This is a genomic window from Labilibaculum sp. (genome assembly GCF_041595635.1).
Taxonomy (GTDB): Bacteria; Bacteroidota; Bacteroidia; order Bacteroidales; family Marinifilaceae; genus Labilibaculum.
In genome coordinates this window covers 115343-167155 of the sequence record NZ_JBFHJW010000001.1, presented here as the reverse complement: position 1 = coordinate 167155, position 51813 = coordinate 115343, and the positions used below count along the sequence as shown (strand labels likewise).

46 protein-coding genes (1 of these 46 running past the window's edge) are annotated in these 51813 nt (G+C 36.7%); 26 read left to right on the top strand and 20 right to left on the bottom strand.

Annotation, left to right across the window (positions count from 1 at the left end; genetic code table 11):
* The 3 genes from ABYT26_RS00720 to recQ form a co-directional block, all read right to left on the bottom strand.
* On the bottom strand, window positions 1–239 hold a 239-nt coding region (locus ABYT26_RS00720), incomplete at its 3' end, for a LytR/AlgR family response regulator transcription factor (protein ID WP_372750957.1).
* 90 nt (window positions 240–329) lie between these two features.
* Window positions 330–2447 carry a S9 family peptidase gene (locus ABYT26_RS00715; RefSeq protein ID WP_372750956.1) on the bottom strand — a complete coding sequence of 706 codons (2118 nt, stop codon included), beginning with the start codon at window positions 2445–2447 and terminating at the stop codon, window positions 330–332.
* 152 nt (window positions 2448–2599) lie between these two features.
* Window positions 2600–4714 (bottom strand): DNA helicase RecQ, encoded by a 2115-nt coding sequence (recQ, locus tag ABYT26_RS00710; protein WP_372750955.1) that lies wholly within the window; start codon window positions 4712–4714, stop codon window positions 2600–2602.
* A gap of 236 nt (window positions 4715–4950) precedes the next feature.
* Between recQ and ABYT26_RS00705 the strand changes: the two genes are divergently transcribed.
* On the top strand, window positions 4951–6129 hold the full coding sequence (locus ABYT26_RS00705) for a nucleoside recognition domain-containing protein (protein ID WP_372750954.1): 1179 nt from the start codon (window positions 4951–4953) through the stop codon (window positions 6127–6129).
* Between the two features lie 119 nt (window positions 6130–6248).
* On the opposite strand, the gene ABYT26_RS00700 is transcribed toward ABYT26_RS00705, so the two are convergent.
* The gene (locus ABYT26_RS00700; RefSeq protein ID WP_372750953.1) at window positions 6249–8753 is read right to left on the bottom strand and encodes an endonuclease MutS2; all 2505 of its coding nucleotides are present in this window, start codon (window positions 8751–8753) and stop codon (window positions 6249–6251) included.
* Between the two features lie 134 nt (window positions 8754–8887).
* On the bottom strand, window positions 8888–9781 hold the full coding sequence (locus tag ABYT26_RS00695) for a zinc-dependent peptidase (RefSeq protein WP_372750952.1): 894 nt from the start codon (window positions 9779–9781) through the stop codon (window positions 8888–8890).
* A 251-nt stretch (window positions 9782–10032) separates the two neighbouring features.
* Between ABYT26_RS00695 and ABYT26_RS00690 the strand changes: the two genes are divergently transcribed.
* From ABYT26_RS00690 to ABYT26_RS00680, 3 genes are all read left to right on the top strand, one after another.
* Window positions 10033–11703 (top strand): alanine/glycine:cation symporter family protein, encoded by a 1671-nt coding sequence (locus tag ABYT26_RS00690; protein ID WP_372750951.1) that lies wholly within the window; start codon window positions 10033–10035, stop codon window positions 11701–11703.
* A gap of 92 nt (window positions 11704–11795) precedes the next feature.
* Window positions 11796–12635, top strand: a complete 840-nt coding sequence (locus ABYT26_RS00685) for a helix-turn-helix domain-containing protein (protein WP_372750950.1) — start codon at window positions 11796–11798, stop codon at window positions 12633–12635.
* 126 nt (window positions 12636–12761) lie between these two features.
* Window positions 12762–13313 (top strand): carboxymuconolactone decarboxylase family protein, encoded by a 552-nt coding sequence (locus ABYT26_RS00680; RefSeq protein ID WP_372750949.1) that lies wholly within the window; start codon window positions 12762–12764, stop codon window positions 13311–13313.
* Between the two features lie 56 nt (window positions 13314–13369).
* Here ABYT26_RS00680 and ABYT26_RS00675 read toward each other — a convergent pair whose 3' ends face one another.
* The 4 genes from ABYT26_RS00675 to ABYT26_RS00660 all read right to left on the bottom strand — a co-directional run bounded on the left by ABYT26_RS00675 (window position 13370) and on the right by ABYT26_RS00660 (window position 15047).
* Window positions 13370–13942 (bottom strand): pentapeptide repeat-containing protein, encoded by a 573-nt coding sequence (locus ABYT26_RS00675; RefSeq protein ID WP_372750948.1) that lies wholly within the window; start codon window positions 13940–13942, stop codon window positions 13370–13372.
* Between the two features lie 85 nt (window positions 13943–14027).
* The gene (locus ABYT26_RS00670; RefSeq protein ID WP_372750947.1) at window positions 14028–14408 is read right to left on the bottom strand and encodes a hypothetical protein; all 381 of its coding nucleotides are present in this window, start codon (window positions 14406–14408) and stop codon (window positions 14028–14030) included.
* 128 nt (window positions 14409–14536) lie between these two features.
* Window positions 14537–14725 carry a PspC domain-containing protein gene (locus ABYT26_RS00665; protein WP_372750946.1) on the bottom strand — a complete coding sequence of 63 codons (189 nt, stop codon included), beginning with the start codon at window positions 14723–14725 and terminating at the stop codon, window positions 14537–14539.
* Between the two features lie 67 nt (window positions 14726–14792).
* Window positions 14793–15047: a hypothetical protein gene (locus tag ABYT26_RS00660; protein ID WP_372750945.1), complete on the bottom strand. Its 255-nt coding sequence runs from the start codon at window positions 15045–15047 to the stop codon at window positions 14793–14795.
* Window positions 15048–15772: 725 nt separating this feature from the next.
* Here ABYT26_RS00660 and ABYT26_RS00655 point away from each other — a divergent pair.
* The 6 genes from ABYT26_RS00655 to ABYT26_RS00630 all read left to right on the top strand — a co-directional run bounded on the left by ABYT26_RS00655 (window position 15773) and on the right by ABYT26_RS00630 (window position 21825).
* A complete protein-coding gene (locus ABYT26_RS00655; protein WP_372750944.1) occupies window positions 15773–16003 on the top strand; it encodes a DUF2061 domain-containing protein in 231 nt (76 codons plus the stop codon).
* Between the two features lie 10 nt (window positions 16004–16013).
* Window positions 16014–16496 carry a bifunctional precorrin-2 dehydrogenase/sirohydrochlorin ferrochelatase gene (locus ABYT26_RS00650; protein WP_372750943.1) on the top strand — a complete coding sequence of 161 codons (483 nt, stop codon included), beginning with the start codon at window positions 16014–16016 and terminating at the stop codon, window positions 16494–16496.
* A 34-nt stretch (window positions 16497–16530) separates the two neighbouring features.
* Window positions 16531–18306, top strand: a complete 1776-nt coding sequence (locus ABYT26_RS00645; protein WP_372750942.1) for an assimilatory sulfite reductase (NADPH) flavoprotein subunit — start codon at window positions 16531–16533, stop codon at window positions 18304–18306.
* A gap of 106 nt (window positions 18307–18412) precedes the next feature.
* Window positions 18413–20116, top strand: coding sequence for an NADPH-dependent assimilatory sulfite reductase hemoprotein subunit (locus tag ABYT26_RS00640; protein ID WP_372750941.1), 1704 nt, complete (start codon window positions 18413–18415; stop codon window positions 20114–20116).
* Between the two features lie 32 nt (window positions 20117–20148).
* Window positions 20149–20967, top strand: coding sequence for a uroporphyrinogen-III C-methyltransferase (gene cobA / locus ABYT26_RS00635; RefSeq protein WP_372750940.1), 819 nt, complete (start codon window positions 20149–20151; stop codon window positions 20965–20967).
* A 132-nt stretch (window positions 20968–21099) separates the two neighbouring features.
* Window positions 21100–21825: a head GIN domain-containing protein gene (locus tag ABYT26_RS00630; RefSeq protein WP_372750939.1), complete on the top strand. Its 726-nt coding sequence runs from the start codon at window positions 21100–21102 to the stop codon at window positions 21823–21825.
* A 108-nt stretch (window positions 21826–21933) separates the two neighbouring features.
* On the opposite strand, the gene ABYT26_RS00625 is transcribed toward ABYT26_RS00630, so the two are convergent.
* The 8 genes from ABYT26_RS00625 to ABYT26_RS00590 form a co-directional block, all read right to left on the bottom strand.
* Entirely contained in the window at window positions 21934–22170 is a 237-nt protein-coding gene (locus tag ABYT26_RS00625; RefSeq protein WP_372750938.1) for a hypothetical protein, read from the bottom strand.
* A gap of 42 nt (window positions 22171–22212) precedes the next feature.
* Window positions 22213–24342, bottom strand: coding sequence for a Tex family protein (locus ABYT26_RS00620; RefSeq protein ID WP_372750937.1), 2130 nt, complete (start codon window positions 24340–24342; stop codon window positions 22213–22215).
* 82 nt (window positions 24343–24424) lie between these two features.
* A complete protein-coding gene (locus tag ABYT26_RS00615; RefSeq protein WP_372750936.1) occupies window positions 24425–25624 on the bottom strand; it encodes an NAD(P)/FAD-dependent oxidoreductase in 1200 nt (399 codons plus the stop codon).
* A 22-nt stretch (window positions 25625–25646) separates the two neighbouring features.
* Window positions 25647–26858, bottom strand: coding sequence for a DEAD/DEAH box helicase (locus ABYT26_RS00610; RefSeq protein ID WP_372750935.1), 1212 nt, complete (start codon window positions 26856–26858; stop codon window positions 25647–25649).
* Between the two features lie 122 nt (window positions 26859–26980).
* Window positions 26981–28195: a class I SAM-dependent rRNA methyltransferase gene (locus ABYT26_RS00605; protein ID WP_372750934.1), complete on the bottom strand. Its 1215-nt coding sequence runs from the start codon at window positions 28193–28195 to the stop codon at window positions 26981–26983.
* A gap of 111 nt (window positions 28196–28306) precedes the next feature.
* Window positions 28307–28894 (bottom strand): 3'-5' exonuclease, encoded by a 588-nt coding sequence (locus tag ABYT26_RS00600; RefSeq protein ID WP_372750933.1) that lies wholly within the window; start codon window positions 28892–28894, stop codon window positions 28307–28309.
* A gap of 41 nt (window positions 28895–28935) precedes the next feature.
* A complete protein-coding gene (locus ABYT26_RS00595; RefSeq protein WP_372750932.1) occupies window positions 28936–29568 on the bottom strand; it encodes a DUF5063 domain-containing protein in 633 nt (210 codons plus the stop codon).
* Window positions 29569–29661: 93 nt separating this feature from the next.
* Entirely contained in the window at window positions 29662–31572 is a 1911-nt protein-coding gene (locus ABYT26_RS00590; protein WP_372750931.1) for an ATP-dependent DNA helicase RecQ, read from the bottom strand.
* A 150-nt stretch (window positions 31573–31722) separates the two neighbouring features.
* On the opposite strand from ABYT26_RS00590, the gene guaB reads away from it, so the two are divergent.
* From guaB to ABYT26_RS00560, 6 genes are all read left to right on the top strand, one after another.
* A complete protein-coding gene (gene guaB, locus ABYT26_RS00585; RefSeq protein ID WP_372750930.1) occupies window positions 31723–33192 on the top strand; it encodes an IMP dehydrogenase in 1470 nt (489 codons plus the stop codon).
* Between the two features lie 83 nt (window positions 33193–33275).
* Window positions 33276–34907 carry a peptidylprolyl isomerase gene (locus ABYT26_RS00580; protein ID WP_372750929.1) on the top strand — a complete coding sequence of 544 codons (1632 nt, stop codon included), beginning with the start codon at window positions 33276–33278 and terminating at the stop codon, window positions 34905–34907.
* 4 nt (window positions 34908–34911) lie between these two features.
* Window positions 34912–35754 carry a hypothetical protein gene (locus ABYT26_RS00575; protein ID WP_372750928.1) on the top strand — a complete coding sequence of 281 codons (843 nt, stop codon included), beginning with the start codon at window positions 34912–34914 and terminating at the stop codon, window positions 35752–35754.
* 10 nt (window positions 35755–35764) lie between these two features.
* Window positions 35765–37117, top strand: coding sequence for a peptidylprolyl isomerase (locus ABYT26_RS00570; protein ID WP_372750927.1), 1353 nt, complete (start codon window positions 35765–35767; stop codon window positions 37115–37117).
* Between the two features lie 78 nt (window positions 37118–37195).
* Window positions 37196–38161, top strand: coding sequence for an AAA family ATPase (locus ABYT26_RS00565; RefSeq protein ID WP_372750926.1), 966 nt, complete (start codon window positions 37196–37198; stop codon window positions 38159–38161).
* Window positions 38162–38259: 98 nt separating this feature from the next.
* Window positions 38260–39732, top strand: a complete 1473-nt coding sequence (locus ABYT26_RS00560; protein ID WP_372750925.1) for an OstA-like protein — start codon at window positions 38260–38262, stop codon at window positions 39730–39732.
* 46 nt (window positions 39733–39778) lie between these two features.
* Here the strand turns inward: ABYT26_RS00560 and ABYT26_RS00555 are convergent, their stop codons facing one another.
* The 3 genes from ABYT26_RS00555 to ABYT26_RS00545 all read right to left on the bottom strand — a co-directional run bounded on the left by ABYT26_RS00555 (window position 39779) and on the right by ABYT26_RS00545 (window position 41482).
* Window positions 39779–40000: a DUF2795 domain-containing protein gene (locus ABYT26_RS00555; RefSeq protein ID WP_372750924.1), complete on the bottom strand. Its 222-nt coding sequence runs from the start codon at window positions 39998–40000 to the stop codon at window positions 39779–39781.
* Between the two features lie 58 nt (window positions 40001–40058).
* Window positions 40059–40619, bottom strand: a complete 561-nt coding sequence (locus ABYT26_RS00550; protein WP_372750922.1) for a cob(I)yrinic acid a,c-diamide adenosyltransferase — start codon at window positions 40617–40619, stop codon at window positions 40059–40061.
* A gap of 95 nt (window positions 40620–40714) precedes the next feature.
* Window positions 40715–41482, bottom strand: a complete 768-nt coding sequence (locus ABYT26_RS00545; protein WP_372750921.1) for a hypothetical protein — start codon at window positions 41480–41482, stop codon at window positions 40715–40717.
* A gap of 250 nt (window positions 41483–41732) precedes the next feature.
* Between ABYT26_RS00545 and recG the strand changes: the two genes are divergently transcribed.
* The 10 genes from recG to ABYT26_RS00495 form a co-directional block, all read left to right on the top strand.
* The gene (gene recG / locus ABYT26_RS00540; protein WP_372750920.1) at window positions 41733–43838 is read left to right on the top strand and encodes an ATP-dependent DNA helicase RecG; all 2106 of its coding nucleotides are present in this window, start codon (window positions 41733–41735) and stop codon (window positions 43836–43838) included.
* 156 nt (window positions 43839–43994) lie between these two features.
* Window positions 43995–45389, top strand: a complete 1395-nt coding sequence (locus tag ABYT26_RS00535) for a hypothetical protein (RefSeq protein ID WP_372750919.1) — start codon at window positions 43995–43997, stop codon at window positions 45387–45389.
* Window positions 45390–46020: 631 nt separating this feature from the next.
* The gene (locus tag ABYT26_RS00530; protein ID WP_372750918.1) at window positions 46021–46449 is read left to right on the top strand and encodes a SoxR reducing system RseC family protein; all 429 of its coding nucleotides are present in this window, start codon (window positions 46021–46023) and stop codon (window positions 46447–46449) included.
* Between the two features lie 3 nt (window positions 46450–46452).
* A complete protein-coding gene (locus ABYT26_RS00525) occupies window positions 46453–47409 on the top strand; it encodes a Fe-S cluster domain-containing protein (RefSeq protein ID WP_372750917.1) in 957 nt (318 codons plus the stop codon).
* Window positions 47410–47424: 15 nt separating this feature from the next.
* Window positions 47425–48753 (top strand): electron transport complex subunit RsxC, encoded by a 1329-nt coding sequence (gene rsxC, locus ABYT26_RS00520; protein ID WP_372750916.1) that lies wholly within the window; start codon window positions 47425–47427, stop codon window positions 48751–48753.
* Window positions 48754–48797: 44 nt separating this feature from the next.
* Entirely contained in the window at window positions 48798–49793 is a 996-nt protein-coding gene (locus tag ABYT26_RS00515) for an RnfABCDGE type electron transport complex subunit D (protein WP_372750915.1), read from the top strand.
* Window positions 49794–49795: 2 nt separating this feature from the next.
* Window positions 49796–50413 carry an RnfABCDGE type electron transport complex subunit G gene (locus ABYT26_RS00510; RefSeq protein WP_372750914.1) on the top strand — a complete coding sequence of 206 codons (618 nt, stop codon included), beginning with the start codon at window positions 49796–49798 and terminating at the stop codon, window positions 50411–50413.
* A complete protein-coding gene (locus ABYT26_RS00505; RefSeq protein ID WP_372750913.1) occupies window positions 50406–50990 on the top strand; it encodes an RnfABCDGE type electron transport complex subunit E in 585 nt (194 codons plus the stop codon). Before ABYT26_RS00510 ends, ABYT26_RS00505 begins: the two co-directional genes overlap by 8 nt.
* Window positions 50991–50995: 5 nt before the next feature.
* The gene (locus ABYT26_RS00500) at window positions 50996–51568 is read left to right on the top strand and encodes an electron transport complex protein RnfA (RefSeq protein WP_372750912.1); all 573 of its coding nucleotides are present in this window, start codon (window positions 50996–50998) and stop codon (window positions 51566–51568) included.
* 190 nt (window positions 51569–51758) lie between these two features.
* On the top strand, window positions 51759–51813 hold the start of the coding sequence (locus tag ABYT26_RS00495; RefSeq protein WP_372750911.1) for an ATP-binding protein. Its footprint extends 2777 nt past the window's final position; the window shows 55 of its 2832 coding nt (coding positions 1–55); it begins with the start codon at window positions 51759–51761; its stop codon lies off the right edge, out of view.

Below are 51813 nucleotides of genomic sequence, written 5' to 3'. Positions count from 1 at the left end.
GTAAACACCACCTCAAAATTGCGATTTTCTACTTTGTCCAGCACCTCGAACCCATCTCCATCGGGCATAGAAATGTCTAAAAATACCAAATCAGGCTGCAGTGAATTAATTGCTTCTATACCAGACTTCACATTGTGCGCAAAACCGATTACCTCTACTTCTGAGCAATATTCTTCTAGTAATTTATGCAGAGTTGATTGACTCTTCACCTCATCATCTATAATTAGAGTTTTTATCATGGGTCACAGGGTTCATCTTCTTTTATAAGAGATTTTAAATATAAAAAAAAAGCACCCCAAAGAGAGTGCTTTTTAACATTTATATCAGTATTATTCACTAATTCCGGCTAAATCAAGTACAAAAGCATATTCTAATGCTACTTCGTGATAACGTTCAAATCGTCCGGAAGCTCCTCCATGGCCAAAATCCATGTTTATTTTAAGAAGTAACGGGTTTTTATCCGTCTTCATGGCACGCAATTTTGCCACCCACTTGGCAGGCTCCCAATATTGAACCTGAGAATCGTGCAATCCTGTAGTTACCAACATAGCAGGATAATCCTTCGCTTCCACATTATCGTATGGAGAATAGGAAAGCATATAATCGTAATACGCTTTCTCTTTCGGATTTCCCCACTCATCAAACTCGCCTGTGGTTAAAGGAATCGATTCATCTAACATGGTCGTTACCACATCCACGAAAGGTACAGCAGCTATAATGCCTTTGTATAAATCTGGACGCATGTTGCTAATGGCTCCCATGAGCAGACCTCCGGCACTTCCGCCCCAGGCAAACACCTCGTCTTTTGCTGCATATCCTTCAGCCACCATGAATTCGGCACAGGAGTTAAAATCAGTAAATGTATTCTTCTTTTTCAAGAGTTTTCCATCCTCGTACCAGTAGCGACCCATTTCCTGTCCTCCACGAACATGAGCCGTGGCCACCACAAAACCACGATCGAGCAAGCTTAAACGAACCGAACTAAAATAAACATCGGAGCTACTTCCGTAGGATCCATAAGCCGATAACCATAACGGATTGCTTCCTTTCTTAAACTTATCTTTACGGTACACCAATGAAATCGGTACTTTTGTTCCATCATTAGCAGTAGCCCAAATGCGTTTTGCCTCGTAATTTTCTTTATTGAAATCGCCCAAAACTTCCTGCTGTTTTAGCAAAGTTTTCTCCTGCGTTCCCATATTAAAATCGATGGTAGAGGTAGGTGTTGTTAATGATGTATATCCGTAACGAAGAACATCAGTCTCAAATTCTGGATTTGCAGAAATCCATGCATCGTAGGTTTCCTCGCCAAAATCAAGGTAATATTCATTCTTGGTATTCCAGTTTCTGATTCGCAATTGATTCAAACCATTCTTACGCTCTCCAACCACAAGGTAGTTCTCAAAAATTTCAAAATTACTCAAGAAAACATCCTCTCGATTGGCAATTACTTCCTCCCAATTTTCTTTGCCTGTTTTGTCAACAGGTGTTTTCATCAAACGAAAGTTTTTTGCCATATAATTGGTTCGAACGTAAAAATCACCTTGATAATGATCAATTCCATATTCCAAATCTTTTTCGCGAGCTTGAAACACCGTCCATTCCCCATTTGGTTTGCTGGCATCTAGAAAGCGATATTCGGAAGAAAGGGTACTGGTGGAACCAATGATAATGTATTTTTTCGATTTTGTTTTGTAGCAGAAAGCATAAAAAGTATTGTCTTTCTCCTCATAGACTAGCTCATCCTGATCTACGGAAGTCCCCAGTACGTGCTTAAACACCTTGTAGGGCAAAAGGGTTTCGGGATGCTTTACGGTATAAAAAACCGTTTTATTATCGTTCGCCCAAGTAATGCCTCCTGTTGTATTTTCAATTTCATCATCAAACTGACTATCATCTACCAAACTTTTGAACTTGATGTTGTATCTCCTGCGACTCAAAGTATCCTCAGAATAGGCTAAAATTTGATTGTCTTCGCTCACCGAAAAACTTCCAATAGCATAGTAGCTATAATCTTTAGCCATTTCGGGCACGTTCAGCATGATTTGTTCTTTCGCATCTAAACTTCCTTCTTTTCGACAATAAAAAGGATATTCATCGTCTCCTTCGGTACGACTATAGTAATAAAAGCCATTTGTTTTATAGGGAACCGATTCATCTGTTTTTTTGATACGCGCAATCATTTCATCAAATAATTTTGTTTGAAAATCCTCGGTATGCTTCATCATACTATTGGTATAACTATTTTCAGCATTCAGATAATTGATAACCGCCGTATCCTCTCGCTGATTCATCCAATAATAATTGTCGATTCGAGTGTCATCATGAATACTAAGCTCTTTGGCTATTTTTTTTGCAACTGGTGGTTGAGGCATGTTTGTTTTTTGACCACACGAAAGCGCCAAAAACGAGCTAATAACAAGCCCAACAAGTAATTTAGATTTCATTCTAGTAAATTTACAGGTGTGATTAGTATTCCATACAACCTTTCGGTCTTTGGTTCTGTTTTCAATTTTAAAACATCCACTAATTTAACAAAAATAACTCGCGCCAACTCACTTTTTCGATGCAAATAGAATTGAAACGATGAAATTGGCAATTAACTAGATGAAAGTACTTTTAGGTAAGAAACTCCCAATCGAATTTTATAGTACTCCACTTCTTCTTTTAAAAACAGGTACAAATCTTTCACATTTGTACTTTCATTTAAGGAATAATAAGCATCTTCGATCTGTTCCAATTCAGTAGGATTCAGATATTCAGTAAGATCTACATCTGCTCCTTTTTCGTACAATGAAGCCAAGTGTGAATAAATAGTTACTGGATTTATTTTTCTGATACTAGCAATCTCTTCCACAGAAAAACCCTGTTTGTAGTATTCGTAAGTTTGATAAAAAGATTCTCCACTTTTCTTTGCCTCCTGATTTTTCTTACTGGCAAATTCAATTATTTCATTGATAAAAAGATCGCCATATAGCTGATACTTTCGAACTCCAACTCCTGAAATTAGTTTCATTTCAAACTCGCTAGTAGGCTCTTCCTGCGCCATTTGTTGCAAACTAGCATCCGAAAAAACCAAGTATGGCGGAATGTTTTCGTCCCGTGAAATCTGCAATCGCAATTTGCGCAAGGCTTCGAACAAACCTTCACGTGCCTCCTGCTTATTCGTTTTTACAATTGGCTTGATTTCTGGTTCGGATTTCATACTTGCCAGATGCACCAAATTTACCAAACGTTCGCCAAAAAGAACTTCACGTCCCTGTTCGCTTAATCGCAAGGCATTGCCATTGTCATAAGCCACCGAAATATAACCCATGTTTAGTAGCTGAAGCAGATATTGCTGCCAATCTTGATAGGCAATATCTTTCCCAACACCATAGGTTTTTATTTTATTATAGCCTCTGCTCAAAATCTCATGTCGAGAGGAACCACGCAAAACGTCAATTAAAGTACCTGCTGCTACTTGCTCGCGCAAACGAACAATGGCCGAAAAAGCCTTTTGAGCAATAATGGTTCCGTCGAAAGATCGAGGAGGGTTTTTGCACACATCACAATTATTACAATTCTCCTCTAAATGCTCACCAAAATAGCTCAAGAGGATCTTTCGCCGGCAAATCTGAGCATCACAAAATTGCTGAATTCGTTCCAATTTGGCATTAGACACCTCTTTTTGTGCCGATTCCTCGATGAATTTACGATGCACAATCACATCTGAAAAGCTATAGAATAGTAGGGTATCGGCGCGAAGGCCATCGCGACCCGCTCGACCGATTTCCTGATAGTAAGACTCTATATTTCTTGGCAGATTGTAATGAATCACCCACCGCACATTCGATTTATCTATTCCCATACCAAAAGCAATGGTCGCACAAATAATAGGAACCTCATCATTGATAAAATCCTCTTGACGACGAGCTCGCTCTTCTGCTGATAAGCCTGCATGATAAAAAGAAGCGTTGACTCCTGCTTTCTGAAGTTTCTCCGACAATCCTTCTGTAGCCTTTCGACTTAAACAATAGATGATTCCAGATTGATGCGGCCGCTGACGGATAAATCCAAGAATAGATTTGAACTTGTCTTTTCCGGGTGCTACATTCAGACTTAAGTTAGGACGATCAAAAGAAGAGGTGAATTTTTGTGGATGTGTTAAACCCAACTGATTGGCGATGTCCTTTTGTGTTAAGCTATCGGCTGTAGCCGTTAAAGCCACCACTGGAACATGTGGAAATTGCTTTTTCAGATAAGCCATTTTTGTGTACTCGGGTCTAAAATCGTGCCCCCAAACCGAAATACAATGAGCCTCGTCTATGGCAAAAAGATTTACTTTCAACTGTAGGAGCAAATAATAAAAATCCTGACTCACTAATTTCTCTGGAGAAACATAGAGCAATTTTAATCTTCCACCCACAATTCGTTCGATTACCAGAGCTTGCTGAGCTGCAGATTGAGAACTGTTTAAAAAATCAGCATCAACTCCATTGGCACGCAATCCTTCCACCTGATCTTTCATGAGAGCAATCAGCGGCGAAACCACAACTGTCACTCCCTCCATAATAAGAGCTGGAATTTGGTAGCAAATGGACTTTCCTCCACCCGTAGGCATTATTACCAGTGCATCTTCCCCTTTTAGGATGGCTTGAATTACCTGTTCCTGCAAAGGTCTAAACTGATCGTACCCGAAGTATTTTTTTAGTGCGCGTTTGGCTGTTGACATGGATTCATTTTGATTGGGAGGACAAAGCTAGCACAATTGTTCTTCGATAAAAAATGATTTTATCAACTAGCAAAAATGGACAAGATTCATTCAACTAGCAAAACCATTTCAAAACCTGTCTTTGCAACATATTCAATAAGGCACAAAGCTGATAAAGATCATGCAAAAAACAAGATTGATAATAGAACAAAAAATTATTTTTACAGCAAATACAACAACAAAAACAAACGAACAAAATGAACGCAATTAAATCGTTTAAGGAAACCGATTTCCTTAAACAAAGAAGGTACGAAGCCGTGATGTTTCTTGTCACCTTTTTTGGGATCTTTGGCTACATCGGACACAACATGGGAGTTGCCAACATGCTTAATACCATTATGAATACTGCATGGGATCTTTTAATGAACACCGTTTTTTACATCATGGGAATTACCGTTCTTTCTGGAGCACTTGGGAGACTACTTATTGAATTTGGAGTTGTTCGTCTTTTGGAGAAAATTTTATCTCCTTTAATGAAACCTCTTTTCAATTTGCCTGGTGTTGGTGCCTTGGCAGGAGTCTTGACTTTTTTATCGGATAATCCAGCTATTATAAGTCTGGCAAAAGATAAAAACTTCAGTAAGTATTTTAAAAATTACCAACTGGTTTCTTTGACTAATTTTGGAACTGCTTTTGGTATGGGATTGATCGTAATCACCTTTATGTCGACCCTTCGAATCCCAGGTAGTGAAGAAAATTTATTTATTCCAGCCCTAGTCGGACTGAGCGGTGCTTTGATGGGAGCTATTGTATCAACACGCTTGATGCAACGATTAATTAGAGGTCAGATACCTGCTCGAAAAAACAAAGATTACGAAGGAGCTGCCGAAAAGATCAATTTTAAATCAGAAGGAGGCATTTTTCTGCGCTTTCTAAACTCTATTTTGGATGGTGGCAAATCGGGTGTTGATTTAGGCCTTGCAATTATTCCCGGGGTTTTGATCATTTCTACCATGGTGATGATGCTCACTTTTGGTCCCAAAGATGCCAGTTTAGGATATCAGGGCATTGCCTACGAAGGCGTGCCTCTTCTTCCTGAATTAGCAGGATATATTTGGTGGCTATTTGAAGGCTTATTTGGATTTGAAAATCCCGAACTTATTGCCTTTCCAATTACTTCACTTGGAGCTGTAGGTGCTGCCCTATCTCTAGTAAAAGCATTTATTACCAAAGGGATTATCGATGGAAATGTTATTGCCGTATTTACCGCTATGGGTATGTGTTGGAGTGGTTACTTAAGTACTCACACTGCCATGCTCGATACTTTAAACTATCGTGAACTTACTTCGAAAGCACTCCTTTCACATACCATTGGAGGCATTGTGGCAGGAACTTTTGCCCACTACATTTATGTGTTTGTATCAAACTTTCTGTAAAAAAACAGTTCAAAGATATTTGCTAAAAAGACGATTTAAATAGAATGATTTTGCATGTGCAAATGACTCTTTTTAAATCGCCTTTTATTTTTTGATTCAAAAACAAATGTGCCAGAATTTTACTCCATAGTAACTACAGTTATTCCAGCTCCTCCCATTTGAATCTTCTCATCCCTAAAATTTTGTACCAAATCAACCGTTTGAAGATATTCCCGTATAAGCTGTCGAAGAATTCCGCTACCGGTTCCGTGTAAAATGCGAAATTCGCGTACATCCAGCATGATGATTTCATCCACATGATCAACAACCACCTGCAATGCTTCCTCCCCACGCATTCCACGCACATCCAAATCAGCCCTAAAATTGAGTTTTCGCTTGGATATTTTTTCCTGAATCAATGATGAGGTTTTATTGTAAGTTTTCTCTTCTTTTTTCATTTGTGTGCGACTTACCTTAGTCAATCGATTCACCTTCACTGAAGTTAAAATACTTCCAAAAGCAACCACTGCAGTCTTGCTATTTATTTCAATCACTTCTCCAACTGAAGATTGATTATCAAGCTTCACAAAATCACCCTTTTCAATCACATCTGGATTAAATTGAGCTTTAGAATTAACCGCTGTTTTTTGTGAAGAAACATTAGTAACATCGACTTTTTTTTCTCTTGGTTTCCCTTTATTCTCGCGATCTTTCAGCTTCTGGATTTTGCGTTGAATACGCGCCTCTTCCTTTAATTCTCCTTCTGTCAACTCCGCTTTTATAGATTGAAATTCTTTACGGATTTCACGAGTTTTTTCTTTTTCGGCCTTGTTCTCCTTAATTTCACGAATGGTTTTCTCTATGGATTTATTCGCTCTATTGAGTAATTGAGCAGCCTCATCTTTGGCCTTTTCTATAATTTCCTTACGAAGCTTACTCGCCTCTTTTAATTCCTTATCATATTGCTCAACCAAGGTATTTAGCCTTTTATCGCTCTTGCGGATATTATCACGTTTCTTCTCCCAATATCTTTTATCGCGAACAATATCACGCAAATGTTTGTCGAAATTAATATGGTCTTCCCCAATTTTATCTGTCGCATCTTTCAAAATCTCTTCGGGTAAACCGATTTTACGAGCAATTTCAAAAGCAAAAGATGAACCTGGCTTTCCAACTTCTAAACGGAAAAGCGGTCTCATAAGATGAGAATCGTAAAGCATGGCTCCATTTTCAATTCCTTCGGCTTCGGATGCAAAGTGCTTTAAGCCAGAATAGTGAGTAGTAATAACTCCTCTTACTTTTTTTCGATTGAGCTTATCCAATATCGATTCGGCAATAGCTCCTCCCAAAGCAGGCTCTGTTCCCGAACCAAACTCATCAATCAAAATCATGGTGTTGGTATTCGCATGACGAAGGAAATGTTTCATATTCATCAAATGCGAACTGTAAGTACTCAAGTCATTTTCAATGGATTGTTCATCGCCCATATCCATAAAAATGTTATCGAAAATTCCTATTTGCGATTCCTCGTCCATAGATACCAATAGTCCACACTGAAACATGTATTGCAACAATCCTAAACTTTGCAAACAAACCGATTTACCTCCAGCATTAGGTCCCGAAATGAGCACCAATCTTTGCTCATCGTTAATTTCGATATTGAGAGGCTCCACCTTACGCCCCTCATTCTGAAGAGTAAGATAAAGTAATGGATGAACCGCATTCTCCCAATAGGCAGTAGGCGTTTTCACACGTTTAGGAAGAATAGCTTTCACTTGAATAGCAAACATGGCTTTTGCTCGAATAAAATCCATTTTAGCCAAAAACTCAAAAGACTGAAACAAATCGTCGATATAGGGACGCAGTTGAATGGTAAAATCTTGAAGTATTTTAATAATCTCTCGACGCTCTGCGTATTCTAACTCACGAATCTCATTGTTGGTTTCTACAATTTCCGATGGCTCTATGTAACTGGTTTTCCCGGTAGCCGATTCATCGTGCACAATCCCGTTAATTTTTCTTTTGTAGGCCGAAGGTATCGGAATCACCACTCGTCCATCGCGCACAGAAAGGGAAATATCCTGATCGACCCAACCCTCTTTTTGGGCATTCCGCAACATGCCCTGCATGCGTTTCGAAATTGTCGACTGCTTTTGAATCAAACTACTACGAATTTGCTGCAAAGCAGGAGACGCATTGTCCTTTATTCTTCCATTTTTAGTTATGATGGCATTAATACGCTCAAATATAAAAGGATACATCCGAACATTTCCAGTTAACTGTTTTAGGTATGGATATTCCTTTTCTTCCTTGCCCTGAAAAAAGCGTAAAATGGCAGAAATGGATTCCAAAGACCTTTTCAGATTGTACAACTCATCCAATTCCATATAAGTTCCTTCAATCCTGGCCTTCTCCAAACTATTACGTACATCTATAAAATACCCCAAAGGGAAGCTATCCTCATCCTGACAAATGGTCTTAAATTCGCTGGTTTCATTCACCAAACGATTAATCATGTTGAAAGAACTAGAAAACTGAATGTCATCCACCAAATCACGTCCCAAGGAACTTAAACACTGTTTCTTTACCAACTCCCTTACTTTATCGAAGCGGATTTTTGTCTCAAAATTATCTGGATATATCACGAGTTACCTACTATCTTAATGAATTCTGCTGCAAAATTAACAAAAGACTTGAAGAGGCAAAAAAAGAAAGGAACAACACTGCCGCGATATCCCTTTATATGAATGCAGTTTACTAAATAACTTTTTTAGCAAATTCAGGTTCCACTGTAGTGATAATGTACTCGCCCACAACACTTCTTAAATTTCAGTCCACTACCGCAAGGACAAAGACTATTTCGTCCGATGCTTTGCTTGGTCCTCTTCAAATTTCGTGTTTGTAAGTTTTGGTTAAAGATCTCACTCATTAACTGGTACAATTCAGGATGAGTTCTGGCAAATAATTTTGGCCGTTCGAAAAAATACTCGCTGGCAACGGAAAAAAATTCAGCTTTATTAGTTCCGCCATATGGATTAATATCCGACTTATCGGCATAAATTTCTTCGATTTTCTTACGAATCAAATCCATCCAGGGAATTGCGTATTGTCTTTCCAATAATATAGCAGGAAGTCCATCTACTGCGCCATCCATTTTGTCAATTAAGTGCACAAACTCATGAATGGCTGTATTTTTTTTGTCCGATTCGTTGGAGAATCCATGAAGCAAAGCTGGTTTGGAAAGAATCATTTTTCCATCCATATAGCCAGTTCCAACCATTCCAAGAATATTTGTATTAGAACCTGAAGTTTCAAATTTGTCATTAAAACTTGCTGGATAAAGAAGCACTTCGTATAGATTGGTGTATTTCCATTTGGGAAAAGCAAATATGGGAATGATTGCACTCGATGCCACTAGAAGTTTATCGGTCTGATCAACCTCCACCTGTATTCCTGTAATTCGGCAGTTGAGTAAAAACTCCTGCACTTTATGCTCAAAACGCAGTTTTTCTTCCACAGATAGTGCTGAATAAAAAGCCACATGGGTCGCTAAAATCATTCGCCACTTTTTTGGGAAAGGCAATTTTGCTTCTTTCCACCGTTTTTTCTTCCATCTTTTCACCAAGTACCATGCAAGAACCAAAAAGACTGCTAACAAAACAATTACTCTCATTGGAAAACTCATCCTTTTTATTCAGTTAAAAAAACAGACTAATAAATTCGTATTTTCTTTGAGAAAGATAAGTATTGGTTTAAAACCATGCAAATTTATGATTATTAAAAAAAGTCGAAAACAATTGACTAACACCGACAACAATTAAGCTCGCAACAATAAAAAATATAGATTTTTAAAAATTAACCCCTATATTAGAGGGATTTTTTAAACAAATTAATCATTTCAAAACTAATAACCCCCTATTTTTTATGCACAAACTAAACGACTTTTTAGCCGGAATAGAAATCTATTTAGGTGGAAGTTTATGGTTCACCCTTTTGTTATTGGGAACCGGAATTTTCTTCACCTTTTACTTAAATTTTCCACAAATTCGCTATTTTAAACATGCCATAAAAGTGGTCATGGGAAAATACGACAAACCCGGCAGAAAAGGAGATGCCTCCCATTTTCAAGCACTAACTGCCGCCTTATCGGGAACAGTAGGAACCGGAAATATTGCCGGTGTTGCTTTTGCCATTTATTTAGGCGGACCAGCTGCTTTATTTTGGATGTTAGTAACCGCATTTCTAGGTATGACCACCAAATTTGTTGAGGTTAGTCTCTCACATAAATATCGTGAAACCGACGAAGATGGATTCATATCTGGTGGACCGATGTACTACATGAAAAATAAATTGAACATGAAATGGTTAGCTGGTTTTTTTGCAGCTATGACAATTTGTTCCTCTTTTGGAACTGGAAGCCTCCCGCAAATCAATTCCATTTCCAACTCACTGTTCTCCACTTTTGGCTTCAATAAAATAATAACCGGTGCTGTACTAGCGATACTTTTAGGATTCGTGATTTTGGGCGGAATCAAGAGAATTGTAAAAGTAACGGATAAACTAGTTCCAGGCATGGCCATTCTCTACGTTATAGGTGCTCTATCGGTACTTATTTACAACTACGAGAATGTAATCCCATCCTTCATCTCTGTATTTTCTAATGTTTTTACTGGAACTGCTGCAACTGGAGGTTTTCTAGGAGCAGGATTCGCTTATGCTTTTAACCGGGGCGTTAACCGGGGCTTGTTTAGTAATGAAGCAGGACAAGGATCTGCTCCTATTGCCCACGCTGCCGCTCGTACCGAAGAACCTATTGCAGAGGGTATGGTGGCTATTTTAGGACCATTCATCGATACAATTATAATTTGTACTCTCACAGGATTAGTGATTCTCTCCTCAGGAGTATGGACAGAAAAACTTCCTAATCAATTTCAAACTACCGATATGACAATTCTGGCAGATCAGTACGATGATAGCCAAGAAGAAGATCGGATTAAAATAGGTGATTTTTTAGCTGGGAAAAAAGAACTTGCTCTGTTCTCTGGAGATTTAACCGTTGTAAATGGCATCATTCAGAATCCCGTTTCTATCATCAACGCTCGTTCTCTAGCCGAAAATGTACATGTTTATGAAAATGAGACAGAATTGTACAGTGGAACCGTTCCTATTGAAGATGGCAAACACATCAACGAAAACGGCACCTATTTCTATGGCAAGTCACTCGTTCACTCGGCGCCGCTCACTGCAGAAGCATTTACCCACAGCTTACTAGGTGATTGGGGACGATGGATTGTATCCCTAGGCCTGCTTTTGTTTGCTTTTTCAACCGCGATTGCATGGGCCTACTATGGAGATAGATCGGTAACCTATTTGTTCGGTACAAAAGGAGTACTGCCTTACCGAATCATCTACTGTATTGGTATTTTTATTGCCTCCTTTGCCGACACTACTATTATATGGACAATATCAGGAATCACCATTGTTCTTATGACACTACCTAACCTAATTGGAATCCTACTTCTTCGGAAAGATATGAAAGGAACCATGGATAAATACCTTAAAGATTTTAAAAAAGAATACCCCGGAGAAATTTAAATTCGATAATATTTCTTAAAGAGACTCAATGGAGTCTCTTTTTTTTTGTATTTTATTTTTCAGAATTCAGCCATCAAAAACCAAAGTTCAGTATGAATAATACGTTCATAAACAAGCGTGAAAATTCTCAATTTTCAATTAGCGATTGTACTTCTAGTAGTAATAAACTGCTATTCGAAAAAGATAAATATTATAGGGTAATCTGGATTCGAAGCGGTGAAACCAGTATATCCATAGATGGAATTAGGTACAATTTACATGAAAATCAGATCGTTTTTTTAACTCCCTTAAATAAGCTCGAACTTAGAAATACTACAAATGAATTTCGATCGCTGATTTTTAACCGTGAGTTCTATTGCATTCAAGATCACGATCAGGAAGTTTCCTGCCATGGCTATTTATTCTTTGGATCATCAGACGTTCCAATTGTTAGCTTGAACAAAGATGAGCAGATCAGCTTCGACCTACTCTATGAAGACATGAATGAAGAATTTAATACTGAAGATCAAATTCAAGGAGAAATGCTACAAGTCCTGCTGAAACAATTTTTAATTAAAAGCACCCGATTGGTACGCAAGATTCTTAAGAATCCAAATATATACCAAGATAAACTAGATATTATTCGTCAGTATAATGTTTTGGTTGAAATGCATTTCAGAAACAAGCATAAAGTTTCCCTCTATGCCGAATTACTAAACAAATCACCTAAAACCTTGTCGAATCTGTTTAGAGAATATAATGATAAGAGTCCTTTACGTGTAATTCAGGATCGAATTATTCTTGAAGCCAAACGCTTATTTTTATATACCAATAAAAGTGCAAAAGAAATATCCTTCGAACTTGGCTTTGATGACACGGCACATTTTAGTCATTTTTTCAAAAAAATGGTAGGTAAAAGCTCCACCGAATTTAAAAAAACATCCATTTTATAAGTCTAAAGGAAAAATCATCAAGTTGTAGGGAAGAATAAGCATTCTTCACCATCTTATTTTGCTTCATCTTTGCATTGTCATTAGATCCTAAAGACAAATAACAGTGAAATTATAAAATTAAATAAGATGAGAACAATTACAGTACCTACAAAAGAACAATTAGATAAAAAAGGACAACAAATTTTAGATCAGCTACAAAATGAAATGGGCATGATTCCAAATCTTTTTGCAACACTTGCTTACTCAAGCAATACCCTAGAAAATTATTTGGCTTTTTCGAGTAAAGCAGGAAAAGATAGTTTTTCGAACAAAGAATTGGAGGCTATTAAACTTGCAGTATCCGAAGTAAATGGATGTGAATACTGTTTAGCGGCTCACACTGCAATAGCTAAAATGAATGGCTTTACAGAAGAAGAAATAATTCAGTTAAGAGATGGAAGCATTTCGAATATTCGTTTACGAATATTAAGTAATTTAGCTATTGATATTGCTCAAAACAAGGGTAATGCAAGTGACTTAACAAAAGAAAACTTTTTTAATGCAGGATTCACAGAAAAAGAACTGATCGATTTTTTAGCGGTTGTAGTCGAAATAACTTTTACCAATTACGCTCACAATCTTACTCAAGTTCCAGTAGATTTTCCAAAAGCAAAAACATTGAGTAAGAAAACTGCTTAATTCCATAACCTAACTATTTTAAGAAAGGCTGTTTCAACAATTTGAAACAGTCTTTTTTATTCAATCTCAATATCGAATTGCGCCAACAAGCCCGCGATTCCCGAAAGTGAAAATTTAGCTTTTTTAATTCTATTGATTTCCGGATTGATTAAGTAATTAAAAGAAGTTCGAAAATCTGCTTTTTCAAGATTTGTGTATTCGAACATCGCACGACTCAAATCACAATTTTCGAATAGTGCGGCAGAAAAATCAGCTTCGGTAAAATCTACTTCCTGCAAATTGCAATTGATAAACTTCCTTGCTTTTAATTTTAGTTTATGGAAGGAAGCCAGTTTTAGCTGGCAATCTTCAAATTGTATCGACAACAATAACTGATTGCAATTTTGAAACCCAACTCCCACCATCTTACAAGATGTAAAGGAAACATCGCGTAAAGCAGTAAAATTCAGATTAACCAAACTCAGATCACACTGATCAAATTTACATTCCAGGAATAAGTTTTCAGACAAATCGCCATTGACAAAGGAACAATTCACAAACCGACAGTTCTCATACTCTCCTTTTGGCAAATTTTCTTTTGTATAATCCTTCTTTTCAAAAACCTCATCTTCAATATATACTTTTGGCATCTTTCTACTCCTTTTTAACTATTTGAATCCAAATTCAATTCTCCTCTACGAAAGCCTTTCGTTTTTTTATTTCAAAAGTATTCCTTTACTGATTGATGATCTTACCAATCTCTGGCTTGCTGAATAAATCTGATTTAATCACTTTTCCATCTTCCCGATAAATTGGCTTGCCATTTTTATCAAGCTTACTCATGTTACTACGATGAACTTCATTAAAAATATCTAAATATTTATCTTGCAAACCAAACTCTAAAACCGTTCCCATAACTACATAGTGAATATCAGCCAAAGCATCGGCTACTTCAACTAAATCACCTGATTCCCAAGCAGCTTTTAATTCATCCACTTCTTCCTGAATTATTTTTTGTCGCAATTCACATCTATCTATAGAGGGAATAATAGGCTGCACTTCTACATTCACAGCAAAGGCTTCGTGAAACTCTTTTACTTTAGTTAATTCTTTCATTTTTATTTTTTCTGAGCGATAATATCGGATTAAAGATGTCTATTTCTTTTAAAAGAATGTAAAATTTGACACTAAAAAAGGGAAAAAGCTATTGCTCCTCCCCTTGAATATTTTGATTTCAAAAATCTCTAATCGTTATCTGGCATTACCACCCAAAGAATTAAGTAGACCAGTAAACCTGGAAAACCTGCACTAAAAATAGATAGTAACACATAGGCTATACGAATCAAACTCGTTTCCCAACCTAAATACTCGGCTATTCCAGCGCAAACACCAGCTAGCATTTTATCTGATGAACGTTTCAATCTTTTACTCATATCCTATTTTTTTCCTAAAAATTGCAAAGTTTCATTAAAGAAAAATCCTTTGTAGCTTCAATCAAAATTAATCGTCAAACTCTTCGTCGTATAAATCTTCCTGATTTTCCAACTCATCGTTATAGAATGTTTCGGCTTCATCCATGATATCCTCAATCAAATTCTCATCTTCAGGAGTTTTATCTAACCAATAAACTGTTTGGTTAGCATTAAAATCCTCCACATCACATTCAATAATGCATTTAGGAGTGCGAGTGTGGATAATGAAAAGAGTATCCGGTAACTCTTGTGAATTGTCTGCTAATAAAAACTTTGGGAGCATAACTTTAAATTTAATTTTGTTTTGCAAATATATGAAGAGAATGAATTACAAACAACAAAATAGACTTAACTATTTCATTAATTTATTTTTAAATCTTTAACATCTCTTCTTCGCTCAAAAAAATCATTCTAAATACCTGAAAAAACATTTAAGATAATGCACTGGTTACTAATAAAATTAACCAAAACGTTAACTTCTACTGCAAACGTTTCTTTTAAATAAGATAAAGACTTAAAAGTCTTTATTATCTCTTTTGGGTTGGAATCTTCAAATTATCTTCCTAAAATTGCAGTGAATAAACAGATCTAAATATCCTATTTTAGCAATGATGAGATTTCTTCCAAATAACAAATTGTTTATGTGTATGTGTGCTTGTTGCATGTATATGCGCGGTATTGTTATGCAAAAAGAAGGAGCTTAAATTGAAGAATTAGATATCAGGATATTCTCAAAAAGACCTTTTTGCATCAGCAGAAAGGTCTTTTTTTTTTATCCAACAACATGAATGCAACTAACAAATTATCACATACAAGAACCTATTTTACAAACGGAGATGAACACAAATACAACTCAAGTAAAGAAAAAAAGTCAAGCAACAGTCTGCTGTTGTATGTATATGCTATGGAATCCCCCCTGGCAGAATTCGTTATGCACCTAAGTGAACCTTACATATCGAGTCTTTCTGCAAAACAGAAAGACTTTTTTATTCCTGGAAGTCAAGTACTATGAAAGAAAAAACATACCGAAGCATATTAAAAACCATTTCGTGGAGAACAGTAGGCACCATCGATACCATCTTAATTTCCTATTTAGTAATTGGTGATTTAAAGTGGGCCATGTCGATTGGTGGCGTAGAATTATTTACAAAAATGGGACTCTATTTTATTCACGAACGAACATGGAATAAAATCAAACTTGGTAAAGAGAAAGAACATCCCATTGATTATCACATTTAAAACAAAGACCATGTCGAAACAGAAAAAACAATTCTTACCCATAGCGCTTGATATTACCGATAAAAAAATACTCATCATCGGAGGTGATGAAGACGCCTATAAAAAGCTAAAGATCTTGCAAAGGAGTACCAATTTAATCGAAGTAATTGCACCTAAAATCATCAACTGGATAAAAAATGCGGGTGTAATTTATCACGAGAAACAATACAGCAAGGAGATCCTAAAAAATTATTTTCTGATATACAGCTGTGTGGAAGATCCTGCTTTTGTTCGGCAACTAATCCGAGATGCAAAAGAAGCTGGAGTACTACTAAATGTACATGATCAGCCAGATTTTTGTGAATTCGTTTCTCCTGCCATCTACAAACAATCCAACATTAGTGTAGCAGTAAGTTCTAATGGTGAGGATGTGTACGAATCAATACGAATGCGAAATCAACTAAAAGATTTTTTTGAAAATAACCAGCTGCAAAAGCAATTAATCGCCAATTAAATACTGCCTCAACATTAATTGATAGAAAAACATCATGGAAAAAAAATATCAACTCAACCAAGAACAGTTAGAAGAAGTCAATCAGCTAGTCCAAAACTTAACCACCGATCAGTTGGTTTGGGTCAATGGGTACCTTTCGGGGATACTTAACAACAAAACAGAAAATCAGAATTTGCCTGTTACAAACAAAGAAAAATCTTCGGAAAGCATCACAATTCTGTTTGGAACACACACAGGTCATAGCAAGCAAATTGCCCTCGACCTGTACGATCGAGTTTTGGCATTAGGCTTAAATGCCAAAATTCAAGGTTTGGACGATTACAAAAAAAATGAATTAAAAAAGGAAAAATACCTTTTCCTCATCGTCAGTACTCATGGTGAAGGTGAAGCTCCCCTTCAGGCCGAAGAATTTTACGAGTATATAAAGGGAAAACGAGCACCACAATTGACAGACACAAAATACGCTGTGCTTGCACTAGGAGACAAAACTTACAAGAATTATTGCCAGACAGGAATTGATTTCGACCAGCGATTTTCAGAATTGGGAGCTCAAGCCATTTTGCCCATTGAAACAAGCGATGTTGCCTACGAAGAAATTGCTGAGCATTGGATTGAAAAACTTCTTGTTGAATTGAAAAAACAAAATGATGAAGTAACAAGCTCCTTTTCTTTGGCAAATAACATTCCAACCAAAAAGAAATTTAACAGATCAAACCCTTACTATGCCGAAGTGCTCGAGAAGGTAAGAATCACCACCAGCGACTCTGAAAAAGAAGTGTACCACCTCGAACTTTCCCTGGAAGATTCAGGAATCACTTATCAAGCTGGCGACAGCATTGGCATTTTACCCAATAATCCTATGAATTTAGTAGACTTACTCATTGAGAAACTAGAAGACGATCCAGAACGGATTGTTAGTCTGGGAGGAAAAGAAATTAGCTTATTTCGAGCCTTGCAAAATAAAGTAGAGATAACCGTTTTGAACCGAGAGGTACTCGAAAAATATTTTGAAATTGTCCAAAATAAGGAACTGGAACAGCTACTGAAGCAAGATACTGAATTGGAACAATACCTGTATGGAGCTGATGCCTATGATTTGCTTCAAGATTATCCCGGAGAATTAAATACAGATCAATTTTTATCGGTTCTGCGCATTTTATATGCACGTCTCTACTCTATTTCCTCAGGTCCCCATGCCAATCCCGATGAAGTACACATTACCATAGCATCGCTTCGTTACCAACGCAAAAAACGCGACCGAAACGGTGCTTGTTCCTCCTACATTAGCGACGAAATAAACGTAGGCGATCATGTTGCCATTTACATTGATAAAAATGAAGCCTTCCATTTACCAGATGACCAAAGTAAGCCTCTAATAATGGTAGGTGCAGGAACTGGCGTGGCTCCCTACCGAAGTTTTCTGCAGGAAAGAGAACATCAAAGCATCAAAGGGAAAAGCTGGTTATTCTTTGGAAATCAACGCTTCAAAAAAGACTTTTTGTATCAAGTAGAATGGCAAAAATTTCTGAAGAAAGGAATTCTTCAAAAACTCGATGTTGCCTTCTCTAGAGATCAGGAAGAGAAAACTTACGTTCAGCATCGCTTGAAGGAAAATGGTTCTGAAGTGTTTCAATGGCTCGAAAATGGAGCTTATTTTTACATCTGCGGAGACAAAAATCACATGGCCAAAGATGTTCAAAACACCCTACTCGAAATCATACAGACTGAAAGAGGCATTGCTCCTGAAAAAGCAGATGAATATCTAAAAAAATTGAAAAAAGAAAAGCGATTCCTTCTTGATGTTTATTAGAAATTATAATCTAAGTACATGGATAAAAACTGATTTATTTTTGAATCAAAAAACACAGAACCAATCATCAACATTTTAATAACCCCAACTTATAATTCAACAAACTATGTCAGATAATATCAACTGGGCAGAATTGTCCGAAGTCGAAAAAATAAAAACTGAAAGCAACTACTTGCGAGGTACACTGGAAACTAGTCTTGCCGACCCAATTACAGATGCCATCGCAATAGACGATCGTCAGGTCTCTAAATTTCATGGCATTTACCAACAATTTGATCGCGATAACGAACGGGAACGTAAAAAAAGAAAATTAGAACCCGACTACTCCTTTTTAATACGAGTGCGAGTGCCAGGTGGAGTGGTAAATGCCAAGCAATGGTTACAAATCGATCAAATATCAGATGGGTATGCCAACGGAACCATCAAATTAACTACCCGACAAGCATTTCAATTTCATGGCGTTTTAAAAGGAAACCTAAAACCAAGTATCCAATCCATTAATAAAGCACTGCTCGATACCATTGCCGCTTGTGGTGATGTGAACCGAAACGTGATGGCGAGTCCTCATCCTTACAGTTCGGAAGTTTTCGATCAGGTGCAGAAATTAGCGGGAAAAGTAAGCGATCATTTAACACCACGAACTCCGGCCTACTATGAAATCTGGCTCGATCAGAGAAAAGTAGCCGAAGGAAGTGCGGGTGAAGTGGAACCTTTGTATGGACCTGTTTACCTACCTCGAAAATTCAAAATAGGATTCACCATTCCTCCTTTTAACGATACGGATATTTTCACTCAGGATTTAGGGTTTATTGCCATCGAAAACAATGGTGTACTCGAAGGGTTTAACATTACTGCAGGGGGTGGCATGGGAACTACTTTTGGCGACTCAAAGACCTATCCTCGCTTGGGTACTGTTTTAGGCTTTTCTTCGTTAGAAAATACTGTTGATGTAGCCGAAAAAGTTGTCCTTCTGCAAAAGGAATTGGGTAATCGGAAAGAAAGAAAAAATGCACGCTTAAAATACACCATTGACAGAATTGGGCTGGAGCAATTCAAAAAACTACTGAATGAAAAATTAGGCTATTCGCTAGAAAAGGAAAGAACCTACGCTCTGGTTCGTAATGGAGATAAGTTTGGTTGGCAAAAAGCCAAGGATAACTTATGGTATTTGGGCCTTTTTATTGAAGGTGGACGCGTAAAAAACACTGATCAAATTCAGATAAAAACAGCCTTACTGGAAATTGCCAAACTAGGCATTTCTGATTTTCGCCTAACAGGAAATCAAAACCTGATTTTAGGCAAAATTAAAGAAGAGAATAAAACTAAAATCAATCAAATTCTGAAAAAGTACAACTTATTGCCGCAAGTATTGTCGGGAGTCAGAGCCAATTCTATTGCCTGTGTCGCACTAAATACTTGTAGCCTGGCTTTTGCCGAAGCAGAAAGATACCTTCCTTCATTAATCGATAAAATAGAAGAAAGTATGCAGGAATTTGACTTACTAAAAGATGAAATTGTAATAAGAATGACAGGCTGTGCCAATGGATGTGGACGTCCTTACGTGGCCGAAATAGGATTCATTGGGAAGGCACCCGGAAGGTATAATCTTTATTTGGGAGGAAATTTTAAAGGAACAAGGTTAAATAATTTGTATCGTGAAAATGTAAATGAAAAAGAAATTTTGCAAGAACTTCGTCCCATCCTGCAAGATTATTCTAAAAACCGAACAAAGGGAGAAGAATTTGGTGATTTCGTAATCCGAAAATCCTACGTAAAAGAGATTGTAAATGCCCAAGATTTCAAGCATTAATCTCATTTTTTCACTACAAATTTATCTAAATTATGAAAAAAGGAAAAATATGGATTGTGGGTGCTGGACCTGGCGCTGCTGATCTACTTACCATAAAAGCTCTGCGCAGCATTCAAAGTGCAAATGTTATTTTATATGATGCCCTAATAACCACTGAAGTGCGATCGCTTTTCCCGAAAAAAGCCATTCTTATTGATGTAGGAAAACGTTCGGGCGATGGCAAAAATCCAATCTCCCGACAAGAGTACATCCACGATCAAATGTTAATGTATTCTCTTTTGGGAAATCAGGTCGTAAGACTGAAATCGGGCGATCCTATGGTATATGGGCGCGGTGTGGAGGAAATCAGATACCTGCTGAAAACCAATTTGGAGTTTGAACTGATTCCTGGAATTAGTGCGGCTATGGCAGCATCTAATGAATTTCTGATTCCTCTTACTGAAAGGGGAAAATCATCTGGTATTCATTTTCATTCGGCAATAAAAATGGGAGGTGAAAAGAACAATCTAAATCAAATCATCAAAGAAATTGAAAACGACGATACGGTGGTGATTTACATGGGGTTTGAACAATTAAACGAAATGGCAAGCGAACTAAATCGGCGACTCAGCAAGGAAACCAACATCAATGTGGTTTCGAAAGCCAGTTATATCACCAGCCAGGTAGTGAGTGGCAACACCCGATTCTTCTCCACCATCGACATCAATGAGTTGCCCGAATCACCAGCAGTCATCATTTTGGGGAATCACACTCAAATACCAGATAGCGAAAAAAACCATGCCAATAAAAGCTATTCCATTTCAAAACGAATTCGAAATTTAATTAAACAACCCTTTTTAAATCTCTTTTAGTTTGCTCGATAAATTCTGTAAAAAGTAAAGGAAGTAATGCTCCTTTGCTTTTTTCTATTTTAGCTGTAACTTAAATCTTGTTCACGGCGTCATACATACTAATCAACCTATTCATTAAAACACAGAATACTCATGAAAAAAATGATTCTAAAAAACAGTTTCCTGATTCTCGGGCTAATCTTTTTATTCTCTGGAAGCGTTAATGCACAGTTCTGGGTTAAAAAAGGAAATGGGGATGTGCAAAAACAGGATCGGGAAATCAGATCTTTCTCTGCAATATCAGCTAGTAACGGAATAAATGTGTATGTGCTTCAAAGCGATAAAGAATCCCTAAGTGTTGAAACAGATGAAAACCTACTAGAATATATTATCACCCGTGTAGAAGATAATGAACTAATCATTAAAGTTGATGGAAATTTTCACCGTGCAACTAAAATTGATGTTTTTGTAAATCTGATAGATGTAACTGAAATAAATGTTTCGAGTGGGGGCAATATTGAAACCAGAAACATTCTCAAACTCGAAAAATGCGATATTTCGGTCAACAGTGGTGCCGATGCAAAAATAGAAATAAATACAGGAGAACTTTCCTGTTCGGTTAGTTCTGGTGCCGACGCAACACTTAAAGGAACTGCCGATTATTTTGAAGGAAAAGCGAGTAGTGGCAGCGATTTACATGCTAAAGAATTGATAGCAAAAAACTGCAAAGCAAAAGCTTCCAGTGGTGGTGATGTGAGTGTGTATGCCTCTGAAACATTAGAAGCAAATGCGAGTTCTGGTGGAGATGTTACCTACTATGGAAATCCCACAAAAGTAAATGCTCGTAATTCAAGTGGTGGAGATATTAATCAACGCTAAAACAACAAAGAGGCATTCCCTTTCTGAAATGCCTCTTTTGAATTTTATATTTTCCTGAAAAAATTCGTGTAATTTCAGAGCTGTACAATAGTAAAACCCTTTTTAAAATTATTTCTTTTTCCTTTTCTCTTCTACCTGTTTTATATAATCGCCTAAGCCTTCAAAAGGCATATAGGTTTTAGGTACACCCAATTTTGCAGATGGATCGTTCGCCGACAAATCCACTTTTTTTCCACAACTAGGGCAAGTCACCGTTTGATGATTGGTAATCTCCAAAATATTTACAATGATTTCACCTTTGCAATGCGGGCAATCAACTATTACTTCCTGATCGTTAAATTCCATGCTTTTTTCGTTTTTCTGATTTTGTAAAAATAATAGAATATATTACTGCTCACAATCTTTCATAGAAAGTTGAATGCGTTTTCTCGCCACATCCACTTCTGTTACCTTTACATTTACATGTTGGTGCAATTGTACCACATCAGCTGGATTTGACACAAAGCGGTTTGCCAATTGAGAAATGTGAACCAAACCATCCTGCTTCACACCAACATCAACAAAAGCACCAAAATTGGTAATATTCGTTACAATTCCAGGCAACTCCATACCCACCTCTAACTGTCCAATTTTATAGATTCCTTCTTTAAATTGAAATACTTTAATAATGGTTCGTGGATCGCGACCTGGTTTTTCCAGCTCTTCCACAATGTCTTTTAGTGTTGGCAAGCCCACCTCATCAGTTACATATTTACTTAAATCTATTTTTTTGTGCAACTCCTGATCAGCAATCAATTCTGCTACCGAGCAAGCAGCATCTTTGGCCATACTCTTCACAATACCATACGATTCGGGGTGAACAGCCGAATTATCCAAAGGATTATCAGAATTCGGAATACGAAGGAATCCAGCACATTGCTCAAATGCTTTTGCACCCATACGTTTCACTTTAAGAATCTCTTTGCGGGTACTAAAAGCTCCATTTTCCGATCGATAATCGACAATATTTTGTGCCAATTGTGGTCCCAATCCCGATACGTAATTCAACAAATGTTTGCTGGCAGTATTCAAATTCACACCGACCTTATTCACGCAAGATTCCACCACCTGATCCAAACTTTGTTGCAGTAAGGTTTGATCTACATCATGCTGATACTGGCCCACTCCAATCGATTTGGCTTCAATTTTCACCAATTCGGCCAAAGGATCCATCAATCTGCGCCCAATAGAAATTGCGCCACGAACGGTAACATCATATTCAGGAAACTCTTCGCGAGCCACTTTGGAAGCTGAATAGATTGAAGCTCCTGCTTCACTAACCACAAAAACTTGCACTTTGCGATCGTAATGTAAATTAGTCACAAATCGTTCGGTCTCCCGACTAGCAGTTCCGTTTCCAATTGCAATAGCCTGAATATTATAGGTTTCCACCATATTAGTGATTTTTTTGGCTGCCATTTTACTCTCATTTTGCGGTGGGTGGGGATAAATGGTTTCGTTATGAAGAAAGTTCCCTTGAGCATCCAAACACACCACCTTGCAACCCGTCCTAAAACCGGGATCCAAAGCCAAAACACGTTTCTGTCCTAGCGGTGATGACAATAACAGCTGACGCAAGTTCTCGGAAAAAACACGAATAGCTTCCTTATCAGCAGCTTCTTTCGAACTTTTGGCAAATTCTGTTTCCAACGATGAGCCCAACAACCTTTTGTAGGCATCTTTCACTGCCAACTCAACCTGCTCCGAAGCCGCAGTATTTCCTTTCACAAAAATCCGATTCAATCGATCCAATACTTCCTCCTCATCGGGCGAAATATTCACCCTCAAAATGCCTTCGGCTTCTCCTCTTCTCAAAGCCAACATTCTATGCGAAGCGACTCGTTTCAAGGCTTCTTCCGACTCAAAATAATCTTTGTATTTTATGCCTTCTTCCTCTTTTCCTTTCACTACTTTCGAACGAATAATCGCATGACGCTGAAAAATACTTCTCACCGAATTTCTGGCCACTTCATTCTCATTTACCCATTCGGCAATAATATCGCGAGCTCCAAGTAAGGCATCCTCGGTGTTGGGAACTTCCTCATTTAAAAACTGAGTAGCTCTGCCTTCAACATCACGTTCCACTTGCTTCATCAAAATTTTAGCCAAAGGTTCCAAACCTTTCTCACGAGCCTTTACCGCTCTGGTTTTTCGCTTCTGCTTATAAGGCAAATACAAATCTTCCAATTGATTTATCTCTCCACACGCCATAATTCGCTGCTTCAATTCATCAGTCAGCTTATCTTGCTTCTCAATGGAATCTAGAATACTTTCCCTGCGCTTGTCCAGCTCACTTAATCGAGCAATTTCATCTTTAATGTTGCCAATTTGTACCTCATCCAAACTACCCGTCATCTCTTTTCGGTAACGTGAAATAAAAGGCAAAGTAGCTCCCTCGCTTAAAAGTTGTATGGTATTTTCAACTTGAAAAGCCTGCAATTGCAAGCTTTTTTTTATTTGATCGATATATTTTTTCATGCTATTTAGATCTGAGATTTTAAACCCGAGATGTGAACTCTCCTTTCTCTCAACAATTTATTAGAATAGGTATACAAAATTGTTAGGCATTCTTTTGGTATCGGCTAAACTCCTTAACCGAACGCTCTACACAATCTTCCAGAGATAATCCGTTAAAATAATTTCCTGTTAGATAGATTCCTGCTTCTTCTGCATATTTTTCGAGATCTTGAATTCGTTCTTTGTGCCCTAAGCTAATTAATGGCAATTGGTGTTTTGCTTCCACAGTATCACTCACTTCCAACTGCTCTAATTGCAAAAGCTCCGCCATGAACTGCTCCTGTTTTTCTTTACTGATTTTTCCGTCCTCAAAATGAAAGGCAAAACCTCTAGATTCTTTGTGCGGTAAAACATCACGGGTTACCATGGAAAAACAAGAACCTTGCAAAGGAATAACAAAGGAAACTGGCTCGAAATTAATTTTTTCTTTGGGCAAAACCGTTGCTCTTGAGATGATATTTTGGGTAGGAAATTCATTTAAACGCTTGGATAATTTAGGAAGAATCTCAGAAAGCAAAGCGGCCACTTTTTGAGGCGAACAAGCAAAAGCTATGTCCCTTGCAGTAAAAATCTCTCCACTTTCTGTTGTAACACTTACCTGTTTCTCATTTTTCACTGAAGTAACGTTCTGCTGAGTGATTACTTCAATATTTTCTGATGCTGCCAAGCGTTCTATAAAACTCTGCATTCCCTTTTTCAGGATAAAGCTTTTGGGGTGTTCCTTGCTTTTTGTTTTTCGACGCTTCAGGAAATATTCAGATGAAAAATTATCAGCATTTTGAACTATTACCGCACTAAACATGCGATTAAAAACTTTATCGTAATTATTCTTACCGACAATCTTACCAAAATATTCTTTGACTGTTTTGCCATCACGCTTTGAAAAAAACAGGTGTGGAACAGATCGAAACAACTCCCATTTACTCACTCTCGACATGATTTTCTCGTGCCTATCGGTAAACACTTTCATTCCTATCTTGGCTCTTGGCTCAATATCTGACTCCAAACCACAAGATTTAATAAGAGCATTCAAGTTAGCATAAGTGGCGTAAAAAGTATGGGCACCCATTTCCAACCAAAAATCATTTTTATCGTGATAATGAGTATTCAAGCATCCACCAATTCTATCATCAGCTTCCAATATTAAAACCTGTTTACCTGTTTTGGCAACCTGATAAGCGAAGCTTAATCCACTAATTCCTGCACCCACAACAATTAGGTCGTATGTTTTAGAATGACTCATTTTCAGCTATATTTAGTTGGCTTTATGATCTCTTCTTGAAATTCTTTTTCTTGAAAAATTTCTTTTTCCCTCCACCTCTATAGGTCTTAGGACTATATACTGGCCCTTCTCCCAATTCTACAGGAACGGGTATTTTATAAATTTCCGATTCTATTAAATCTTCAATTTTCTTAAAATCATTCTGGTCTTTTGGGGTAATAAAAGTCAATGCAACCCCTTCGCTTTCTGCTCTGGCAGTTCTTCCTACCCGATGCACATAATCCTCAGCATCACGCGGCACATCAAAATTAATAACCAAATCGATGGAATCAATATCAATTCCTCTGGCAATGATATCTGTAGCTACCAAAATTTGTTGCTTACGATTACGGAATTCACGAAGAACTTCTTCCCTCTCATTTTGCTCCAAATCGGACTGGATACCAGCTGCCTTAAACTTCTTCCTTTTTAAATCCTTGGTAATTGCTTTCACATTTACTTTCGTAGATGAAAAAATAATCACGCTTTTAATATCTTTTCCTTCGAGTAAATGCATGATCAAAGGAATTTTTTGCTCCGGATAAACCATGTAAGCGGCCTGCAAAACACCTTCAGCAGGTTTCGAAATGGCAATATTGATACTCTCCGGATTCACCATCATACTACCAGCCAAATCACGAATTTTTGGAGGCATGGTGGCCGAAAACATTAAAGTCTGACGTTCTTTAGGCAAATAATTTACGATTTGCATCAAATCATCGTGAAAACCCATATCCAACATTCTATCAGCCTCATCCAATATCAAATGTTTTAATTTCTTGGTGTTCACATAGCCTAGGTTCAAATGAGAAATCATTCGTCCGGGTGTTGCAATAACAATGTCAGCACCTTCCATCAAACCTTTTTTCTGCTGATCCCAAACCGAAGAATCACCCCCTCCATAAACCGAAAGCGATGTAATGGATACAAAATACCCAAAACCTTCCATTTGTTGATCAATTTGCATGGCCAACTCTCGTGTTGGTACTAAAATTAAGGTAGAAAAACCATCAATTTTATTCTTTTGTATTTTATCCATTATTGGCAACAAATAGGCTGCGGTTTTTCCGGTACCTGTTTGTGCACAACAAATTAAATCCTTGTCGTCAATAATTTGCGGGATCGCAAGTTCCTGAACTGGAGATGGAGTTTCAAACCCCATGGCATTAAGCCCGTCCATTAATTCAGGTGTAAAATTAAATTCTGAAAACTTCAATTTTTTTCGATTTACTTATTCGTAACTGGGTTTTCAAATTAGAAAACCGACTAATTATCAAGCAGTAGGAAAGGTACAAAAAAGAGATGATTCTTTATGGATTCCCAGATAAAATGCTTTTGCTATTCTACATACAAAACCAAACCTTTTAAATATTCTCCCTCGGGATGATAAATATTAACAGGATGATCGGCTGGTTGAGTTAATTGATGAAGAATTCGCACTGTTCTGCCTGCACTTGCTGCTGATGCAAAAATCGCTTTGCGAAAATCCTCTTTACTAACCGCTTGAGAGCAAGAGAAAGTAAACATGATTCCTCCTTTTTTGATCTTCTCAAAACCAATTGAATTCAATCGCTTGTATCCTTTCAATGCATTTTGCAAGACATTTTTATGCTTCGCAAAAGCGGGTGGATCCAAAATAATCAGATCATATTTTTCTCCCGATTTATCCAAATATTTAAATGCATCCTCGGCAAAAGCTTCATGACGAGTATCGCCAGGGAAATTAGCTTCTACATTTTCTTTTGTAATTTCAATGGCGCGAGCCGAACTATCTACTGAATGCACCAAATTTGCACCCCCTCGCATGGCGTAAAAAGAAAAACCTCCAGTGTAACAAAACATATTCAGTACCGAACGACCTTTCGAATAATGCTCTAACAAGCTTCTGTTCTCGCGTTGATCGATGAAAAAACCCGTTTTTTGTCCTTTCAACCAATCTACATTAAATTTCAATCCATTCTCCAAAGCCACAAAAGACTCGCTTTCGCCATACAAGTATCCATTTTTCGGTTCAATACCCGATTTAAAAGGAATGGTTCCTTCCGATTTGTCAAAAACGGATTTCAGATTCTCGCCCAAAACGCTTTGCAAAGCCTCAGTAATTTCTCCACGATGCAAATACATTCCTACCGAATGACATTGTATAACCGCTGTACCAGCATAAAAATCGATAATTAATCCAGGCAAACCATCTCCTTCTCCATGTACCAAACGACAAACGTTATTGTTGGCTGTTCCATACAAGCCAATGGCTTTACGCAACTGCAGTGCCGATTGAATTTTTCGAATCCAAAAATCAAGATTGATTTCTTCCTGTTCAAATGAAATTATTCTTACTGCTATAGATCCAATGGCAATATGACCAATGGCTAAAAATTCATCTCTTGAAGAATATAGAGCAACTAAATCACCTTCTTCCAAGCCTTCCTCTACTCTACTAACTGCACCCGAAAAAATCCAGGGATGAAACCGCTTAATAGAATGTTCTTTCCCAGGTTTGAGAGTAACTTTTGGATAATTTATCATTTTTGGAAATTTCTTTTTCTGATTCATAGACTAGTGCTCAAGACGTAAAATAATTCGCCGATCCCTATCTATTTATTTATAATTCAAACTCAACAATCGTAAGGATACGAAAGTTAAATTCACTAATTCAAGACCCAATTACTTAGTGATAGACGCTTTTAATGTTTCAAATATCTTAAGAGAAACCCACGCATCAGTAGCAGCGTATTTCAATTGACCCGAGCTCAACTGCTCTGCTTCCCAATTAGAAACCTGTTGGCGTTTTGAAATTCTAAAATTAAGAACGATAGCAGATAGTTTTTTCAAGGAAAAACTTTCGATTCCAAACTTAGAAACATACTCTTGCAATTCTAAAAATCCATTGGCATCAAAATCATTTACTTTTTGCAATCCTCTAATGTCATCTTTGATTGCTGCACCCACTTTTAAAATTTGCGGGTCGGCAAGAAGATCAAGTAATTGCTCTGGCAGACCAATTTTATTGAGTCTGAACAAAAAAGTCTTAGAATTAGCTGCCAACTGCAATAAGGCAACATCATTTACTCTCCCTTTTTTAAAGGAAGGACGAGTTTCTGTATCAAATCCCAGAATTGGAAATTTTTTCAAATAATGCACAGCCTCATCAAGCTCAACATCTTGATCGACTAGAACAATCTCTCCATCAAAACCTTGCAATGGCAATTCATTAACTTCTTCTTTTGTAATTGATTTTTGAAATGGTAACATTTAGAACTCCTTTTCTTAGAAAAATATGAATTTATTTTCCTCTATTGATCGTTTTCTCCCCATTCTTTTTTCCGCTGTGAAAAAATGGAGTCACTTAAATCGATATCCTCCAACCGAGAACCTTCAGAATCTTCTATTTCTTCATCAAGATTCTCATTTTTAGCAACCAAACTATGGATTGCTCTCAGCGAATTTACTAAATTTTGTCCCCAGTGCTGATAAAAACTATTTGTTAAGTCCCACAATGCCTCATTCATCACATCCAATGTCCCAATTCTGTATGAGGTGAGAAAATCTTTCAAATCCTGATACATATCGGCAAAACTTTCCGAAACAGATGCAATAACAGGTGTTTCACTGTACTCCATATCCTCCTCAAAAACCTCAAGAAATTGATCATGCCCTCCCATTTTTGTTTGAACGGAAGTATGAATAAACTCCCAATCGGCTTCGGAAACAAATTTCTCAATTTCTTCCTCTAACTCACTTTCATTTTTTGGCAACAAACAAGCCTTAAGATAAAGCAAAGGCAATAATTTTTGTACGGTTTCGATAAATTCTATTTTAGAAACCTTAGCGCTCGTTTCCAACAACAAACAAAATTCATTTGCAATGGTAACAAACTCAATCACATTTTTGGAATAAACAATATGGTCAAAGTTATCTTTCATCATGTTTTTAGGACTATAATCATGCAAAAATAATAAGATTTTACAAATATTTGTCAGAATAACAAGATACTAATCCCAACAAAAAAAAATTAGCTCCTATTTTACTATATTCCAACGAACCCGATTTCCTTCAAGGGATGCCAATTCTTCATTATCTTTTAAAAAACGAATCACCTCCAACAACTTACCTTCGGCATATTTCGATTCCTTAATTATAGCATCCACACTTCTACTTTCTATTCCAATAAGACCTTTCAATTCGATATGAATCTCCTCAAACTCAGCCTCACTTACATCTTTTTTCTCAGCCTCTTTACAAATGTCACATTTTCCGCAAATTGGGGCTTGTTTCTGTCCAAAGTACTCCAATAAAAATTTCGACCGACAAATGCTTGTACTTTCAGCATATTGAATCACTGAATTAATTTTCTGAGTTAAATTTTCCTTTCTCTCCTGGTAAACTTCCCTTGAAAATTTGATGAAATTTAAAGGCAATCGTTCCTGTGTATAGATAATAAATGGTGTCTTTTTTCTAGGAATATATTGAATCACTTTGTATTTCGACAATTCTTTCAGGTAATTTACGATTACCTCTTTACGCGTTTTTATTCGTTTAGCAAGTAAATCAATGTTAATTGGAATAAAATCGGTAAATAAACCTGTAAAAGATCGAAGAAGAATTTTAATAAAGGAGTCAAAATCTTTATTTGCTACCTGAAATTTGTACAACTCATCTCTTTCGATGCAAAAATGAATTCTTGTTTCGTGCTCAACATCATCTGTCAACTCTAAATATCCAGCTCGCTGCAACACCTTTAAACTGTTAAAAGCCTGCAATACATTCAGCTTAAAGTGATGACAAAATAAGCCCAAATCAAAATCAAAAACCGCATCTTTTCCTGCTCCTTCGGCAACCTGTAAAAAGTTCCCTACCGATTGGTAAACTCTCCTTATCTGCTCTTTTTCAGGAAAGGCAGTCGAAATTCGTTTGAGCAATTGAACCCTATCGGGCTTCGAATAAAGCAGTACTGCAAATGCCTTTTTTCCATCACGTCCGGCTCTACCTGCTTCCTGAAAATATGCCTCCAACGAGTCGGGCAAATCTACGTGTACAACGGTTCGAACATCGGCCTTGTCAATTCCCATTCCAAAAGCATTGGTAGCCACCATCACTTGCACTATACCTTTTTTCCATCGATCCTGTCGAAAATCCTTCACCTCATTACTTAATCCAGCATGAAAATATTCTGCTTTAATTTGATTGCTCTTTAGAAACTCGGCAACTTCTTTACTTTTTTTTCTACTCCGAACATATACGACCGAACTTCCCCTCTCCTTATGGAGAATTTTTAACAGATATCTATTTTTATCTTCAATTTCACGAACCAGATAAACTAAATTGGATCGTTCGAAACTTTTTCGAAAAACATTTTTTTCCTTAAAAGCCAATTTCTCCTGAATGTCATCCACCACATCGGGTGTAGCTGTAGCTGTTAAGGCCAAAACAGGAATATCAGGCAATAAATCACGTAAATGAGTTATTTTTAAATAGGAAGGCCGAAAATCATACCCCCACTGAGAGATACAATGAGATTCGTCTACAGCAATTAAACAAACATTCATTTGCTGCAACTTTACCTGAAAAGACTCAGAACCAATTCGCTCGGGCGAGATGTACAAAAACTTTATATTGGCAAACAAGCATTTATCTAGAATAATTTCAATTTCCTTCCTCGACAATCCGGAATAAAGTAATTCTGCCTTTATGCCTTTCTCCTTTAAATTCGCAACTTGATCTTTCATGAGGGCAACCAAAGGAGAAACAACAATACAAATTCCTTCAGTAGCTAAAGTAGGAATCTGAAACGTCAAGGATTTACCTCCACCTGTTGGCATCAGCCCAAGCGTATCCTTACCTTCTGCAACCGACTTAATGATTTCGTCCTGAAGTGGACGAAAATCTTCGTAGCCCCAATATTTTTTCAGAATCTCTCTAAAATGATCCATCGAACTGAATTATGAAAGACAAAAATTAAAATAAAATTACTAACTTATAACAATGAATTAACGAATTAACACTTTTTAATTTTCAGAACAATCCTGTTCCACTATTTTTTTGTAATTTCGCATGCAATTTAAATCTAAAATTATTGCATAATGTCATTTGTATCTGATAAAATTATTTCTGACGGCCTGACTTTTGATGATGTTCTTTTAGTTCCTGCCTACTCGGAAGTACTACCAAGAGATGTAAATCTTAAAACACGATTCACTCGTAACATTACGCTGAACACCCCAATTGTTTCAGCAGCAATGGATACTGTAACAGAATCGTCTATGGCTATTTCGATTGCTCGAGAAGGAGGAATTGGAGTTATCCACAAAAACATGAGCATTCAGTCTCAAGCCAAACAAGTTATGACTGTGAAAAGAGCAGAAAATGGGATGATCTATGATCCTATTACTATTGCTTCATACAAAACAGTTAAAGATGCTTTGGCCTTGATGAAAGAATTCAAAATTGGAGGAATTCCTGTTGTGGATACAGACAAATCTCTAACAGGAATTGTAACCAATCGCGATCTTCGCTTCGAATTAGATCTGGACCGTCCTATTTCAGAAGTAATGACCAAAGAAAATTTGGTGACTACTTCGGTTTCTACCGATCTTGAAAAAGCCGCAGCAATACTTCAAAAATACAAAATTGAGAAATTACCTGTTGTTGACTCTGACAATAAATTAATTGGTTTGGTTACCTATAAGGATATTACCAAAGCAAAAGATAAACCGTTAGCATGTAAAGATGACAAAGGACGACTTAGAGTTGCAGCTGCTGTTGGTGTTGCCGGCGACACTCTTGACAGAATTGAAGCATTAGTGCATGCACATACCGATGCTATTATTATCGATACTGCTCACGGACATACTAAAGGCGTAGCCGATTTACTAAGAATTGCAAAGAAAAGATTTCCAGACATGCAGTTCGTGGTTGGAAACATTGCAACTCCAGAAGCTGCTTTATTTCTTGTAGAAGCTGGTGCTGATGCGGTAAAAGTAGGTATTGGACCAGGCTCTATTTGTACAACTCGTGTTATTGCAGGTGTTGGTGTTCCTCAGTTGACTGCGATTTATGAAATTGCCAAAGTTCTAGAAGGAACCGGGGTTCCTATTATTGCTGATGGTGGATTGCGTTATTCGGGCGATATTGTAAAAGCAATTGCAGCTGGTGCTGATTCAATTATGGCAGGATCTTTATTTGCTGGTGTTGAAGAATCACCAGGAGAAACCATTATTTACAACGGTCGTAAATTCAAATCGTACCGAGGAATGGGTTCCATTGAAGCGATGCAACAAGGATCAAAGGATCGTTACTTCCAAGCTGATGAAGATGACATCAAAAAATTAGTTCCAGAAGGAATTGTGGCTCGCGTACCTTATAAAGGAACATTGTACGAAGTAATTTATCAATTAGTAGGTGGACTAAGAGCCGGAATGGGTTACTGTGGTGCAGCCAATGTTGATGCACTTCACAATGCTAAATTTGTTAAAATAACTTCTTCGGGAATGGCTGAAAGTCATCCACATGATGTTGCAATTACTCGAGAAGCTCCAAATTACAGCAGATAGGAATATCTGATATTTTCTGGTAACCTATCTTTGCATAGGTTACCATTTTTTTTGCGATTCAATGATCACATTAAATCTGCTAAATGAAAAGAGTTTTCTTTTATCTATTCGTACTAGTAAGCTGCCCTATGGTGAGCTTCGGACAATCGAATCCAATAGATACTCTTTTTAGTATAAATAACATTCCATACTCCTCTCAGGAGTTTTTAGAAATTTATCAGGAAAGCAGTCATACTAAACAAAAGCAACTCTCTCCTACAGAAGCTCTAGATCTGTATATCTTGTTTCAATTAAAAGTACAAGATGCAAAACAGCATCGAATGGACACACTTCCCATAGTAAAACATGATATTGAAATTGGAAAAGAAATTGCTTTTAATGCCTTTCTTTATCCAAGCACAATTAGCGAAGAAAAAATTCGGGAAGCCTTTGAACGCCTGCAATATTTTATCCGAGCCAGACAAATACTGGTAAAAACCAACAAACATGCAAATACTGAAGACACTCTTGTAGCCTATCACGAAGCTCAAAAGATCTACAAAGATCTATTAAAAGGAAAATCATTCGATAAAATAGCTCGAAAACAATCCGATGACCCATTGGTTAAGGAAAAACACGGAGAATTAGGCTACTTTACGGCTTTCGACATGGATTATAAATTCGAATCGGCGAGCTATGCCTTACAAGTTGGTGAATATTCCAGACCTTTCCGAACCCAATTCGGCTATCATATTATTCAAATACTCGAAAAAACTCCAAATCCAGGCAAAATAAAACTTCAACATATTTTGCTTTCCTATCAAAGCAATAAGGAACAAAAAGAAGCGAAAGAAAAAATTGATTCCCTATATACTCTCCTGATAAATGGAGCTGATTTTAGCCAACTTGCAAATAAATACTCGACCTACAAACACTCTGCACAAAATAAGGAAATACTTCCTTGGATAGGACTATTTGAAACCCACCCAAAAATTGAGCAAGTAGCATTTAAAATGACTAAAATTGGGGAAATATCAAAACCAATCCAGACCAATTTAGCCTATCATATTCTTCAACTAACAGCAAAAAAAGACTACTCCTCTATAGATAGTTGCCGAGAAGAAATTGAAGAGATGATTGCAAACGATAGCCGATCAAAACAAAGCCCAGAAGAACTGATTGCTCAAATAAAAAAAGACTATCAGTTTACTGAAAATAGGGCACTCCTCTCCAACTTTTATTCCATTTTAGATTACGCATATGCAGATTTATTGGAGCCTTTATTTAGCTTAGGAGGTAAAGACTATTCTCAGGAAGAGTTTGCAGATTATCTTAGTTTGCAAGCATCAAAAGATATTTATGAAAATTTTATCGAATACATCAATCGAACTTACGATAAGTTCACAAACAATAGTATCTTAGCCTTCTACAAAAAACAATTGCTGGCGAACAATAAAGAGCTTGCAAGTTTGATTCAAAATTATGAAAATAGAGTATTGGTTTTTGCAATTACAAAACAGAAAGTTTTGATACCAGCAACTAATAATTCTGAAGGATTATTAGAATTTTATCAGAGCCAGAAAGAAAAATTCAAGCCTGATGTAAGTTTCGAGAGTATAAAAGAGGAACTAACAGCAGAATACAAAGCGTATTTGAATGACACCTGGGAAAATGAATTGCGTACAAACAACAGAATTGAGATCTCTCAATCAACAGTAAACAAAATTGCTCAATAATAAAATGAATAAATACTCCATACTATTACTCCTTAGCTTACTTTTTTACTCGTGCAATTCGAATCAATCGAAAAACGAAATACCAGTAGCTAAAGTAGACGACAAAATTCTTTATTTGAATAACATTCAGGAGATTATACAAGATGGAATTAATAAAGAAGATAGTATTTTAATTGCTGAAAACTACATACATCAATGGATTAAAAAACAGCTTATTATTTCGAAAGCAGAGCTCAACTTAAGCGATGAAGATAAAGATGTTAGCCGAATGGTTGAAGATTACCGATCCTCACTAATCATTCACAAATACCAACAACAATTAATCAACCAAAAAATTGACACTCTTATTAGTCAATTTGAAATTGAAAAGTATTACAAAGATTATTCAGCCAATTTCATTCTAAACCGTAACATTGTTAAGGCTTTATATATTAAAGTACCTAAACCGGTACCTAATTTGAAAAGAATTCAAAAACTTTACAAATCAGAAAAAGAAGCCGATTGGGAGGAATTAGAAGACTACTGTTTTCAAAATGCCACAAAATTTGATAATTTTAGCGATCGTTGGATTTATGCACAGGAACTCCTCAATAAGCTTCCTGGAAAAACCACCAATGAAGAACATTTTTTGAGGAAAACAAAAAACTATGAAACCAGCGATTCTACTCATCATTACTTTGTAGTGATTCAAGAATTTGAATTAAAGGACAACTTAGCTCCCTTGCCTTTTGTTCGGGATGACATTAAAAAGATATTAATCAATAAACGTAAAATTCAATTCATTAAAAATTTGGAGGAAAACATCTACAAGGATGCCGAAGCCAAAAATAAATTCAAAATTTATTAATCCGTAAAATATGCATAACATTTTCAAAAAATTTAATACTCTTTTAGCCTTGCTGTTACTTGGTGTTTTTTCGGCCAATGCTCAAGATAATGTAATAGATAAGGTCATTGCAGTCGTTGGGAATCAGATGGTTCTAAAATCGGATGTAGAAAACAGATTTTTAAGCCTTCAAGCTCAAGGTTACACTTCGGGAAGTGTTGACTTAAAAACTGAAATATTTGAAGATCTTTTGATTCAACAATTAATGATTGCACAGGCTCAAGTTGATAGTATCGAAGTAACCGATCAGGAAGTTGAAGATCAGCTAGAGCGTAAAATGGAGATGTATATTCAACGTATTGGTTCCAAGGAAAAACTAGAACAATATTTCAATAAGAGTATTATTGATATGAAAAACGATCTTCGTGATGATACTCGTGACGAAAGCATCAAAGAAAAAATGCAGGCTGAAATCACTAAAAACATTCACATTACACCTGCCGAGGTTCGTGAATTTTACAAATCTATTCCTAAGGATAGCCTGCCTACCATTCCCGGCGATCTTCAGATTCAACAAATTGTTAAATACCCAAAGGTTAGCGATAACGAAAAAGATAGAGTTCGTGAGAAATTAAGAGGCTATAGGGAAAGAGTTTTAAATGGTGATAGCTTTGCAACATTGGCAGTTCTTTACTCGGAAGATCCAGGAAGTGCGCAAAAAGGAGGTGAACTTGGATACATGCCTAGATCAGGACTAGTTCCTGAATTTGCAAATGTAGCCTTCAATTTAAAAACTGATAAAGTCTCTAAAATTGTTGAAACAGAATATGGTTTCCATATTATTCAACTAATCGATAGAAAAGGAGAACGTATTAATGTTCGTCATATTCTTATCAAACCAAAAATTGAAGAAGAAAAAAGAATGGCCGCAACAAATCGTTTAGATAGTATTGCTGATTTAATTCGCGAGAAAAAAATGGAATTTGCAGAAGCTGCCTTCTACTTTTCAGATGATGAAGATACTCGAAACAATGGTGGTTTAATTGTGAACCCATATACAGGTACTTCAAAATTCGAAAAAGACAATCTTCCTCCAGCTATTTCTAAAGAGGTTAATAACCTTAAACTGAATGAAATTTCATCTGCCTTTTTAGATATTTCAAACGGAAAAGATGCTTATAAGATTATTAAAATAAAAGCGGAAACAAAAGCCCATAAAGCAAACATTACTGACGATTGGAGTCAATTTGAGAATATGCTTAGCAATGAAAAGCGACAAAAAATTCTTAACAAATGGATATTGGAAAAACAAGAGAAAACCTATGTTCATATTGACGATTCCTATAAAAATGCTAAATTCCGCTTCAAAGGCTGGATCAAGTAATTAATATACACCTATAGAACTCAGACACAGCCCATGCTGTGTCTGCTTTATTACCGGCAATAACAAATATTGAATGCTATGAATTTTAAAACTGAAGTGGAAGCTGCAAATGCCCTGCATGCAGATTACCAAAAACTAGTTGCCGAAATCAGTAAAAAAATCTATGGACAGGATGATATCATCAAAAAAGTACTCATCTCTATTTTCAGCAATGGACACTGCCTACTTGTAGGAGTTCCCGGCTTAGCCAAAACTCTTTTGGTAAATACAATTGCACAGGTTCTTGATTTAAATTACCAACGAGTTCAATTCACACCCGATTTAATGCCTTCGGATATTATTGGGACAGAAATATTAAATAACGAAAGGAAATTCAAATTTATTAAAGGTCCTTTGTTTGCCAATATTCTGCTTGCCGATGAAATTAACCGAACACCCCCTAAAACCCAATCAGCACTTTTAGAGGCCATGCAGGAGAAAATGGTGACGGTTAATGGGAAACGTTATGAAATTCAAAAACCTTTTTTTGTACTTGCCACTCAGAATCCAATTGAACAGGAAGGAACTTATCCACTACCCGAAGCTCAATTAGATCGATTCATGTTTAGCATCTACCTCGACTATCCTAAATTTGAAGATGAGATAGCCATTGTTGAGAATACAACTTCTGGCAAAGATTTTGCTTTGAATAAAATCATGACTGCAGAACAAATTTCGTACTATCAAAAACTCATTCAAAAAGTACCAATTAATAAAAATGTACTTGAATACGCGGTACAATTGGCTGCTAAGACCAGACCTAATACTGAACACTCACACCCCATTGCTAATGAATATATCAATTGGGGTGCCGGTCCAAGAGCATCACAATATTTAGTAATCGGAGCAAAAACGAATGCCTTACTATCAGGAAAATATTCACCCGACATCGAAGATGTTAAAGAGGTTGCCGTGTCTATTCTTCGCCATAGAATTATGAAAAATTACAAAGCCGAGGCAAAAGGAATCAGCATCGAGGATATTATCAAAGAACTATTAAAGTAAAAAAAATGCTTAGCACGGCTAACAGATATCTATTTATAGTAATTACAGGCTTTATCTGCTTGACAAATTTCTCTTCTTTTGCTCAAAAAAAATCAAAAGTGAGCATTAAAAATTCCAATACTGCGGAGTTTGTTAGGGATACCGATCCGGTATTGAACAAATTTTTAGGCGATGTTTTCATTACTCATGGAAACATTAAAATGTATTGTGATAGCGCTTACCAATACGAGAAATTGAATATTTTGGAAGCCTTTGGAAACGTTCATATTATTAATGCAGACACAGTTCACATTTATGGAGATTACTTAAAATATTTTGGCAATACAAAGTATGCAGAAATGCGAGATAATGTAAAACTGAAAAACAAATCGGTTACCGTTACCACGGATTTTCTTGATTTCGACATGACTGAAAGTGTCGGTTACTATTTTAACAATGGAAAAATTGTAGATGCACAAAATATACTAACCAGTAAAATTGGAAGGTATTACACCAAACAGGAACTTCTCTTTTTTAAGGATAGTGTTGATGTAAAAACCCCTGATTATATCTTATATTCAGACACCTTAAAATACAATACAGTAAATAAGGTTGCCTATATTTTAGGCCCAACAAAAATTGTAGGAGAAAAGGAAACTTTATACTCGGAAGATGGTTGGTACAACACAACTACAAATATATCGCAGTTTCTTAAAAACACTAAACTCGATAGTGAAACATATCAAATAAAAGGAGATAGTATCTTTTTGGACCGAAACAATGAAATGGCTCGTATTTTTAACAATGTAGAACTAAGAGATACTGTTAACAATTTAATTTTGAAAGGTAATTTTCTGGAAACCTTTAAAAACACAGAAGAAGCACTCATGACCGATTCATGTGTCTTTATTCAGGTTAGCCAAGGTGATTCGCTGTTTCTTCATTCAGACAGTTTGATGATTGAAAAAGACACTGCAAATTTTGAGCGCATCAAAGCTTTTCACCATGTGAAATTTTATCGAACCGATCTTCAGGGAATAAGCGATTCCTTGGTTTACACCATGCAAGATTCGACCATACGATTATTTAAAGATCCAGTTCTTTGGGCACAAAAAAATCAAATGGTTGCCGATACAATCGGAATTCAAATGAAAAACAATGCTATTCGTTACCTGCATTTTAGAAGCTCTTCCTTTCTTACATCAAAAGAAGATTCAACCTTTTACAATCAAATAAAAGGCAAAAATATGCTCGGACATGTTAAGGATAATAAACTATATCGTTTGGATATTGATGGCAATGGAGAAACCCTATACTATCCTTTAGATAAGCTTGAAGTAATAGGAATGAACATGGCCAAAAGTAGCAATATCAGCATTCTAATTCAAAACAATAAAATAGACCAAATCCTTTTCCTAAAGAAACCTGATGGCCAAATGTATCCATTGGCTCAACTTAGTCCTGAAATGCAATTCCTAAAAAACTTTCAATGGTTGGAAGATTATCAGCCGAAATCAAAAGAAGACATTTTTATCTGGAAAGAATATACTCCAGTAAAAAAAACCAAAAGCTTTCTAAAAACAAAAGAGTAATAAAAAAAGGGACTTTAAAAAGTCCCTTTTCTTTACAATATATTTTTTAATACTCATCCTCGTTAAAAAGGAAATCACCTTTGCTTGGATAATCAGGCCAAATATCTTCAATACTTTCGAAAACTTCACCTTCTTCTTCTATCTCCTGTAGATTTTCAATAACTTCTAATGGAGCTCCAGAACGGATTGCATAATCGATTAACTCATCTTTGGAAGCAGGCCAAGGTGCATCTTCTAGTTTAGTGGCTAATTCAAGTGTCCAGTACATATGTTCAATAATTTTAGGTTCCTTTAATATTCTGCGAATATAATTTTTTTTTTTGAATCTACAAGTTAGGCAGCCATTTTATTTCACTCTCATTGGCATCGAATAAAACCTTGCGCGAAAGAACAAATAAATAATCAGAAAGTCGATTCAAATACTTTAATAAAAGCGGATTTATGTCAATTTCGGAAGATAGTTGATTTGCTCTTCTCTCCGCTCTTCTACATACAGTTCTAGCTACATGGCAGAAGCCATTTGCCATACTTCCTCCTGGCAAAACAAAATTATTAAGTTCAGGCAACTCTTCGTCCATACGATCCATTTCCGCTTCTAGCAAAAGAACATCTGCTTCCTCGATGGGTAGTTTTTGTTTTAAATCTGATTTTTCTTCATCAGTAGCTAAACGCGATCCAATAAGAAACAACTTATTCTGAATGATCAATAAAATTTCTTTCGATCTACTTTCAATATCATGAGAACGAATTAAACCAATGTATGAATTCAATTCATCAACCGTACCGTATGCTTCCAAACGCATATGATGTTTTGGCACTCTTGTTCCACCTATTAAGCCAGTAGTTCCGGAATCACCGGTTTTTGTATATACTTTAAATTTATTCATAGTAGTATTTTTAATAAAGGCTCTTTTCCCATAAATTTTTATCAATAAAAGTAGAGCCACTACAAAGATAAAATTTCAGCTAAATAATGCAATAGCTAAAATCGATACTTCCGTACATAATCTTGTTTTTGCATGCCTTTTCGAGCTATTAATATGCCCAAATGAAATAAATCCAAACTCACCGAAAACCGTTCCAATTGCTTCAATTGCTTCCAAAAAAATGCTAGATTCTCATTTCTGTGTGGATTTTGAACCAGAATCATGCACTCTTCATCCACTAGTAAGTCTATATTATTCAAGAAATCAGTAAGAATATCGCTCGAGGTCCTTTCTGAAAAAACAAGAAAGTCGAATGCTGGCTTTTGTCGTACAAGCGAATAATAATCCACATCTTTATAGTTCGTAACACCTACATCGCTCTTGTAAATATTATTAATATGTTTCGAAAAAATAGCCTCTCTGCCTAAACAAGTAACATCAATTCGAGAATCTATTTTAGCCATATAAAGCATCGAAAAGCCAATTCCTCCACCAAAATAAGCAGGTTTTTTAGTAGGCCAGAAATTATGCAATCTAAACTGTAATCGATCCAAAGCTTCCGACGATTCCATCACATGAATCTCTTCTTTAAATCGCTTTACCAGTTCTTTTTCTACCACCTTCTCTTTCATCTTTACCTTCAAACCATTTGCAACAACCTTTCTATAGGGAGATAAGACGGCAAATGCATAATATTGCAATTTGGCTTCAATTACATTTGAAATTAAATGAAAAGTAAAGGGAGAATGAACCCCAAAACCTTTTCGACGATATGCTTTTAATCGATAGATTCGCTTCTTTAACTGATAATGTATTCTCCCCATAATTATAGTATAGCCTTAAAAACACGAATTTAATGGTTAATTTGAATTTCTTCAAATTCCAAAGACAGGATGTTACCAATTCAAACAATATCCATTTATTTTGTCTATAAAATCAGTAAGATTACATTTTCATTCCTTTTCAATGTGAAATTTTCAATCTATTTTTGCTTGTATTTTAGGCTTCAAATCTCCCACATCTATTGCGCAAAATTTCAAGCCTTCCTTTTTTTTAATAGATCAGAACTAACAAATGTCAGAATTAGCAGGACTAGACATAAAATTTTTACCAGGCGTTGGCCCCAAAAGGGCTGCTATACTGAATAAAGAATTAGGAATTTTCTCCTATGAGGATCTACTATACCACTTCCCTTACAAATATATCGACAGAACTAGATTTTATGAGATTTGTGAAATTCATTCCAAACTCCCCTACATTCAGGTAAAAGGGCGAATAACCAACATAGAACTAATTGGGGAAAAACGCCAGCAACGATTGGTTGCCTATTTTTCCGACGGGAAAAATATAATGGAACTGGTCTGGTTCAAAGGAATAAAATACATTAAATCGAGTCTAAAACCCAACACCGAATATATTGTATTCGGGAAACCCTCCGAATTCAATCGGAAAATTAATGTGGTTCACCCAGAATTGGAAGAGGTAGCCGCAAAAAATACAAAGCTGAATGCTTCCTTGCAAGCCTTTTACCTGACCACAGAAAGGATGAAAAATGGTTTTCTGAACTCGAAAGCCATTCAAAAACTGCAAGAAAATGCTTTGCAATCACTAAATGGCAAAATACCAGAAACATTACCAGCTAGCTTACTCAGCAAATTAGGTCTCATTACGCTACACGAAGCTCTTACTCAAATTCATTTTCCAAAAAATAGCGAACTCTTAAAAAAAGCTACCTACCGATTAAAATTTGAGGAACTGTTCTACATTCAATTGAACATCCTTAAAATGAAGATGAAACGAAAAGTACTTTATCGTGGCCATCTTTTTAGTCAGATTGGCGAAAATTTCAATCAATTTTTTCAAAACAATCTTCCTTTCGAACTTACTAATGCTCAAAAAAGGGTGGTAAAAGAAATTCGAAAAGATGTTGGCTCGGGAAAACAAATGAACCGTCTTTTACAAGGCGATGTGGGTAGTGGAAAAACTCTGGTTGGCCTTATGTGTATGCTTATGGGACTCGATAATTCTTGTCAATCTTGCTTGATGGCTCCTACCGAAATTTTGGCCAGTCAGCACATGGAAACAATTAGTGAGTTTTTAAGTGGCCTCCCAATTAAAGTAGCTCTACTAACGGGATCGACAAAACAAAAAGACCGGAAAATTATTCACGAACAACTAAAAAGTGGCGAATTGCAAATTTTAATTGGAACTCACGCCCTTTTGGAAGACATTGTTCAATTTCAGAATTTAGGTTTAGTAATTATTGATGAGCAACATCGATTTGGCGTGGCTCAACGAGCTCGTTTGTGGAAAAAAAATAACATTCCTCCTCATATTTTAGTCATGACAGCCACTCCTATTCCCAGAACTTTGGCCATGACCCTTTACGGGGATTTGGAAGTTTCTATCATCGATGAGCTTCCTCCTGGCAGAAAACCTATTCAAACCGTTCATTACTTCGAAAAAAGAAGAAAACAGGTTTACGATTTCATGAAAAAACAAATTGATATGGGGCGACAAATTTATTTAGTTTACCCCATGATTAAGGAATCGGAAAAAATGGATTATAAAAATCTGGAAGAAGGATACGAAAGTGTAGCACAATATTTCCCCGTTGAAAAATACGGCATTAGCATGGTTCATGGAAAAATGAAAGCAGCTGAAAAAGAAGCGGAAATGCAGCGTTTTGCCAAAGGAGAAACGCAAATTATGGTAGCTACAACCGTAATCGAAGTTGGTGTGAATGTTCCCAATGCTTCGGTTATGATTATAGAAAGTACCGAACGCTTCGGATTATCTCAACTTCACCAATTACGTGGGCGAGTGGGGCGAGGTGCTGAACAATCTTACTGCATTTTGATGTCTTCCTATAAAATATCCAACGAATCACGAAAGCGAATCGAAACCATGGTGCGAACCAACGATGGATTTGAAATTGCGGAAGTGGATTTAAAACTTCGCGGACCTGGAGATATCGAAGGAACTCAACAAAGTGGTATTTCCTACGATTTAAAAATTGCCAATTTGGGAAAAGATGGACAATTGCTTCAATATGCCAGAGATGTGGCTCAGAATATCCTCGACGAAGATCCTCTTCTTGAAAAAAAGGAAAACTTTATTCTGGCCAAACAGGTGAAACGACTCAGTAAAACAAAAATTAATTGGAGCGTTATTAGTTAGTATATCATCCACGCAAAATAGTGATTATCAGGATAGAAATGATTTCCTAATTCAATCAAAAAGAATATCTTTATTTTTATTGAATAATTGGTAACCATTCCAAATGGGAAAAATTTCCATACCCTACTTTTGAACATCACCTATTTACCAATGGATATGAAAAGCACAATAAAACTATGCACAACGCTTGCGCTGACCTTTCTCTTGTTTTTAGGAAACGCCAAAGCACAAAGCAATTACCCTACTTTTAGTTTCGACAATTCCTTTACAACCTTAAGTAGCAGGGATTCTACTAACATATTTTCAAGTGCCTTTACCTACGTTCAAATTGGCGGTAAAAATTACCTAGGACTTCGCTTTCAACCCGATATAAATTTTGGAAAAATAGGCATTGGCCTTGAAGTTCCCTTCTACTTTAACCTAGACGACGGAAAACTATACAGCAATGAATTTAAAAATGGCTCGGGTATTTTTCGACTGATCAGTTATCTTCGATACGGCAGGAAAAAACAAGATCGTATTTACCTAAAATTAGGACAACTGCAAGGAGAAGCCTTAGGATACGGAAGCCTGCTGAACAATTACGGCAACTCACCCAGTTTTGAGAAACGAAAAGTAGGTCTGAGCTACGACATTAGGATCCAAAAAATTTTTGGAGTAGAAGGATTGTACAGCGATTTCAACTTTCAGTCTTTAAACCTTTTAGCTATTCGGCCGTACGTTCGTCCGTTTAGCGAAAGCAATATCCCCATAGTCAAAACCCTCGATTTTGGTTTCAGTTTCATTACTGATAAGGATCAGACCACACGATTTGGCGATGAAAGCGGAAGTAATGAATTTTTATCAAAAGGAATAAAAGCCTTTGGATTCGATATGGGAATTTTAATTCTTAACACAGGCCTTATTAACCTTACAGGATATGCTCATTACAGTAGATTAAGTAAGGTAAAATCAGATTCCTTAATCGCCTATCTGCAAGAGTATGCAACAAGCCAAGACTACAATGCAGGCAAAGGAACCGGTATCGGCTTAAACGCCAACATGAATATTATTGGCAATCTGTTTCGATTAAATTCTAGAATTGAACGTCTGTGGTACAGCGACAACTACACACCTCAATTTTTTGATGCCATTTATGAAGTAAATAAAGATGCTAAAATTGCCGCTTTGGGGAATGTAAAAAAACAACAGGGAATCTATGCTTCCATTAGTGCATCGCTACTCGATAAAATAATGCTGGGCGGTAATTTACTTCTTCCCGACAAGGTAAGCAAATCATCTCCAGCTAGTTTACAACTGAACTTACGAACTCCAAATCTATTCAATAAGATCATTGTTGAAGGATACTATACAAAAGGAAATCTCACAAAAATAGGAGACAGTTTTACCTTTGATGAAAACTCATTGGCTCTACTAAGATTTGCCTATAAAATATCACCTATTTTAGTAAGTGGTATCGATTACCGTTGGGCATGGAGTGAACAAGATGACGGATCATTTCAGGCAGATAAATCGATCATGCCCTATTTAGCTTTTCGATTTCAATTCTGAACATAGGCACAAATTCTCACTCATAGCGCAAGCTTAATGAATTTTACTATTTTCATTAGAAAGTTTAACAAGAAAATGACAACTTAATAATTAGGCATAAAGATTCATCGATTTATGAATAATCCTGTAAATACAATTTCACACCTCATATTAATACTCTTTCGAATTGAATCAAAAAAAAATCAAGGGTATTCATTTTATCAACACCAAATTCATTACTTCTCCCCTATTAAAAGTCTGCACGAATATCAAAGGAAAGACTTTATAAATCCCTAAAATTGAATTTTGTTAATCGCTTTTTATTTATACTCTATCTAAATTAATACGTTTGAGTAAGTCTCATAAATTAGCGATTTTTTTCAGGAATAGCCGAAACTAACTGTATTAAACCAAGATACAACGAAAATTGCTATCTCTACTTTACAAAAGCAGTGAACTCGCTCTATTTAAACACGCTATAAATTGACTTTTGCCAGAATCTAATGCAATCTAAAGTGCTATTTTTGTTGCGGTGTGTTAAATAACACCCATTTACAAGCAGAATAATTAGTTGAGCATTAGCTAAGAAAACGAAAGTTTTAGAACAGAAGTTTTCTAATTCAAACAGCAGCAAAAGAGGGGAAATAATTAGATGCAAGGAACTAAAAAAATTGATCACGAGGGAACTATTCTTAAAATTAAGAATGAAAAGCTTACCGTAGGCATTTTAAATGTTTCGGCCTGTGCTGCCTGTCATGCTAAAGGTGCTTGTAGCATGTCCGATATGGAAGAAAAGTCAATTGATGTGATTGATTACTCCAACAAATTTAAAGTCGGTGAAAAGGTAAACATAAGCTATCGTGAATCCTTAGGCTGGCTCGCCATGTTTTTAGCCTATGTACTGCCATTTATTTTGGTACTAATCACCTTAATCATTGCCAGCACAATTACCGAAAATGAATTAATAAGTGGAATATCCGCATTAGCGATATTACTTCCTTACTATATAGTATTGTCCTTTTATAAAGGACATTTTAAGAAAACTTTTTCATTTACAATCGAGAAAATCGTAAACATTTAAACTATGAGCATTATAGTTATCACTATTCTGGCTTTGTGTGCTATTGGAGTAACAGCAGCTGTTATTCTATTTTTTGTAGCGCAAAAATTCAAAGTGTATGAAGATCCTCGTATCGACGAGGTAGAAGAAGTATTACCTGCTGCGAATTGCGGTGGATGTGGTTATCCTGGATGTAGAGGTTTTGCCGAAGCATTGGTAAAAGCTGATGACATTTCAAAAATGAACTGCCCAGTGGGTGGTGCTCCTGTTATGTCAAAAGTAGGAAGCATTCTTGGCCATGAGATTAAAGCAAGTGAGCCAATGGTTGCTGTAGTTCGTTGTAACGGAACCTGCGATAATCGTCCTAAAACCAATCAATACGATGGAGCAGCATCTTGTACCATTGCTTCCTCCCTTTATAGTGGGGAAACAGGTTGTCAGTACGGATGTTTAGGACTAGGCGAATGCGTAGATGCCTGTAATTTCGATGCCATGTATATGGATAAGGAGACAGGGCTTCCTGTGATTATCGAAGACAAATGTGTATCGTGTGGAGCTTGTGTAAAAGCCTGTCCAAACGATATCATCGAGCTTCGTAAAAAAGGCCCCAAAAGCAGAAGAATTTTTGTGTCTTGTGTAAGTAAAGACAAGGGTGCGGTAGCTAAGAAAGCATGTAGTTCTGCTTGTATTGGTTGTGGTAAATGTGTTAAAGAGTGTCCTTTTGATGCCATCACATTAGAAAATAACCTTGCTTATATCGACTACAACAAATGTAAACTTTGCAGAAAGTGTGTAGTTGTTTGTCCGACTCATGCTATCCACGAGTTGAATTTTCCACCTCGAAAAGAAAAGCCAGTCGACAAAGCTACAGCAACAACAGCAAAACCTGTTGCAACGCCAAAAGCTGAGGCAAAAACTGAAAAAGCTCCGAACGCAAAAGAAGAGCCAACAGCAAAAAACAACACATCTGAGAACAAATAAATAGGAGGTTAATCAGTGTTAAAAACATTCTCAATAGGAGGTATTCATCCCGCCGACAACAAATTATCGGCGAATAGCGCAATCCAGGTATTGCCAATACCCCAAATGGTTAGTATTCCAATCGCACAACATATTGGTGCTCCCGCTACTCCGCTTGTTAAGAAAAACGACGTAGTAAAAGTGGGTCAATTAATCGCCAAATCGTCGGGCTTCGTTTCAGCAAACATTCACTCATCGGTTTCAGGAACCGTTTTTAAGGTGGATAATGTAATGGATGCTAGTGGATTTCGCAGAACAGCAATCATCATTAAAGTGGATGGTGACGAGTGGATGGAAGGAATTGATCGCAGTGAAACCTTAATCACTGAAATCAGCGCAAGCAAAGAAGAAATTATTAAAAAAATTGCAGATGCTGGTATTGTAGGTTTGGGAGGAGCAACCTTCCCTGCACACGTAAAACTATCAATTCCTCCGGGAAAAACAGCCGAGGTATTAATCATCAACGCTGTTGAATGTGAACCTTACCTAACTTCCGACCATCGAGTGATGCTTGAAAAAGGCGATGAAGTTTTAGTGGGAACACAAATTCTAATGAAATCTTTAGGTGTAAGCAGAGCGATCATTGGAATTGAAAACAATAAAAAAGATGCCATTGCACATCTTACTAAATTGGCTGCAAAATACAAAGGCATAGAAATTTGTCCATTAAAAACTCAATACCCACAAGGTGGAGAGAAACAACTGATTGCTGCAACAATTAAGCGTGAAATCCCTTCTGGAGCTCTTCCAATTGAAGTTGGTGCCGTGGTTCAGAACGTAGGATCAGCCTTTGCTGTTTACGAAGCGATTCAAAAAAACAAACCTCTTTTCGAACGCATTGCAACCATTACTGGTAAATCATTAAAGAATCCTTCGAACTTCCTGTTCCGTATTGGAACTCCAGTTAAAGATTTGATTGATGCTGCTGGTGGATTACCAGAAGATACCGGTAAAATTATTGGCGGTGGTCCGATGATGGGTAAAACCTTAACAACAGTTGAAGTTCCTTTGACAAAAGGCAGCTCAGGTTTGTTGCTGTTGCCACGTGAAGAAGCTCTTCGTAAGGAATCGAAAGCTTGTATTCGTTGTGGTAAATGTGTTTCTGTTTGTCCTATGGGACTTGAGCCATTTCTTTTGATGACGCTGGCCGATAAAAAAGAATACGATCGCCTTGAAAAAGATGCTGTAATGGACTGTATCGAATGTGGCTCATGTAGCTTCACATGCCCTGCCAACCGTCCTCTACTGGATTACATCCGCATGGGAAAAGGAAAAGTTGGACAAATAATGCGTTCAAGGAAATAAGTAGTTAGTTCCACGATTATTAAAAATCTAAATTAAAATAAAATATGAACACCAAAGTACTTGTCGCTCCGTCTCCACATATTCATAGTGGAGATTCCATACAAAAAAACATGTATGGAGTGGTATTTGCGATGCTACCGGCACTTGTTTTTTCGTTCGTTTACTTTGGCTTAGGTGCAATTATTGTCACCTTAACCGCCGTAGCTTCCTGTTACCTATTCGAATTTCTGATTTCAAAATACCTACTAAAAACAGTTCCAACGATTTCCGATGGTTCTGCATTAATCACAGGTATTCTTTTGGCCTTTAATGTGCCAGCCAACCTTCCAATATGGATTATTCTGATTGGGGCTCTAGTAGCAATTGGTATTGGTAAAATGACCTTTGGAGGATTAGGAAACAATGTATTTAATCCTGCTTTAGTAGGTCGTGTTTTCCTTTTAATTTCTTTCCCGGTACAAATGACTAGCTGGCCAAAACCATTAGGTTTCGAAACATCTTATTTAGATGCTGAAACTGGTGCTACGCCATTAGCACTAATAAAAGAAGGGCTTAAAAAAGGAGAACCTCTATCACAGCTTATGAATGATATTCCAAGCAATATGGATTTATTCCTTGGTAACATGGGCGGCTCGATGGGAGAAATTGCAGGCGTTGCATTACTATTAGGATTGCTTTATATGCTATTCAAAAAAATCATATCATGGCATATTCCTGTTTCTATTATTGCTACAGTTGCCATTTTCTCAGGTATTCTGCATATGTCAAATCCTGAAGCATTTGCCGGACCATTATTTCATATCCTTACCGGAGGATTGTTGTTGGGAGCAATTTTTATGGCTACCGACTATGTAACTTCTCCAATGTCGAATAAAGGAATGTTAATTTATGGCGTTGGTATTGGTATTCTTACTGTGGTTATTCGAGTTTTTGGCGCATATCCCGAAGGAGTATCCTTTGCTATTCTTATTATGAATGCATTTGTGCCGCTTATTAATGTGTATGTTAAACCTAAACGTTTCGGCGAAAAAAGGAAATAATCATGGCTGGGAAAAAAGAATCTACATTTATAAATATGGTACTAGTGTTATTTATTGTAACACTTGTAGCCTCTGCGGCCTTAGGCGGACTTTACGAGTTAACCAAAGAGCCAATTGCTGCTGCAAAGCTGGCGAAAAAATTAAACGCAATTAAAGAAGTTGTTCCTGAGTTTAATAACAATCCTAGCGATGAAGTTTACAAAGTTGGAATGAGTGAAAAAGACAGCTTAGAATTTTATCCTGCTAAAAAAGATGGAAAGCTTGTGGGAACTGCAGTTAAAACATTTACTACAAACGGTTTTTCGGGCTATGTATGGATTATGGTCGGCTTAAAACCTGATGGAAGTATCAATAACTATTCTGTACTAGAACATAAGGAAACTCCAGGTTTGGGAACAAAAATGGCCGATTGGTTTAAACCTACCGATCCTGCCAAAGCAAAAGCTAGCGTTATTAATAAAAATCCAGAAACTACAAATTTCACAGTAAGTAAAGATGGTGGAGATATTGACGCTATTACTGCTGCGACTATTAGTTCCAGAGCTTTCTTAGATGCTGTACAAACCGCATATAACGAGTACAAGAAAAATCAAAAAGAAGGAGGAAATAGCAATGAATAACATCCAAAATTTCAGCAAAGGCTTCTTTAAAGAGAATGCCGTTTTCGTTTTGCTTTTAGGAATGTGCCCTACTCTTGGGGTAACTTCATCAGCAATTAACGGATTAGGAATGGGATTGGCTACCACTTTTGTATTAATCATGTCGAACATGGTAATTTCATTGGTAAGCAATCAAATTCCTGATAAAGTTAAAATTCCTTCGTTCATCGTGATCATAGCATCTTTCGTAACTATGGTTGATTTGGTTATGGCTGGTTATGTTCCTGCTCTTCACGCTCAACTGGGGGTATTCATTCCACTTATTGTTGTAAACTGCGTTGTTCTGGGTCGTGCCGAAGCTTTTGCATCTAAAAACAAGGTAATTCCTTCGATTATTGATGGTGCCGGAATGGGCTTAGGTTTTGCGATGGCATTAACTATTTTAGGATCGGTAAGAGAACTTTTGGGTAGCGGAAAAGTATTCGGCATCTCAATTTTTAGCGATACCTACGGTATGTTAGTATTCGTATTAGCTCCTGGAGCATTCTTAGCATTAGGCTATTTAATTGCAATTATTAACCGATTAAGAAAAGCGTAAAGATCATGGAATATATTATAATTATTATATCCGCCATATTCGTAAACAACGTTGTATTGGCGCAATTCCTTGGAATTTGTCCTTTCCTTGGAGTATCGAAAAAAGTATCTACGGCAGTGGGTATGACAGGAGCAGTAACTTTTGTGATGATTTTAGCCACCATTGTTACCTATCTAATTCAAAAATATGTACTCGATGCTTTTGGCATTGGTTTTATGCAAACCATCACGTTTATCCTGATTATTGCCTCATTGGTACAATTGGTTGAGATCATTCTTAAAAAAGTGAGTCCTGCATTGTATCAGGCTTTAGGCGTATTCCTTCCACTTATTACAACAAACTGTGCGATTTTAGGGGTAGCAATCATGACCATCCAAAAAGATTACAATTTGCTTGAAGCAGTTGTTTTCTCGGGAGCTACTGCTATTGGTTTTGGTTTAGCCTTAGTTCTATTTGCCGGTTTACGTGAACATCTAGACCTGGTAGATTTACCAAAAGGAATAAAAGGAACTCCAGCTGCACTTATCGTAGCAGGTTTACTTGCCATGGCCTTTATGGGATTCTCAGGAATTGTATAGTAAGAGTCAAGTCTTTTATATTTCAAAAGCAGCTTCTAAGGAGCTGCTTTTTTCGTTAAAAATTTTCCGTTCGTAAGCAATAAGAGAGCCTTCATAAAAAATATTGGGTAAATCCGTTATTATAATTAACTTAACGTCAAATGTAAACAAATTGATCACTTTACCCACAACCTAAACACACCAAGTTTGCATGCTAAGTAAAATGAAATTCCGTACTCGAGTGTTGGCCGGCTTCGGCTTAATAA

Excerpts from the sequence above, each read along its gene's own strand:
- recG (WP_372750920.1), top strand. The coding sequence starts at position 41,733 with ATGTCAGAATTAGCAGGACTAGACATAAAATTTTTACCAGGCGTTGGC.
- ABYT26_RS00685 (WP_372750950.1), top strand. The coding sequence starts at position 11,796 with ATGAATAATACGTTCATAAACAAGCGTGAAAATTCTCAATTTTCAATT.
- recQ (WP_372750955.1), bottom strand. The coding sequence starts at position 4,714 with ATGTCAACAGCCAAACGCGCACTAAAAAAATACTTCGGGTACGATCAG.
- ABYT26_RS00705 (WP_372750954.1), top strand. The coding sequence starts at position 4,951 with ATGAACGCAATTAAATCGTTTAAGGAAACCGATTTCCTTAAACAAAGA.
- ABYT26_RS00630 (WP_372750939.1), top strand. The coding sequence starts at position 21,100 with ATGAAAAAAATGATTCTAAAAAACAGTTTCCTGATTCTCGGGCTAATC.
- ABYT26_RS00640 (WP_372750941.1), top strand. The coding sequence starts at position 18,413 with ATGTCAGATAATATCAACTGGGCAGAATTGTCCGAAGTCGAAAAAATA.
- ABYT26_RS00605 (WP_372750934.1), bottom strand. The coding sequence starts at position 28,195 with ATGAATCAGAAAAAGAAATTTCCAAAAATGATAAATTATCCAAAAGTT.
- ABYT26_RS00655 (WP_372750944.1), top strand. The coding sequence starts at position 15,773 with ATGAAAGAAAAAACATACCGAAGCATATTAAAAACCATTTCGTGGAGA.
- ABYT26_RS00535 (WP_372750919.1), top strand. The coding sequence starts at position 43,995 with ATGAAAAGCACAATAAAACTATGCACAACGCTTGCGCTGACCTTTCTC.
- ABYT26_RS00650 (WP_372750943.1), top strand. The coding sequence starts at position 16,014 with ATGTCGAAACAGAAAAAACAATTCTTACCCATAGCGCTTGATATTACC.
- ABYT26_RS00660 (WP_372750945.1), bottom strand. The coding sequence starts at position 15,047 with ATGCTCCCAAAGTTTTTATTAGCAGACAATTCACAAGAGTTACCGGAT.
- ABYT26_RS00590 (WP_372750931.1), bottom strand. The coding sequence starts at position 31,572 with ATGGATCATTTTAGAGAGATTCTGAAAAAATATTGGGGCTACGAAGAT.
- ABYT26_RS00625 (WP_372750938.1), bottom strand. The coding sequence starts at position 22,170 with ATGGAATTTAACGATCAGGAAGTAATAGTTGATTGCCCGCATTGCAAA.
- cobA (WP_372750940.1), top strand. The coding sequence starts at position 20,149 with ATGAAAAAAGGAAAAATATGGATTGTGGGTGCTGGACCTGGCGCTGCT.
- ABYT26_RS00570 (WP_372750927.1), top strand. The coding sequence starts at position 35,765 with ATGCATAACATTTTCAAAAAATTTAATACTCTTTTAGCCTTGCTGTTA.
- ABYT26_RS00680 (WP_372750949.1), top strand. The coding sequence starts at position 12,762 with ATGAGAACAATTACAGTACCTACAAAAGAACAATTAGATAAAAAAGGA.
- ABYT26_RS00550 (WP_372750922.1), bottom strand. The coding sequence starts at position 40,619 with ATGAATAAATTTAAAGTATATACAAAAACCGGTGATTCCGGAACTACT.
- ABYT26_RS00505 (WP_372750913.1), top strand. The coding sequence starts at position 50,406 with ATGAATAACATCCAAAATTTCAGCAAAGGCTTCTTTAAAGAGAATGCC.
- ABYT26_RS00575 (WP_372750928.1), top strand. The coding sequence starts at position 34,912 with ATGAATAAATACTCCATACTATTACTCCTTAGCTTACTTTTTTACTCG.
- ABYT26_RS00645 (WP_372750942.1), top strand. The coding sequence starts at position 16,531 with ATGGAAAAAAAATATCAACTCAACCAAGAACAGTTAGAAGAAGTCAAT.
- ABYT26_RS00530 (WP_372750918.1), top strand. The coding sequence starts at position 46,021 with ATGCAAGGAACTAAAAAAATTGATCACGAGGGAACTATTCTTAAAATT.
- ABYT26_RS00675 (WP_372750948.1), bottom strand. The coding sequence starts at position 13,942 with ATGCCAAAAGTATATATTGAAGATGAGGTTTTTGAAAAGAAGGATTAT.
- ABYT26_RS00555 (WP_372750924.1), bottom strand. The coding sequence starts at position 40,000 with ATGTACTGGACACTTGAATTAGCCACTAAACTAGAAGATGCACCTTGG.
- ABYT26_RS00670 (WP_372750947.1), bottom strand. The coding sequence starts at position 14,408 with ATGAAAGAATTAACTAAAGTAAAAGAGTTTCACGAAGCCTTTGCTGTG.
- ABYT26_RS00595 (WP_372750932.1), bottom strand. The coding sequence starts at position 29,568 with ATGATGAAAGATAACTTTGACCATATTGTTTATTCCAAAAATGTGATT.
- ABYT26_RS00580 (WP_372750929.1), top strand. The coding sequence starts at position 33,276 with ATGAAAAGAGTTTTCTTTTATCTATTCGTACTAGTAAGCTGCCCTATG.
- ABYT26_RS00695 (WP_372750952.1), bottom strand. The coding sequence starts at position 9,781 with ATGAGAGTAATTGTTTTGTTAGCAGTCTTTTTGGTTCTTGCATGGTAC.
- ABYT26_RS00690 (WP_372750951.1), top strand. The coding sequence starts at position 10,033 with ATGCACAAACTAAACGACTTTTTAGCCGGAATAGAAATCTATTTAGGT.
- ABYT26_RS00615 (WP_372750936.1), bottom strand. The coding sequence starts at position 25,624 with ATGAGTCATTCTAAAACATACGACCTAATTGTTGTGGGTGCAGGAATT.
- ABYT26_RS00565 (WP_372750926.1), top strand. The coding sequence starts at position 37,196 with ATGAATTTTAAAACTGAAGTGGAAGCTGCAAATGCCCTGCATGCAGAT.
- ABYT26_RS00545 (WP_372750921.1), bottom strand. The coding sequence starts at position 41,482 with ATGGGGAGAATACATTATCAGTTAAAGAAGCGAATCTATCGATTAAAA.
- ABYT26_RS00510 (WP_372750914.1), top strand. The coding sequence starts at position 49,796 with ATGGCTGGGAAAAAAGAATCTACATTTATAAATATGGTACTAGTGTTA.
- ABYT26_RS00715 (WP_372750956.1), bottom strand. The coding sequence starts at position 2,447 with ATGAAATCTAAATTACTTGTTGGGCTTGTTATTAGCTCGTTTTTGGCG.
- ABYT26_RS00515 (WP_372750915.1), top strand. The coding sequence starts at position 48,798 with ATGAACACCAAAGTACTTGTCGCTCCGTCTCCACATATTCATAGTGGA.
- ABYT26_RS00600 (WP_372750933.1), bottom strand. The coding sequence starts at position 28,894 with ATGTTACCATTTCAAAAATCAATTACAAAAGAAGAAGTTAATGAATTG.
- guaB (WP_372750930.1), top strand. The coding sequence starts at position 31,723 with ATGTCATTTGTATCTGATAAAATTATTTCTGACGGCCTGACTTTTGAT.
- ABYT26_RS00500 (WP_372750912.1), top strand. The coding sequence starts at position 50,996 with ATGGAATATATTATAATTATTATATCCGCCATATTCGTAAACAACGTT.
- ABYT26_RS00525 (WP_372750917.1), top strand. The coding sequence starts at position 46,453 with ATGAGCATTATAGTTATCACTATTCTGGCTTTGTGTGCTATTGGAGTA.
- ABYT26_RS00665 (WP_372750946.1), bottom strand. The coding sequence starts at position 14,725 with ATGAGTAAAAGATTGAAACGTTCATCAGATAAAATGCTAGCTGGTGTT.
- ABYT26_RS00620 (WP_372750937.1), bottom strand. The coding sequence starts at position 24,342 with ATGAAAAAATATATCGATCAAATAAAAAAAAGCTTGCAATTGCAGGCT.